Source organism: Luteimonas sp. A501 (assembly GCF_054052085.1).
Window position 1 is genome coordinate 339,895 of record NZ_JBSVRI010000001.1, and the last position, 56,347, is coordinate 396,241.

Below are 56,347 nucleotides of genomic sequence, written 5' to 3' on the forward strand. Positions count from 1 at the left end.
ACAGGCCCGCTACGGGCGGATCGCACTCGGATTCCTGGCCTACGTGGTCGGCATCAACCTGATGCTGCTGGGCACCAAGTGGCTGGCCGACGGCAAGATCCCGCTGCAACTGGGACTGTGGTGGCTGGTGTTGCCGCTGCTGGCCGTCGGCACGTGGCTGTATTTCCGTGACGGCCACGTCGGCGTGCCGCGCCGCGCCCGTGGCGTGGGGACGGCGCGATGATGCCGTTCCCGAAGATCCACGACCTCCACGTGGCACGCGTGGTGGTGGTGACCGTGCTGCTGGTCTGGGCGGTGCTGGTCGGGCTGGACGCCGTGCTCGCGGCGGTCGACGAGATCGACAACATGGGCCAGGGCGAGTACGGCTTCGTCAGCGTGCTGACCTACGTCGTCTACAGCCTTCCGCGGCGTGCTTACACCATGTTCCCGACGGCCGCGGTGATCGGCACGCTGATGGGCCTGGGCCAGCTGGCGGCGTCGTCCGAGCTCACCGCGCTGCGTGCCTTGGGCGTGTCGCGGCGCCGGCTGAGCGTTTCGGTGGCGGTGCCGCTGGCCCTGCTGACCGGGGTGATGATGCTCAGCGGCGAGACCCTGGGGCCCGGCGCGCAGCGCAGCGCCGATGCCATGAAGGCCGCCGCGCGCTCCAGCGACATGATCGTGGCGCAGTACTCGGGGCTGTGGGCGCGCGAAGGCAACACCTTCCTCAACGCCCGCGACGGCCGCGAGCGCAGCGAGGGAGACGAGGCCTGGCTTGAGCTCAACGACGTGCGCCTGTTCGAATTCGACAACGACGGCCGGCTGGAGTCGGTCGCCCAGGTCGGCACGGCCGAACACCGCAGCGGCGGCTGGCTGCTGCGTGACGTGCGCCGGGTGACCTTCGAGGAGCGGTCGGTCACCGAGGTCCGCGTCGATGAGGAGCGCTGGGAATCGCAGCTTGATGCGGTGGCGCTCGCGGCCAGCGCGGGTGGTGCCTTCCGGCCGCGCTACATGTCCGCGCGCGACCTGGCCCAGGGCATCGAATACCGCCACCGCAACCGGCTGGACGCCAGCGAATTCGAGGAGCACTACTGGGGGCGCTGGTTCTACCCGGTCAACGTGCTTGCGCTGTGCCTGGCCGCGATGCCCTTTGCGTTCGGCTCACTGCGCAGCGGCGGGCTCGGGCGCAGATTGTTCATCGGCGTGGTGTTCGCGCTCATGTTCTGGATGCTGCAGAACCAGGTCGCCAAGCTGGCGGCGGTCTACGGCTTCGACTACCGGCTGGCTTATGCGATGCCGCCGCTGCTGATGCTGACGGTGTCCTGGCTGCTGTTCCGGCGGCGCAGCGGCTGACTCCGCGGTTGCGCGACAGGGCGCGCCCGTTGGAGAATCCGGCCCGACGCTGCGGGTGTCGGGCCCCGGCCCGCGGTGGGGACGTCTGCGTGGATGGGGCACCACACATGGAGAAGCAAGCAATGCATGACAGCATGCGAGTGATCGCCGCCGCGGCGATGATCGTGGGCGTCGGCCTGTTCGCGGCCGGGGACGCCGATGCCCGTCGCGGTTCGAAGGCCAAGGAAGCGCCGGCCTGGATGAATGCCGAGGGCGAAGTGACCGATTCGGCCGCGGTGGAGGCAGGCTATGGCGAAACCGTCACCGGTCTCGGTGACTGGGAAGGAGAAATCACCGGGAAGCCGGCGCCGGACACCAGGTTCACCCAGCTGGAGATCGGCATGCCGATGAAGCAGGTGACCGACATCATCGGCCAGCCGACCGATCAGGGCGTCTACATCACCGGCAAGGCGTTCATTCCGTTCTACTTCGGCTCCGACCGGCACCGCTACGAGATGGCCTACAAGGGCCAGGGCCGGCTGGTCTTTGCCGGCAAGGGCTGGGACAGCGGCGGTAACCTGATCTGGATCATCCACAACAAGGACGACTCCGGATACCGCGAGTAAGCGTACGCAGCACCGAGGTATCCAAGGGCCCCGCTTGAAGCGGGGCCTTTCTTTTGGTTCCTCTCCTGATCGAGGGCACGAGTTTGAATCCCGCGCCGCCCACGCCGACAATGGCGCCCCCTGAACTCTGGCCGCAATCCCCATGCCCATCCTCCGCATGACCGACCTCGACCTTGCCGGCAAGCGCGTGCTGGTCCGCCAGGACCTCAACGTGCCGGTGGCCGACGGTCGCGTGACGTCCGACCAGCGCATCCTCGCGTCGCTGCCGACGCTGAAGGCGCTGCTCGATGCCGGCGCCGCGGTGATGGTGATGTCGCACCTCGGCCGGCCGACGGAAGGCAGCTGGAGCGAGGCCGATTCGCTGGCGCCGGTGGCGGCGCGACTGTCGGAGCTGCTGGGCCGCGAGGTGCCGCTGCTGCGGGATTACCTCGACGGCGTCGAGGTCGCGCCCGGCCAGCTGGTGCTGCTGGAGAACTGCCGCATGAACGCCGGCGAGAAGGCCGACGACGATGCCCTGTCGAAGCGCTACGCCGCGCTGTGCCACGTCTTCGTCATGGACGCCTTCGGCACCGCGCACCGCGCCCAGGCGTCCACCCACGGTGTGATCCGCCACGCCGCGCAGGCCGCGGGCGGTCCGCTGCTGATGGCCGAGATCGACGCCCTGGGCAAGGCGCTCAAGGAGCCAGCGCGTCCGATGCTGGCGATCGTGGCCGGCTCCAAGGTCTCGACCAAGCTCGAGCTGCTGTCGTCGCTGGTCGGCAAGGTCGACCAGCTGATCGTCGGCGGCGGCATCGCCAACACCTTCATCGCCGCCATGGGGCACGGTGTCGGCAGCTCGCTGCACGAAGCCGACCTCATCGACACCGCGAAGCAGATCATGGCCGACGCCCGCGCCCGCGGCGCCGACATCCCGGTGCCGACCGACGTGGTGGTGGCGCCGGCCTTCGCCGCCGACGCACCGGCGACGGTCAAGGCGGTGGATGCCATCGCCGAGGGCGAAATGGTGCTCGACATCGGCCCCGAAACCGCCGCGCGCTATGCGGAGATGATCGCTTCGGCCGGCACCGTGGTCTGGAACGGGCCGGTGGGCGTGTTCGAGTTCGACGCCTTCGGCAAGGGCACCGAAACGCTGGCGCGCGCGATCGCGGCGTCGAAGGCGTTCTCGATCGCCGGCGGCGGCGACACCCTGGCCGCGGTCGACAAGTACGGCATCGCCGACGGCGTGTCCTACATCTCCACCGGCGGCGGCGCCTTCCTCGAGTTCCTTGAAGGCAAGGCGCTGCCGGCGGTCGTGGCGCTGGAGCAGCGCGGCGGCTGACTGGAAACGGCCCGGCGGACCGGCCCGGGCCGAAGCGCGGCATCCGATCGCCATGTGGCTCGGCTAGCATTGGGGTCCGTTCCCGAATCGCCCAGCGCAAGGCCCAGCATGTCCGAATACCGCCGCGGTACCCGCATCCTCGCCACGTTGGGTCCCGCAAGCGATGCGCCGGGCGTGCTCGACGCGCTCGTGCGCGCGGGCGTCAACGCGGTGCGGCTGAACTTCTCTCACGGTGTGCCGGCCGATCATGTGCGGCGCGCGCAGGAGGTCCGCGAGGCCGCGGCGCGGGCCGGGGTCGAGGTCGGCATCCTTGCCGACCTGCCGGGTCCCAAGATCCGCATCGACCGCTTCGAGGGTGGTCGCGTGCAGCTTGGCGCGGGCGATCGCTTCGAACTGTATGCCCGCGAAAACGCGCCTCCGGGCGGCGTCGGCGGCGTCGGCGTCAGCTACCTCGGGCTGCCGGGCGACGTGGCCGAGGGCGATGTGCTGCTGCTCGATGACGGGATGGTGCAGCTGCGCGTGCTGTCGGTCGAGGGCGACACCATCGCCACCACCGTGCTCAACGACGGCGTGCTCTCCGATCGCAAGGGCCTGAACAAGCAAGGCGGCGGCCTGTCCCTGGGTGCGATCACCGAACTCGACCGCGAGCTGATCAAGGTCGCGGCCGACATCGGCGTCGACTTCATCGCCGTGTCCTTCTGCCGCACCGCCGACGACATGCACGAGGCGCGTCGGGTCGCGCACAGCCACGGCTGCGATGCCGCCCTGGTGTCGAAGATCGAGCGCGCCGAGGCGATCGAGAACCTGGCCGAGATCATCGACGCCAGCGACGTGGTCATGGTCGCGCGCGGTGACCTTGGCGTTGAAATCGGCGACGCCGAGCTTCCGGGCATCCAGAAGAAGATCATCCGCGAAACCCTGGCCCGCAACCGGGTGGTGATCACAGCCACCCAGATGCTGCAGTCGATGGTGGAAAGCCCGATGCCGACGCGTGCCGAGGTGCTGGACGTGGCCAACGCCGTGATCGACGGCACCGACGCGGTGATGCTTTCGGCCGAGAGCGCCGCCGGCGCATATCCGGTGGCCGCGGTGGAGGCGATGAGCCGGATCTGCGTCGGCGCCGAGAAGCAGTTCGAACACGACACCGATTTCGAAGCGGCCCAGCGCGGGCTGCAGCGCGCCGACCAGGCGATCGCGATGGGCGCCATGTTCCTCAGCGAGCACATCGGCGTGGCCGCGATCGTGGCCATGACCGAATCAGGCGGCACCGCGCGCTTCCTGTCGCGCTTCCGCTCCAGTGCGCCGATCTATGCGTTCTCGCGCCATGCCGGCGCGCGCAGGCGCATGAGCCTGATGCGCGACGTGTTCCCGATGGCCCACGACAGTCGCGGCCAGGGCGCCCGCGAGGCCGCGCGCGACGCCGTGGGCCTGCTGGTGGCCGCCGGCCTGCTGTCGTCCGGCGACCGCGTGGTGTTCACCAGCGGCGAAGCCATGGAAACCCACGGCGCAACGAACACCCTGCGCCTGCTGCAGGTCGGCGATGACGGCGGCGCCGAGGGCCTCGGCAGCCTGTGACCGCACCCTTCCTGGCTTTGTAGGAGCAGCTATAGCTGCTCCTACAAAGGGGGGCGGCTGTGGCGGCTGCCACGGGGGCGTGCCGGGGGCGACCGGCTATACTGGCCGGCCCTGCCGCCTGCCCGGAGTCCCGAAGAATGAGCATCGAACAGCTTGCCGAAACCGCCCTCGCCATGGTCGCCCCGGGCAAGGGCATCATCGCCATCGACGAGTCCTCCGGCACGATCGCCAAGCGCTTCGCCGGCGTCGGCATCGAGAACACCGAGGAGAACCGCCGCGCCTACCGCGAGCTGCTCCTGACCACGCCGGACCTGTCGGAGTACATCAGCGGCGCGATCCTGTTCGACGAGACCCTGCGCCAGAAGACGAAGGACGGCGTGCCCTTCGCCCAGTACATGACCGAGAACGGCATGATCCCGGGCATCAAGGTCGACAAGGGCACGCATGCCCTGGCCGGTTTCCCGGGTGAAGTCGTGACCGAAGGCCTCGACGGCCTGCGCTCGCGCCTGGAGGAGTACTACAAGCTCGGCGCCCGCTTCGCCAAGTGGCGCGCGGTGATCAACATCGGCGACGACGTGCCCTCGGGCACCTGCATCGAGGCCAACGCCCACGCCCTGGCGCGCTATGCCGCGCTTTGCCAGGAGCAGGGCCTGGTGCCGATGGTCGAGCCGGAAGTGCTGATCGACGGCAACCACGACATCGAGACCTGCTACGAAGTCAGCGAGGTCACCCTGCGCGCGCTGTTCGACGCCTTGTACAACCAGAACGTGGCCCTCGAGGGCACGATCCTGAAGGCCTCGATGGTGCTGCCGGGCAAGGACAGCGGTGAGCTGGCGCCGGTGGAAGAGGTCGCCGAAGCCACCCTGATGTGCCTGAAGTCGGCGGTGCCGGCGATCCTCCCGGGCATCGTGTTCCTGTCCGGCGGCCAGTCCGACGAGGACGCCACCGCGCACCTGGACGCCATGAACCGCATGGGCCCGAACCCGTGGCCGCTGTCGTTCTCCTACGGCCGTGCCATGCAGTCGGCCGCGCTGAAGCTGTGGTCGCAGGACCTGGTCGGCAACTACGACAAGGCACAGGCCACCGTGTACGAGCGCGCCAAGGCCAACGGCCTGGCGGCGCTGGGGCAGTGGTCGCGCGGCTGATCGCGTTATCGGCGCGTGTCCGCGCCATCACGCACGAAAAAGGGCGGCCATGGCCGCCCTTTTTCATGGTCACGAATCAGCAGCAGTGTGTAGGAGCAGCTATAGCTGCTCCTGCACAGGCGGGAGACTGCGGCCGGGAATCAGGGCAACCCGGCCAGCCACTCGTCGTCGCTGCCCTCGGCGACGCCCTCGAACAGCGGGGTCGAGAAGTAGCGCTCTCCGGTATCCGGCAGCATCGCCAGGATCACCGCGCCTTCCTCGGCATCCTTCGCCACGTCCAGTGCCGCGGCGACGGTCGCCCCGGCCGAGATGCCTGCGAAAATCCCTTCCTCCGCCGCCAGCTTGCGCGCGGTGGCGATGGCAACGTCGTCGGCCACGGACAGCACGCGGTCGGCGGCTTCGCGGTTGAGCACTTCGGGAATGAAGTCCGGGGTCCAGCCCTGGATCTTGTGGGGGGTGAAGTCGGCACCCTGGAGCATGGCGGCCACGGCCGGCTCCGCGGCCACGACTTCGACCCCGGGCCGGGCCAGCTTGAGCATTTCGCCCACGCCGGTGAGGGTTCCGCCCGTGCCCCAGCCGCTGACGAAATGATCCAGGCGGCGGCCTGCGAAGTCCTGCAGGATCTCGGCGGCCGTGGTGTTGCGGTGGTACGCCGGGTTGGCCGGGTTGGCGAACTGGTCGGCCAGGAACCAGCCGTGTTCGTCGGCCAGTTCCTTCGCCTTGCGCACCATGCCGGTGCCGCGCTCGGCGGCCGGGGTCAGGATCACCTTGGCGCCATAGGCGCGCATCAGCTTGCGGCGTTCGACCGAGAAGCTCTCGGCCATGGTGGCCACGAACTTGTAGCCACGCGCGGCGCAGACCATAGCCAGGGCCACGCCGGTGTTGCCGGAGGTGGCTTCGACCACGGTGTCGCCGGGCTTCAGCAGCCCGCGCTGCTCGGCGTCGAGGATGATGGCAAGCGCCAGCCGGTCCTTGACCGAGCCGCCGGGGTTGAAGGATTCGACCTTCGCATACAGCGTCACCCCTTGGGGCGCGATGCGGTTCAGGCGCACGACGGGCGTGCCGCCGATGGTGTCGAGGATGTTTTCGTGGATCATGGCGTCGTCCTGGGTTTGTGGGAGGGACGTGTCCCCGGGTCCGTCCGCGGGGCAGGGCCAGAGTGCGCCGTAACGCACGAGGGCGCCACCGGTTGACCGGAACGGCGCATTCCGCGCACGGGCCTCATGGCATACGTCGCCGACACACGGGGTCGATAGAATGCACGGCTTCCCTTTGCCGCTGCTGCCCACGATGTCCGACGCCCCCATTTTCCGCTCCGGCCCAAAGGCCTGTTGCGCCATCCTGCTTGCCCTGGTCCTCGCGGCCTGCGGCGCGGAGGGCGAGGCAGACAGCCAGGGCGGTGGCCCGCCCGCGGTGGTGGTGACGACCGCGGCGGTGTCCACCCGGCCTTTCAACGACCGCATCCGCGCGTTGGGCACGGTGAAGGCGCGCGAAGCGGTGGAAGTGACCGCCAAGGTCAGCGAAACCGTGGACCGGGTGCATTTCGAAAGCGGCGACGTGGTGGCCGCCGGCGCGCCGCTGGTCACGCTCAGCGGCGAACAGCAGCAGGCGTCGCTGGCCGCGGCCCGTGCCACCGCCAAAGAGGCCGACAGCATGCTGAAGCGCCAGCAGGAACTCGCCGCGCAGCAGCTGATCGCGCGCGCAACGCTGGACACCCAGCGCGCCACGCGCGACAGCGCGCTGGCCCAGGTGCGGCAGATCGAAGCCAACCTCAGCGACCGCGTGGTCCGCGCGCCATTCGCCGGCGTGCTTGGCGTGCGTCAGGTCAGCCCCGGCGCCCTGATCACGCCCGGGACCGTGGTCGCGACCCTCGACGACCTGTCATCGGTCTACGTGGACTTCCCGGTGCCCGAGGCCCACCTGTCGCACGTGGCCACCGGCCAGCGCATCACCGGCACCAGCACCGCCTGGCGCGGCCGCGGCTTCGAGGGCGTGGTCAGCAACGTCGGTTCGCGCGTGGATGCGACCAGCCGTGCCTTCAGCGTGCGCGCCGATTTCGCGAATCCCGAACACCTGCTGCGTCCGGGCATGCTGATGCAGATCGAGCTCGAGCGCACCGAGCGCGAGGCGCTGCTGATCCCCGAGATCGCCGTGGTCCAGGTGGGCCGCGAGTCCTTCGTCTATCGCGTGCGGCCCGACGCCACCGTCGAACAGGTCGTGGTCATGATCGGCTCGCGTGCCGGCGGCATGGCCGAGATCGTCTCCGGCCTCGAGCCCGGCGAGCGCATCGTCGTCGACGGCACCGGCAAGCTGCGCGACGGCAGCGCGATCGTCGAAGCCGGGCCCGGCGAAGTGGATACCAGCGAAGCCGGCGGACCGGGCGAGGGCTGAGCCATGATGCTGTCCGACCTCTCCATCCGCCGCCCCGTCTTCGCGACGGTGATGAGCCTGCTATTGATGGTCATCGGGGTGATGGCGTTTTCGCGCCTGACCCTGCGCGAGCTGCCGGCGATCGATCCGCCGATCGTCTCGGTGGACGTCAACTATCCCGGCGCGTCCGCGGCGGTGGTCGAGACACGCATCACCCAGGTGCTGGAGGACGCCCTTTCGGGCATCGAAGGCATCGAGATCATCCAGTCGCGCAGCCGCAACGGGCGCTCGTCGGTGACCCTGGAATTCACGCTGAACCGCGACATCGAGGCCGCGGCCAACGACGTCCGCGACGCCATCAGCGGCGTCGCCGACCGCATGCCGGACGAGGCCGACCCGCCCGAGGTCGAAAAGGCCGACAGCGATTCCGACACCATCATCTGGCTCAACATGAGCTCGGCGACGATGGACACGCTGGAGTTGTCCGACTACGCCGACCGCTACATCGTCGACCGCCTGTCGAGCCTGGACGGCGTGGCCCAGGTGCGGATCGGCGGCCGCCAGCGCTATGCGATGCGCGTGTGGCTGGACAGCGCGGCGATGGCCGCGCGCGGCATCACCCCCAACGACATCGAGTCGGCACTGCGCGCCGAGAACGTCGAGCTGCCCGCCGGGCGCATCGAGTCCGGCAGCCGCGACTTCACGCTCCGCGTCGAGCGCAGCTACGTCGAACCGCAGGACTTCGCCGCGATGCCGCTGCGCAAGGGCGCCGACGGCTACGTGGTGCGCCTGGGCGACGTGGCCGAGATCGAGCTGTCCTCCGCCGAGCGGCGCGCGTATTACCACAGCAACGGCCAGCCCAATATCGGCCTGGGCATCGTCAAGACCTCGACCGCCAACGCGCTGGACGTGACCCGCTTGGCGCGCGCGGCCGCGGTGGAAATCCAGAAGTCGCTGCCCGAGGGCACCAGCATCTTCGTTGCCTACGACGATACGGTGTTCATCGAGGAGTCGATCAAGCGCGTCTACTGGACGCTGATCGAGGCGATGGCCCTGGTGCTGGTGGTGATCTGGCTGTTCCTGGGCAGCTTCCGCGCGGCGCTGATCCCGGCGGTGACGGTGCCGGTCTGCCTGCTGGCGGCCTTCATCCCGCTGCTGCTGTTCGGCTACTCGATCAACCTGCTGACGCTCCTGGCCCTGGTGCTGGCGATCGGCCTGGTGGTGGACGACGCGATCGTGGTGCTGGAGAACATCCAGCGCCGCGTGGACCTGGGCGAGCCGCGGCTGGTCGCATCGCAGCGCGGCACAAAGCAGGTGGCGTTCGCGGTGATCGCGACCACTACGGTGCTGGTGGCGGTGTTCCTGCCGGTGGGCTTCATGGAGGGCAACACCGGCCGCCTGTTCCGCGAACTGTCGGTGGCGCTGGCCGGTGCGGTGGCGCTGTCGGCCTTCGTCGCGCTGACGCTGACGCCGATGATGGCCTCGAAGATGGTGCGCCCGCACAGCGAGGAGAAGTCGAACCCGGTCAACCGCTGGTTCAATGCGCGCCTGGGCGCGGTCACCGGTGCCTACGGGCGCGCGCTGGCGTGGATGGCGGACCAGCGGCCGCGCCGGGTGCTGGCGGGGATGCTGCTGGTGATGCTGGCCTGCCTGGCCGGGTCCTGGGGCCTGTCGCGCGTGGTGCCTTCGGAGCTGGCGCCGGCCGAGGACCGCGGTTCGTTCTTCGTCTCGATCGTCGGGCCCGAGGGCGCCGGCTTCGACTACACCGTGCAGCAGGTGCAGGAGGTCGAGAAGGTGTTCGCCAAGCGGGTGGCCGAGGAAGGCAGCGCGATCCGTCGCTACAACACCCGCGCGCCGGGCGGCTGGGGAGCGAGCGAGGAGATGCATACCGGCAACGTGATCGTATTCCTCGAGGACTGGGACAAGCGCGGGCAGAGCACGGCCGAGGTCGCCGACTCGCTGCGCTCCGAACTCGGCACCCTGAGCGGCGTGCAGGCGCAGCCGCGCGTGGGCGGCGGTCTCGTGGGCAGCCGCGGGCAACCGATCCAGATGGTGCTCGGTGGGCCGGAGTACGAGGAAATCTCGGGGTGGCGCGACCTGGTGATGCAGCGCATGGAGGCGCATCCGGGCTTCTTCTCGGTCGACTCCGATTACAAGGAAACGCGGCCGCAGATGCGCGTGAACATCGACCGCGTGCGCGCCGCCGACCTCGGCGTGAGCGTCACCGACATCGGCCGCGCGCTGGAAACCATGATGGGCGGCCGCCGCGTCACCACCTTCGTCCAGGAGGGCGAGGAGTACGACGTGCTGGTGCAGGCCGGCCGCGCCGGCCGCGCCGAGCCGGCTGACCTGGCCGCGATCGAAGTCCGTGCGCGCAGCGGCGAGCTGGTGCCGCTGTCCAACCTGGTGACGCTGTCTGAACTCGCCGAGGCGGGCAGCCTCAACCGCTTCAACCGGATGCGTGCGATCACCGTCACCGCCGGCCTTGCGCCGGGCTATCCGATGGGCGATGCGCTGGCCTTCCTCGAAGACGTCGTGCGCACCGAGCTTCCCGACTACGCCCAGGTGGACTGGAAGGGCGAGTCGCGCGAGTTCACCAAGGCCGGCGGCGCGGTGCTGCTGACCTTCACCCTGGCGCTGCTGGTGGTCTACCTGGTGATGGCGGCGCAGTTCGAAAGCTTCGTGCATCCCTTCGTGATCATGCTGACGGTGCCGCTGGCGGTGCTGGGCGCGCTGCTCGGGCTGGCATTGACGGGCGGCACGATCAATCTCTTCAGCCAGATCGGCGTGGTGATGCTGATCGGCCTGGCGGCCAAGAACGGGATCCTGATCGTCGAGTTCGCCAACCAGCTGCGCGACGAGGGGCGCAACATTGGCCAGGCCATCGTCGAGTCGGCGACCGTGCGCCTGCGCCCGATCCTGATGACCGCGATCGCCACCGCGGCCGGCGCCCTGCCGCTGGTGCTGGCAGGTGGCCCCGGTTCGGCCAGCCGCGCCACCATCGGCGTGGTGATCATCGCGGGCGTGGCGTTCTCCACGCTGCTGTCGCTGTTCGTGGTGCCGGCCCTGTACACCTTGTTCGCACCGTTCACGAGCTCGCCGGAAGCGGTGGCACAGGAGCTCGAGAAGCAGCAGCGCGAAGTGCCGAGCGTGGGCGGACACGCCTGAGCCACCGGCCGCGTTCGCGCGGCCGGTTCGCATTTGCCCGCTGATCGTGGAGAATCGGGCCGGTTCCGGCCAAGGTGAACATGGCGCCGGTGCATCGCGATCCACCACCGGAGCCAGCACTTGGACGAGATCCTCAACACCTTGAACGGCCTGATCTGGAGCAAGGCGCTGATCGCGCTGTGCTTGGGCGCGGGCCTGTACTTCTCCATCCGTACCCGCTTCATGCAGCTGCGCAGCGTGCCCGAGATGATCCGCCTGCTGCTGTCGGGCAAGTCGTCGGAAGCCGGCGTGTCTTCGTTCCAGGCACTGGCGATGTCGCTGTCGGGGCGGGTGGGTATCGGCAACATCGCAGGCGTCGCGACCGCGATCGCCTTCGGTGGCCCGGGTGCGGTGTTCTGGATGTGGGTGATGGCTTTCCTCGGCGCGTCGACGTCCTTCGTGGAGTCGACGCTTGCGCAGATCTACAAGGAGAAGGACGACGAAGGCCGCTACCGCGGCGGCCCGGCGTACTACATCGAAAAGGCGATGGGGCAGAAGTGGTACGCGTGGCTGTTCGCGGTCGTCACCATCGTTGCCGCAGGGTTCTTCCTGCCGGGCGTCCAGGCCAACGGCATCGCTTCGGGCATGGAGAATGCCTGGGGTATCGCGCCTTCGGTGACCGCCACGGGCGTCGTGCTGGCGTTGGGCTTCATCATCTTCGGCGGCGTCAAGCGCATCGCGCGCTTCGCCGAAGTAGTGGTGCCGTTCATGGCCCTGGCCTACATGCTGGTGGCCTTCGTGGTCATGGTGCTCAACGCCGAACAGGTGCCGGAGATGTTCAGGCTGATCTTCCGCAGCGCCTTCGGCATGGAGGCGGGCTTCGGCGCGATGCTCGGCCTGGCGGTGGAGTGGGGCGTGAAGCGCGGCATCTATTCGAACGAAGCCGGGCAGGGCACCGGCCCGCACGCCGCCGCCGCTGCCGAGGTCTCGCACCCGGCCAAGCAGGGTTACGTGCAGGCGTTTTCGATCTACGTCGATACGCTGCTGGTGTGTTCCGCCACGGCGTTCATGATCCTCTCCACCGGCATGTACAACGTCGGCATGCCCGACGGCGCGATGCTGGTCGAGGCGCTGCCCGGCATCGAGGCCGGGCCGGGCTTCGCGCAGGCGGCGGTGGAGTCGGTGCTGCCCGGCTACGGCGCGGGCTTCGTGGCGCTGGCGCTGCTGTTCTTCGCCTTCACCACGATCGTCGCCTACTACTACATGGCCGAAACCAATATCGCCTACATCAACCGGAAGGTGCATCGCCCGTGGATGACGCTGGTGCTGCGCGTGGCCATCCTGCTCGCCGTGATCGTGGGCGCGGTGCGTTCCGCGGGCGCGGCCTGGACGCTGGGTGACATCGGCGTGGGGCTGATGGCCTGGCTCAACATCGTCGCGATCCTGATCCTGCAGAAGCCGGCGCTGCTGGCGCTGCGCGATTACGAGCGGCAGAAGAAGCAGGGCCTGGACCCGACCTTCGACCCGGAGTCGCTGGGCATCCGCAACGCCGCCTTCTGGGTGCGCGGGAAGAAGGACTGACATGGCGAAGGCCGGTGGCAACGACGAGGTCCGCCTGCATGGCCTGAACGCCGTGCAGGCGGTGTTCGCACGCCGCCCGGCGGCGATCCGCAAGCTGTACCTGGCCGAGGCGCTGATCCCGCGCCTGCAGCCGCTGCTGAAGTGGTGCGTGGCCAACCGCGTCGGCTACCGCGTGGTGGATGAAGACGACCTGCGCAAGCTCGCGGCCAGCAGCCACCACGAGGGCGTGGTCGCCGACGTGCTGCGCGAAGCGCCGGTCGCGCTGACTACGTGGCTGCAGGACGTGGGCGAAGGCCCGGTCTGCGCGCTGTGGCTGGACGGCGTCGGCAACCCGCACAACCTGGGCGCGATCCTGCGTTCGGCGGCGAACTTCGGTGCCACGGTGTTCCTGCCCAAGCACTCCCCGCTGCAGCTGTCGGGCGCTGCCGCGCGGGTGGCCGAGGGCGGTGCGGAAGCGGTGCCGCTGGTGCGCCTGGGCCGCGAGGACAACGCCATCGCCCAGCTGCGCGGCGCCGGCTTCACGCTGGCCGCAACCGTGGTGCGTGGCGGTGGTGACGTCTTCGCCACCGAGCTGCCGCCACGGCTGGTCTATGTGCTGGGCGCCGAGAGCGAAGGCATGTCCGAGGCGCTGGCCGATGCCTGCGACCTGCGCGTCTCCATCCCAGGCACGGGCGCCGTCGAAAGCCTCAACGTCTCCGCCGCTACCGCGGTGCTGCTCGCCCGTTGGTGGCAGGCGCGCGACTGAGGTTTCCCGGAGGGGTGGGGCCGGGAAAAGCTTTTGCCACGGATTTGCACGGATCGGCCGCGGATTTACACGGATCAGGCCGAAGCAAGGTCGCTGCCGGAAACCGTTCCCGAAACAAAAGTCGGCCAGAGCGTGATGCGGATGCTTGCCTTGGCCTGATCCGCGTAAATCCGCGTAAATCCGTGGCAAAAAAGCCCTTTGCCGTCAGGTCACGGCGTCACGGCCGGCGCGCTGCCGAAATCTCCTTCCGCATCCGCCGCCAGGTACGCGAACACCGCATACGCTGCGGCGTTCTGCGCCAGCGCCGCCGGGTCGATCTTGTCCAGGGTGTCGTCCGGCGTGTGGTGCAGGTCGAAGTAGTCGGTGCCGTCCTGGCCGAGCCAGGCCCAGGTGGCGCCGGCGCCGGAGATGCCGATCACGTCGGGACCGGGGCCGCCTTCGTCGGAGCGCTCGATGCCCAGCGGCGCGAGTGCCTCGGCGATGCGGGCCTCGGCGGCTTCGGCGTGGGCCGGCGCGCCGGTGTTGAAGGCGTAGATGCGGCCGGCGCCGAAGTCGCTCTCGGCGACCAACTGGTGGCGCGCGACGTCGGCGCCGTGCTTCTCCGCGTAGGCGAACCCGCCGAGCAGGCCCTGCTCCTCGTTGGCGAAGGCGACCACGCGGATGCTGCGTGCCGGGCGCCGTTCGAGCGCCGCGATGTGCACCGCCGCCGCCATGGTGATGCCGACGCCGGCGGCGTCGTCGACCGCGCCGGTGCCGAGGTCCCAGGAGTCGAGGTGCGCGCCGATCAGCACCACCTCGTCCGGGCGACTGGCGCCGGTCATCTCGCCGATCACGTTCTGCGAGGTGTATTCGCCGTCCCAGCCGCAGTCCAGGGCCAGGCTGATGCGCACCGGACCGCGCTTGAGCAGGCGCGTGAGCTGGTCGGCGTCGGGTACCGACAGCGCCGCGGCCGGTACCGGTTCCAGGCCATCGTCAAAGCGGGTGATGCCGGTGTGCGGGTTGCGGTGCGAGTCGGTGCCGGCCGAACGCATGATGAAGCCGATGGCGCCGGCGCGGATCGCCTCCGACGGACCGCGGCTGCGCACGCGCGAACCCGGGCCGTAGCCGCTGCCGTCGCGGGCGCGCTCCATGCGATAGTCGACGAAGGCGATTTTTCCGGCCAGCGACCCTGCCGGAGCCGCTTCCAGCTCCGCCAGGCCGGCGAAGCGCACGATTTCGCCCTCGACCGTGCCGCCGGGACTGCCGCCGAGCGCGGTCAGGGCCAGCGGCTGGGCGTTGGCGCCCAGGACCGCGGCGTGCTCACTGCGGCGCACCCACTTCGGGAACGTGACCGGCTCGGTCCAGACGCGGTCGAAGCCGAGCTCGGTGAACTTCGCCTTCGCCCACTCCACCGCGCGCGCATCGGCCTCGCTGCCGGCCAGGCGCGGGCCGATCTCGGTGGTCAGCGATTCGGTGATGTCCCAGGCGAGCGGGCTTGCCAGCGCGGCCTCGCGCAGTCGTGCCGCCGTCGCCATGGACGCGTCGGGAATGCGGGTTTCAACCGACGGCGACGTGGCGGTCGGGGCCGCGCCATCGGCGGCGATGGCGGCGGTGGCCGGGATCATGGACGCGGCGATCGCCACGGTGAGCAACATCGGGACCAGGCGCATGACGCTCCGCTGCACTGAAAGGACGAAGCCGCGAGCTTAACAAGCTGCGGCTCCGTGTCGATGTGCGTGAAGTCCTGCCCGGTGGGCGGGCGCGCTATCGCTTCAGCGAATCGCGGATCTCGCGCAGCAGCAGTACGTCCTCGGACGGCTCCTCGGGCGCAGCCGGTGCTTCTTCGGGCTTGCGGCTCATGCGGTTGATCGCCTTGACCACCATGAAGATCGCGAAGGCGACGATCACGAACTGGATCAGCGCGTTGATGAACTCGCCGTAGCCGATCACCACCGCCGGCACCACTTCGCCGGCGGCGTCCACGGTTTCGGCCTTGAGGGTGAGGACAAGCTCGGAGAAGTCGACTCCACCGATAAGCATGCCGATCGGCGGCATGATCACGTTGTCCACCAGCACGGTCACGATCTTGCCGAACGCGGCGCCGATGACCACGCCGACGGCGAGGTCGACGACGCTGCCGCGCATCGCGAACTCCTTGAACTCACTCATCATGCCCATCGCGTTCTCCCTGGTCTTGCCGTTGGTGGCGATGGTCAGACTACACGCGCCGGCGCGATCCGGCAGCGCAGCACGATGGCGTCGTCCAGGCGGGCCTCGCATTCGTCGCCCGGGACCAGGGCGGCCACCCCGGCCGGGGTGCCCATGAACACCAGGTCCCCGGCGCGCAGGGCATAGAGCTTCGACAGCTCGTGCAGGATGTCGGGCACGTCCCAGATCAGGTCCGACAGCGGCGCGGCCTGGCGCTCGACGCCGTTCACGGCCAGCGACAGGCGTCGCGAAGCCAGTTCGCCGATGTCTGCCGCAGGAACCAGTTCGCTCAGCGGCGCCGACTCGTCGAAGCCCTTGCCGGTGTCCCAGGGCAGGCCGGCCTTCTTGGCCGCGGCCTGCAGGTCGCGGCGGGTCAGGTCCAGGCCGACGCCGTAGCCGAACACAAGCGCCGTGGCGGTGGCGGGATCCAGCACGCCATCGGGCGCATCGCGGCCGAGCGCCACCACCAGCTCCACCTCATGGTGCAGGTCGGCAGTGGCGGGCGGGTAATGGATGGTGCTGCCGGTGGTCGCGGCATCGGCGGGCTTCATGAAAAACACCGGACTGCCGCGTTCGGCCTTCGAGGCCGGTGCCTGAGCGCCCATCTCGCGGGCGTGGTCGGCGAAGTTGCGGCCCACGCAGTACACGCGGCGCACGGGGAACTGGCCACCGCCGCGCACGGGCACGCGGACCGGCGCCGGCGCGGGGATCACGTCGGTCATGAATGGCTCCAGGAACGGGCGCGCGCTGGCGCTCAGTAGGGCAGGGTATGCGCTGGCTTGTCGACGACGCGGTATTCGGCGTCGACCACGGTACCCACGCGCGCCTGCGGCTTGCCGCGACGGCTGAAGATGCGCCGGACCAGGCCAGCCGCGAGCATCGCCGTGCCGACCACCACGCCAAGCACCAGCAGCATGGCCAGAAGCGCCAGGCCAAGCAGGCCGACCGCCATGCGCAACAGCGGATGCCGCGGCTTGCGCGGCGCGAACATGGCGCCGAGCTGGCTCGCATCAAAGCGGGCGTGGAAGGTGCGGAAGCTGCTGTTGATCATGCGGTAATGCCAGAATGTGAGGACTTGGTGATGACGTGAGTATCAGGGCCATGGCTCCGGAAGATGTAAGTGAAACGTTAACCGCCGGTGAAACCGCGCCGCTGCTGACGCTCGACGCGCTGGCCGCCGGGGGCTTCGCGGAAGCCGAGGCCCTGGTCGACGGCGCCGCTGAATCGGTCATCCTCCATCGCGATGCCGGTGGCGACGTGCGTGCCTGGCTGAACATCTGCCCGCATGCCGGGCGACGCCTGGACTGGGCGCCTGGTCGCTTCCTGGAATCGAAGGACGGGCTGCTGGTGTGCGCCGTGCACGGCGCCAGCTTCGAGACCGTGGGTGGCGTTTGCGAAGCCGGCCCCTGCCGCGGCGAATCCCTGCGCGCCGTGGCCGTCGAAGTGCGCTACGGTGCCGTCTGGCTTGCCGCCACGCCCTGACGCGCTCTTGTAGGAGCAGCTATAGCTGCGACCGGTCCCTCCGGAGACGCTGATCGCCCGGAATGAGGGGGGCAGCTACCGGTCGGGTCGCTCAGAAAATCAGGTTCACAAGCGTCACCACCACCGCCAGGTAAACCGCCGACAGTGCGGCGCCCACGCGCCACAGGTCGCGGGCGGAGTAGTCGCCGGGGCCGGTCACCATCGACACCACCGGGTTGGATGCGGTCACCAGGTTATTCGAAGCCGACAGGGCCACGATCAGCGCGAACGCGGTCGGGTCGCCGCCTGCGGCCAGCGCCAGGTTGATCGCCAGCGGCACCATCACGATGGTCGCGCCAACGTGGCTGATGACCAGCGAGAACACCGAGGTCAGCGCGGCCACGGTAAGCTGGATCACCCACACCGGCAGCCCGCTGGGCAGCTCTTCGATCGTGTGGCCGGCGATCCAGGCCGCCGCGCCGCTGGTGTCCATGGCCCAGCCCAGGGGGATCAGGCAGGCCATCAGGAACACCGTCTTCCAGCTGATCGCCGAATAGGCCTCGTCCATTTTCAGCACGCCGCAGACCAACATGCCGGCGACGCCGGTCATCAAGGCGATCGAGGTCGGCAGGTCCGAGCCCAGGGCGACCAGGATGGTGACCGCGAAGATCGCCATCGCGATCTTGAACTTGTGCGGCCGCTGCTCGCCCTTGGGATAGTCGGTGACCACCACGAAGTCGCGGTTGGCCGCGGTCTTGGCCAGGTCCTGCCAGATGCTGTGCAGGACCAGCATGTCGCCGGCGCGCAGCGGCAGGTTGCGGATGCCCTCGCGCAGCACCTCCTTGTCGCGGTTCACCGCCAGCAGGCTGATGCCGTAGTTCTTGCGCATGGCCAGTTCGGCCTGGGTCTTGCCGATGAATTTCGAGGTCGGTGGTACCACGGCTTCGGAGATGCCGGCGCGGCTGGGGTTGAACAGGTCGCCGAACTCGCGCAGCCGGCTCGACATGCGCAGCATGTTGTTCTGCGAGAAGTCCGCGATCTGCTGCCGCGGACCCATCGCACCGATCACGCTGCCGACCCAGATGCGGGCGTCCGCGGGCGGCGCCAGGCGCGAGTCGTTGCCGGTCTTCAGCGCCAGCAGCAGCGGCGCGCCGTGCAGGCTTTCGGCTTCGCCGAGCGCCATGCCGACCAGCGGGCTGTCGGCGCTGACGGTGAGTTCGAAGACGTCGCCCTCGATGCCGTAGGCGCGCGCAAAGTAGCTCTGCGTGCGCGCCGGGGTCACGCTGCCGTCGCTCTCGCCGCCGCCGCCCAGCAGCCTGTCGCCGAAGAAATGGAAATAGGCCAGCGCGAGCACCAGCAGGGTCAGGCCGATCGGCAGCGGCGCGAACATCGGCAGCGGCTCGAGCGTGGCCACGCCGGAGGGCAGGTTGGCATTGGCCGCGACCAGCAGGTCGTTGAGCAGGATCAGCGGGGAGTTGCCGACCATGGTCAGCGAGCCGCCCATGATGATCGCGGCGCAGATCGGCAGCAGGAAGCGCGACAGGCGCAGGCCGGTGCGCGAGGCCAGGCGCGAGGCGACCGGCAGGTACAGCGCCATCACCGACGGATTCTGCATGAACGACGAGTTGAGGCCGGCGATCGCCGAGGTGTAGAGCAGCAGCCGTTTCTCTGCGCCCTTGGACCGCCGCAGCAGCCAGGCCGCCAGGCGGTTGAGCGCGCCGGTGCGGTCCAGGCCCATGCCCAGGATCATGGTCGCGATGATGCTGATCACCGCGTTGGACGAGAAGCCGTTGAAGATGTCCTCGGGTGCGACCAGGCCGGTCAGGCCCAGCACCACCAGGACGACCAGCGCCACCAGGTCGGCGCGCACGCGTTCGAACAGGAACAGCCCCATCACCATCGCCACCAGCCCGAGGACGAGCTTCATGTCGGTGGTGAGGGCCAGCGTCTCCATGTCCTGCGTCTAGTCCCCGGTCCTGCCGTGCGGCCTGCTTTCGTCGAGCATCCCGTCGTGGGGCACCCTGTCATAAAGCAGGTCCCACACGCCGTGGCCGAGGCGCTGGCCACGGCTTTCGAAATGCGTCTGCGGGCGCCACATCGGCCGCGGCACGTGGCCGCGGGCGCCGGCGCGGTTGCGCAGGCCCTCCGTGGCGTCGAGTACGTCCCACATCTGCCCGGCATAGTCGTGCCAATCGGTGGCGAGGTGCAAGCGGCCATCGGGCGCGAGCTTGCGCACCAGCAGCGCGGCGAACGCGGGATTCACCAGCCGGCGCTTGTTGTGGCGCTTCTTGTGCCAGGGATCGGGGAAGTAGATGCGGACTTCGTCGAGGCCCGCATCGGCGACCTCGTTCTCCAGCACTTCCACCGCGTCGTGGTGGTAGACGCGGACGTTGTCGCTGCCGTCTTCGGCGAGCGCGTTGAGCAGGCGACCGACGCCGGGCGCATGGACCTCGATGCCGATGTGGTCGCGCGCGGGGTCGTGCGCGGCCGAATGGCGCAGCGCCTCGCCGTTGCCGAAGCCGATCTCCAGGATCCGCGGCGCGCTGCGGCCGAAGGCGGCGTCGAAGTCGCGCGGGGTGCCGGCGTAATCCAGCCCGAAGCGCGGCCACAGGTCATCGAAGGCGCGCTGCTGCGCGGGCGTGAACCGGCCTTGGCGTAGCACGAAGCTGCGCACGCGGCGATTGCCGTCTTCGACCGTGAACGGCTTCGGCGGCGCCTTGGAACCAGGGCTCGAGAACGGATCGGTCACGCCGCGGGACACCGGCTTTTGTGGGAGCGGCTACAGCCGCGATTGCCGGCTGTCCCGGACGGGAAGGCAATCGCAGCCATAGCTGCTCCTGCAGGGGCGGGAGCGAGGGTCATCAGCCAAGGAGACCGTCGACCGGGGACGAGGCGCTGGCGTAGCGCTTGCGCGGGATGCGACCGGCGCGGAAGGCGGCGCGGCCGGCCTCGACGGCGAGCTTCATGGCGTGCGCCATCAGCACCGGTTCGCGCGCGCCGGCGATGGCGGTGTTCATCAGCACGCCGTCGCAACCGAGCTCCATCGCGATCGCGGCGTCGGACGCGGTGCCAACGCCTGCGTCGACGATGATCGGCACTCGGGCGTTGTCGATGATTTCCAGCAGGCTCCACTTGTTCTGGATGCCGAGGCCGGAGCCGATGGGCGCGGCCAGCGGCATCACCGCCACGCAGCCTATCTCCTCCAGCTGCTTGGCCAGGATCGGGTCGTCGGAGGTGTAGACCATGACGTCGAAGCCGTCGGCGACCAGCAGCTCGGCGGCCTTCAGCGTCTGCACCACGTCCGGGTACAGGGTCTTCCGGTCGCCCAGGACCTCCAGCTTGACCAGCTTGTGGCCGTCCAGCAGTTCGCGGGCCAGGCGCAGGGTGCGCACGGCTTCCTCGGCGGTGTAGCAGCCGGCGGTGTTGGGCAGGATGGTGTAGCGGTCGGGCGGCAGCACGTCGAGCACGTTGGGCTCGCCCGGGTCCTGGCCGGCCGCGCGGTTGAAGAGCGGGGTGCGGCGGATGGCCACGGTGACGATCTCGGCGCCCGCGGCCTCGGTGGCCAGGCGGGTCTCGTCGAGGTCCTTGAACTTGCCGGTGCCGGTGAGCAGGCGGGAGCGGAAGGGCGTGCCGGCGATGACGAGGGCGTCGTCGCCGTAATTGTCTGGACTGGTCATTGCGCCATTATTGCGCAAGCGTTGCCGTTCAGCCGCCCCCCAGGGCGTGAACGACCTCGATCCGGTCCCCGGCCTTCAGCGCGTGTTCGGCGTGCAGGCTGCGCGGGATGATGGTGCCGTTCACTTCCACCGCCACCTTGCGCCCCGCCAGCTCGTTGGATTCAAGCAGGGCGAGGACAGTGCAGGGGCCGGGAAGGGTTTGGGCTTCGCCGTTGAGGATGATGTTCATGGCGGGCATTGTCGCCCGCCGGCGGTGCGATTGCATGTCCGCGCCCCGGTGTTGCCGCAGTGCACATTGAGTGGCACGCCGCCCGCGTGGAAAGATGGCGGATTCATATCGGGCGCAGGCGCCTTGATATCCCCCCCGCAAGGAATCCACGATGCCGAAGCCCCGCACCCTCCGTCGCACCCTGCTGACTGTCGCGCTCGCGCTGGCCGCGCTGCCGGTGGCCGCCGTCGCCAATGACCAGCCGTTCTCGCAGACGGTGTTCTTCGGCGACAGCCTCACCGATGCCGGCTATTTCCGGCCGCTGCTGCCGCCAGAAGTGCAGGCGGTCACCGGGCAGTTCACCACCAATCCGGGCCTGGTCTGGTCGCAGTGGCTGGCGCAGCACTACGGCACCGACGCCTCGCCCAACGGCAATGGCCAGTCCGGCGACAACTACGCTGCCGGTGGCTCCCGCAACGGCGTCGACGTCAACGGCGCGCTCGGATTCACGCCGTCGCTGGCGACGCAGGCCACGGCCTACCTCACCGCCAACGGCGGCCGCGCCGATGCGGATGCCCTGTATACGGTCTGGGGCGGTGCAAACGACCTGTTCGCAGTCGCCGCCGACCCGGCCAATGCCCAGGCGATCATCGGCGGCGCGGTGGCGGCGCAGGTCGGGATCATCGGCAGCCTGCAGGCTGCGGGCGCGCGCTACGTGCTGGTGCCCAATATCCCGGACCTCGGCCTGACCCCGGCGCAGATCGCCCAGGGCCCGGGCGCGCAGGCGCAGGCCACGGCGCTTTCGACCATGTACAACGAGGCCCTGTTCGGCGCGCTGGCGGCCAACGGCCTGAGCGTGATCCCGGTCGACGCCTTCAGCTTCCTGCGCGAGGTGACGGCCAATCCCGCCATGTTCGGGATCGGCAATGTCACCGGAACCGCCTGCATGCCGCAGATCACCGCGCAGTCGCTGACCTGCAACCCGACCAGCCTGGTGAGCCCGGACGCGCCGCAGACCTATTTGTTCGCAGACGGCGTGCATCCCGCCAGCGGCGCGCACCGCGCGCTGGCCGACCTGGCCATGGCCGCGATCGAAGGCCCGCGCCAGATGGCGGTCCTGCCGCATTCGGCCGCAGGCACCGGCCGCAACCGCGCCGCGCGCGTGGACGCGCAGATCGCCGGCCGCGGCGATGCTGCGGGTTCGCGCTGGTGGACCGACCTGCGCGGGGACTTCCAGCGCTATGCGCACGGCGACCACTACGACGGCGCCGGCCCGGCGCTGACGGTCGGCATGGACTGGGGCAACGACAGCCTCGTCTATGGCGGCTTCATCGGTTACGGCGCGCAGGCCAATGACTGGGGCAAGCGCCGCGGCGAATGGGACCAGGCCGAGATTTCGGTCGGCGGCTACCTGGGCTGGAAGAGCGACGCCGGCGGCTGGATCAACGGCCAGCTCAGCTACACCAGCCTGGACTTCGACATCGAGCGCCAGGTGACCCTGGGCCCGGCGCTGCGCACGCACACCGGCTCGACCGACGGCAGCAACCTCGGCCTGGCGCTGCAGGGCGGCTGGGAGTTCGGCGAAGGCGCGCTGCGCCACGGTCCGGTGCTTGGCGTGGTCATGCAGCAGATCGAGATCGACGGCTTCAACGAGAGCGACCCGGCGCTGTCGACCTCGCTGGGCTACCTCGACCAGGAATTCGATTCCACGGTCGGCAGCGCCGGCTGGCAGCTCGCCTACGAGATCCACGATCACCTGCAGCCCTACGCGCGGCTGACCGTCGACCGCGAATTCGAGGACGAGGCCACGCAGGCCTTCGCTCGCTCGCAGTCGGTCACCGGCTCGCTGCCCTACGCCGTGCCCGGCGTCGAGTACGACCAGTCCTGGGTGACCCTGACCTTCGGCGCGCGCACGCAGCTGTTCGGCATGGACGCCAACATCGGCGCCAGCGTCAACAGCGGCGAGAAGCGTGGCAAGCACGCGATGGTGTTCGCCAGCGTCGGCGCCGGCTTCTGAGTCCCGGCCCGCCGCGCGGCCAGTCCGTGCGGCCGGCCCGGCCGGCGTGCACGCGCGGCGTTGCCAAGGCCCGCGACCGGGCCCTAGACTTGTACCAGATGCGGGTGTAGCTCAATGGCAGAGCAGAAGCTTCCCAAGCTTACGACGAGGGTTCGATTCCCTTCACCCGCTCCATTTCCTCCCGGCCCATGGAACTCGCGGGCGACCTGCGGTCGCCGACGTGCATGCATCTGGTAATGGGATTCATTATCATCTGCTGTCCCCACGCCCGGAGTCACCATGAAAAACCTGTCCCTGTTGTTTGCCGGCCCCTTGCTTGCGCTGGGCCTTTGCGGCACCGCGCATGCGGACGAGCGCCCAGAGCATTTCGAAGGCGAGGCCTCGGCCACGCTTGACCAGGCGCTGGCCAACTTCGCGAATTACAACGCGCAGCTGGCCGCGGTCCTGGCCGAGGACGACATGCGGCCGGAACACACGGCGAAAATCCACGAGCTGACCTATACCCTCGAAAACGCGCTGGAGAAGATCGCGTCGGAGCTCGATGACCTGGCCGAAACGCTGGAAGCCGTGCACGTGGCGTCGGAGCGCTACGAGGTCGACACGGTGAGGGCGCAGGGCCGGAAGTACCTCGATACCGCGGCCAAGATCGCCCGCTGAGCCATTCCCCCACGGCCACGTCCAGGCGCCACGTCGATGAAGCTCGCCATCCTGTCGCGCAACGGCAAACTGTATTCGACCCGTCGCCTGGTCGAGGCCGCGCGCCAGCGCGGGCACAGCGCCCGGGTCCTGGATCCGTTGCGCTGCTACATGCGCATCGGCAAGGAGGGCTTCGCACTGCGCTACAAGGCGCAGTCGCTGGCCGGCTACACCGCCGTGATCCCGCGTATCGGTGCTTCGATCAACCGCTACGGCAACGCCGTCCTGCACCAGTTCGAACTGATGGGTTGCCATACGCCCAACCCGTCGGCGGCGATCATGGCCGCGCGCGACAAGCTGCGCTGCCACCAGCTGCTGGCAGCGCAGGGCATCGACATGCCGGTGACCGTGTTCGGCGACAACCCCGACGATACCGACGACCTGCTGGCGATGCTCGGCGCGCCGCCGCACGTGATCAAGCTCACCGAAGGCACCCAGGGGCGCGGGGTGATGCTGACCGAGAAGGCGTCGGCTTCGCGCGGGGTGGTTGATGCGCTGCGCGGCCTGTATGCGACCTTTCTGCTGCAGGAGTTCATCGCCGAGGCCGGCGGTGCGGATATCCGTTGCCTGGTGGTGGGCGACGAAGTGGTTGCGGCGATGCGGCGGCAGGCGCCCGAAGGCGATTTCCGCGCCAACCTGCATCGCGGTGGCAGCGCCGAGGCCGTTGCGGTGGATGCGGACGTGGCGGCGGTGGCCGTGCGCGCGGCGAAAGTACTGGGCCTGGGCGTGGCGGGGGTCGACCTCGTGTCCTCCGCGCGCGGCGCGCTGGTGCTGGAGGTCAATGCCTCGCCTGGCCTGGAAGGCATCGAGCGTTCCACCGGTGTCGATGTCGCGGGGAAGATCATCGAATTCGTCGCGGCGGCGGCCATCGGGGCGGGAATGGCCTCGCGGACGCGTGCGAGGCGAGCGCCCCAGAAACGAAATTTGACGGGAATTTAACGCCCCTTTAATCAATCCGCGAGTAGCTTTGCCCACGAGCAACGTGTTTCGCGTGCTTCGGAACTCTCCAGTCGTCAGCTGTGGATTGTGGTCAATCGGGTCAACACCTACTTGGGCCCGGGCGAAGTTTTCGCCCGGGCCATTTTGTGCCCGCAATTGTGCGAGTCTTGGCGGGCAGGCAGAATCAATCGGCCTGCAGCCCCACGGTACGGGGCTGTCCGCGTCCCACTCCAACATCACTTCGGGGGTTCGAAATGTACAAACCGGTTCTGTTGTTCCTTCTGGCGTTGCTCGTGTCGGCTCCGGCCGTCGCAAATATCAGTGCAGGCGGCGAAGCCTTCCAGCCCGGCAATGGGCTGGACCTGAGCAGCTCGTTCAATGCCCAGCGCGACGCCATCATCAAGGCCCTGGACGATGGCGAGACCTACAGTGAGATCGCGGCCGATGACGCGCAGGTCGTCAAGGCGTCGCTGGCACGCATCACCAGCCTGCTGGCCAGCAGTGCCGGGAGCGTGGACCAGCTTCCGCACAACACCAAAATCCAGGTGTTCAACGAGCAGGAGCGGATCAACACGCTGCTGTCGCGCGCCCATGCGGACAGCCGCATGGTCTGCAGGCGTGAGAAGGTCACCGGTTCAAACATGTCCACCAACGTATGCATGACCGTGGGCGACCGCCGTCGCGCCGCGGAGGCCGCCAGGGACTTCATGAAGAACAATCCCAGGGCCATGTCCCGTCCCACCGAAACCTGAGGTTCCAGTGCGCATCCTCGTCATCGAAGACAACCAGGACATCGCCGCCAACATCGGCGATTACCTCGAAGACCGCGGTCACACGGTCGATTTCGCCGCGGACGGGGTCACCGGCCTGCACCTGGCGGTGGTCCACGACTTCGACGCCGTGGTGCTCGACCTCAACCTGCCCGGGATGGACGGCCTGGAAGTCTGCCGCAAGCTGCGCAACGAGGCCCGAAAGCAGACGCCGGTGCTGATGCTGACTGCTCGCGACAGCCTCGACAGCAAGCTTGCCGGCTTCGATTCCGGTGCCGACGACTACCTGATCAAGCCCTTCGCGCTGCAGGAGGTCGAGGTCAGGCTCAATGCCCTGGCGCGCCGCGGCAAGGGCGTGCAGACGCGCGTACTCGAGGTCGGGGACCTCGAGTACAACCTCGACACCCTCGAGGTGCGCCGCGGCGGCAAGCTGGTGCAGCTCAATCCCACGGCGCTCAAGATCCTGCAGTCGCTGATGGAGGCCTCGCCTGCGGTGGTCACCCGCCAGGAGCTGGAGACCCGCGTCTGGGGCGAGGAGCTCCCGGATTCCGACAGCCTGCGCGTGCACATCCACGGCCTGCGCGCGGTGATCGACAAGCCCTTCCCCACGCAGCTGGTGCAGACCCGCCACGGCATCGGCTACCGGATCGCCGTGCCCGATGTCCCAAGCTGAGGGCGACGCGCCTTCGCCGAAGGCATTCGGCCGGAGGCGCTACCGCCGGCGGCTGCGCAGCCGGATCATCCTCTCGTTCGTCCTGCTTGGGCTCGGCCTGACCGCGATGTTCGCGATCGCCGCCGTCTTCGTCGGCGCGGTGGTGGAGGACCAGACCGTCGGCAGCGTGCTCAAGCACAACGTCGACGAGTACGCCGAGCGCTTCTACAAGGACCGCAGCGCCGAGTGGGCGCCGTTGAGCAGCGTGCGCGCGATCGTCTATGGCCCCGGGCGGCTGCACAACGTGCCGCCGGACTGGGCCGAGCTCGAGACCGGCGTGTACAACATCACCGGCGAGGAGGACGGCGAGCCGTTCGTCTACCGGCTGGTGGTGAAGAAGGACGCGGAGTACTGGTTCTTCCTTGCCCAGGACATGACCAATACCGCCGAGGTGCGCGCCCGGATCAAATTGATCCTGATCGCCGCGGTGGTCCTGTTCACCATGCTGGCCGGCGTGATCGGCTGGTGGTCGGCATCGCGGGTGATGCGGCCGGTGTCGGAGCTGGCCAACCTCCTCGGCGCATCCGGCGACAGCGCACGCCCCGGCGCACTGGCGCCGCATTTCCCCGACGACGAGGTCGGCGAGCTGGCGACCGCGCTCGACGACTACGCCGCACGCCTGACCGAAGTGGTGCAACGCGACCGGGAGTTCAACGCCGACGTCAGCCATGAGCTGCGCACGCCGCTGGCGGTGGTCAAGGGCGCGGTGGAGCTGCTGCTGTCGCGCCCCGACGTCGACGACAAGACGCTGGCACGCCTGCAGCGCATCCAGCGTGCCGAACAGCAGTGCACGGACCTGATCAGCGCGTTGCTGCTGCTCTCGCGCGCCGAGCGCGGACATGGCAGCACCGATGTCTGCCGCGTTGCCGAGCAACTGCTGGAGGCCCATCGTTCGCAGCTCGGCGGCAAGGCGCTGGAACTGCGCCTGGAGGGCGAGGCCGGGCGCCTGATGGTGGACGCGCCGGAGGCGGCGGTTTCGGTTGCGCTGGGCAACCTGATCGGCAACGCCGTGAAGTACACCATGGCCGGCACGATCGTGGTCCGCCTGCACGACAACGCGGTCGACGTGATCGATTCCGGGCCGGGCCTCAGCGCGGAGGACGCCGCGCACCTGTTCGAGCGCGGCTACCGCGGCAGCCACGCCGCGCACACCCACGGCGGCGGCATCGGCCTGTCCATCGTGCGCCGCCTGTGCCGGCTCTACGGCTGGCAGGTGCGCGTGGTGCCGGGCGCCGAGCGCGGCGTGGTCGCCACGCTGTACTTCGATGCCGGGGACGCGGCGACCGGCTGATGCCGGCCCGGCACCCGCTTGTGCCCGGCGCCATGGCCGCCTATGAAGCCAGCGGTTCCAGCCAGCCGCGGGTATCCGGCGTGCTGCCCTCGAACAGGCCGAAGAACAGCTCCTGCAGGCGCAGCGTCACAGGGCCCGCGCGCCCGGCCCCGACCTGGCGACCGTCCACCGAGCGGATCGGCGTGATCTCGGCGGCGGTGCCGCACATGAACAACTCGTCGCACAGGTAGAGGTATTCGCGCGGAAGGTCGCGCTCGACAACGGCGATGCCGGCGTCCTGCGCCAGCTGGATGATCGAATCGCGGGTGATGCCGTTGAGGAGCGCGGCACTCACCGGTGGCGTGTGCAGCACGCCGTCGAAGACCAGGAACAGGTTCTCGCCGGCGCCTTCGCTCAACAGCCCGGTGGATGCCAGCGCGATGCCCTCGCCAAAGCCCAGGCGCCGCGCCTCGCGCGCCACCAGTTGGCCCGACAGATAGTTGCCGCCAGCCTTGGCGCCGGCAGGAATGGTATTGGGTGCGAAGCGCTGCCAGCTGGAGACGCAGGCGTCGATGCCTTCGCTGAGTGCGCCCTCGCCCAGGTAGGGACCCATGTGCCAGCTCGCCACTGCGACGTCGATCGGCGTCTCCGCGCTCAGCCCGAAGCCGCCCAGGCCGCGCCACGCCACCGGCCGCAGGTAGGCCTGTTCCAGTGCGTTGCGGCGGACGACTTCGTGGCAGGCGGCGTCGAGTTCTTCCAGCGTGTACGGGATCACCATGTCGTAGATGCGCGCCGAGGCGAACAGGCGGCGGATATGGTCCTGCAGACGGAAGATCGCGCTGCCGCCGGGGGTCTTGTAGGCGCGGATGCCCTCGAATACGGACGAGCCGTAGTGCAGCCCATGCGACATCACGTGGGTGTTTGCTTCCGCCCAGGGCTTGATGCCGCCGTTGTGCCAGATCCATTCCGGGTACTGCATCGCGTTGCTCCGCCTTGTGGAACCGTCATTGTGGCGCAGGCGGCCGTGCCGCTGTGCGCTCAGAGCGCGATCCACCAGCAGTCCATGTGCCTGCGCAGTCCGAAGGTGGTGCTGGACGGGGTGATGCCGTCGGCAAGCACCTGGTCGATGCGCAGCGCGACCGGGCGCCGCGGAGGCTCGGGCGTCGCAGGCGGTGACGGTGGAGCGGCCAGGGTCGCCGGCATGCCCCACGGCGGCTGTCCGGTGGGCGCGACCACGGTCCGGGCCGGGCGAAGGGCGGTGATGTTGAGCAGCGGGCGGCTGGCGATCGCGTCAAGCCGCTCGACCAGCGCATGGGCGCTGCGCGTGGACATGCCGGGCCAGTGGTAGCTGCGGGCCAGCCGGTTGGTGTCGCGGGCGTCGATGGCCGCGGTGACTTCGAACACAAGGTCACGCAGGCGGCGCGAGCAACCGCCGCGGTAGCGTGGCGCGGCGTTGGCACCGGTGCCGCCTTCGACCGCTGGCCGGCTCTCGATCGCGCCCAGCGAGTCGCAGCTGCGATCGGTGTACACGGTCCCGCCGTCGGGCGTGGTGCATTGCCGGATCTGGGCGTGGGCGGGCGTGGGCAGGGCTGCGGCCACAGCGAGCATCGCCATGGCCGACAACAGTGCAGCGGCCCGGGCGGGGTGTCGCAGGTACGGCATCGGGCAAGGGTACAGCGACAGGCTGCCGCGCAGAAGCGCGTGTCCGCGGACTCAGGACAGCCTGTCGAGGACGGCAGCGGTCGGGCGCGCGAGATTGAGCGTGTAGAAGTGCAGCCCCGGCGCGCCGCCGTCGATGAGGCGCCGGCAGAGGTCGGCGACGAAGTCCGCGCCCAGCTGGCGGATGCTGTCGGCGTCGTCGCCATAGGCGGCCATGCGTTTGGTCAGCCAGCGCGGGATCTCGGCGCCGCAGGCTTCGGAGAAGCGTCGGAGCTGGCTGAAGTTCACGATCGGCATCACGCCAGGCACGATCGGGACGTCCACGCCGGCCGACCGCACCTCATGCGCGAAGCGGAAGTAGGCATCGGCGTTGTAGAAGTACTGGGTGATCGCGCCGTTGGCACCGGCGTCGATCTTGGCCTTGAAGTTGCGCAGGTCGACGAGTGCGTCCTCGGCCTGCGGATGGATTTCCGGATAGCAGGCGACTTCGATGTGGAAATGGTCGCCGTGCTCGGCACGGATGAAGGCGACAAGATCCGCGGCGTAGCGGAATTCGCCGGGATGGCCCATGCCCGATGGAAGGTCGCCGCGCAGGGCGACGATGCGGTGGCAGCCGGTCTCGCGGTAGCGCGCCAGCAGGGCGGCAATTTCCTCGCGGGTGCCGCCCACGCAGGACAGGTGTGGCGCGGCATCAAGACCGTGGTCGTCGATCAGCATGCGCACGGTGTCGCCGGTGTAGCTGAGCGTGGAGCCGCCGGCGCCGAAGGTGCACGACACATAATCCGGCGACCAGGCCTTGAGCCTGGCCGCAGTGCGGCCGAGCTGGGCGCGCTGGGCGTCGTCCTTGGGTGGATAGAACTCGAAGCTGATCGGAGTCATCGGCGGGTGTCCGTCAGGGGTCGGTGGATCATATCGCTTTATCGCGATGGATGTGAAGAGTGCGGCGCGACTGTTAGAGTCACCGGCCTATTCAAGTCCAGGACAGTCGAAATGGCGGAAAGGCAGCACTTCCATCCCATCGGTATTCCCGGCCAGCCCTGGGGCGAGGCCGAGCGCGTGGCATGGCGCGCCGCGCAGCGACGCCAGCGCAGCTACCGCGAGGAGGTACTGGCCGCGATCGAGGGGCTGGTCACGGACTGGGAAGTGGTCGAATACGGCGAGCTCGCGTACGACACCGACCGTTATCCGCTGCTGGCGCTGCGGAGTCGCGATTGGGACGCGGCGCTGCCGGTGATGCTGGTCACCGGTGGCGTGCACGGATACGAGACCAGTGGCGTGCATGGCGCCCTGGAGTTCGCGTCGGAGCATGCGCGGGAGCATGCCGGCCGCGCCAACCTGACGATCGTTCCCTGCGTGAGCCCTTGGGGCTACGAGCATTTCCAGCGCTGGAACCCGGAGGCGGTCGATCCCAACCGTTCGTTCCTGTCCGACAGCCCGGCGCTTGAATCCGCCGCGCTCATGCAACTGGTGGCCGGGCTTGGCGGACGCGTGCTGATGCACATCGACCTGCACGAAACCACGGACACCGATGAATCCGAGTTCCGCCCGGCGCTGGCCTCACGCGACGGCAAGCCCTTCGAACCAGGCTCGATCCCGGACGGCTTCTACCTGGTCGGCGACAGCGACAACCCGCAGCCGGACTTCCAGCAGGCGGTGGTCGCGGCGGTGGAGCGGGTGACCCACATCGCAGCGGCCGATTCCAGCGGTGAAATGATCGGTTCGCCGGTCGTCGCCCACGGCGTGATCAACTATCCGGTCAAGGCGCTGGGCCTGTGCGCCAGCCTGACCGATGCGCGCTACGTCACCACCACCGAGGTCTATCCGGACAGCCCCTCGGCGACGCCGGCGCAGTGCAACGCGGCCCAGGTCGCGGCGGTACGCGCGGCGATCGACTACGCATTGGCGCACGTGGCCTGAGCGTTGGCGGCTGGCGGCAGGCATCGCACCGCAGGTCATCACGCTACCGGTTGCCGGATGCAAGGGGGAGCGCGGTTGATGCAGGCCGGGCCGATGCGCGATGCTGCCGTCCCCCACAGGATTGGCGGATGCCTCAAAGGACGGAGACATGGACGGAGACATGGACGGACACATGGACGGACACATGGACGGGACCAGCCACCTCGAGACCCTGCTGTCGCTGGGCCTCATCGACGAGCGGATCCACCGCCTGGCCGTCGCGCGCCTGCGCGATCCCGGGACCGGCGATCCCGGCTTCGCCAATGCGGGCCAGATGCTGGCATGGCTGAGGGACGAGGGCATCCTCGAGCAGGGTGGGGACGACGACGAATACCTGGCGCGGCTGGATGATCCCGGGAATGCCGAGGCGGTCGAGCAGGTCCTGCAGGATTTCCTGCACGCAAGCCGTGCATCGGCCCCGGACCCGTCCGGCCGGGGCTACGGGCTCCTGAGCCTGGTCCTTGGCGCGGTGGCGGTGGTCGTCCTGGGCGCTTTCGTCTGGGACCTGCTGGTAGCGAGCCGTACGCCAAGTTGCGGCGACAAGGGCATCCTGTCGAGCCTGCGTTCGGGCGCCTCCGCACTGGCGCGCGCGGAGGAGCGGAAGAACCCGCTCGCGGCAATGAACGACCGTGCGGCGGGGAACGGCCTGGGGCGTCAGGTCATGCGCGCCAGCTTTCGCCAGCCGCAGGAGATTGCCTACCTGCAGGAAGAGCGTGTCCGCCTGTGCAGCGTGACCGTGGTTCTCGACGACCAGCAGGATGAGATCGGCTACAGCATCACCCCCACCGAAGGCGGCTACGAGCTGCGGGGCGCTCACAGCGAATGGCTTCGCGCCAAGTACCGGCCGGTCGCCGACGCCGGCGCACCCCTGGGTACTCCGGTGATCACGGAGGCGTTCCGGGTGGCGTCGGACCGGCTGGAGGCTGGGACCGGGATGGCGCGCAAGCTGGCGCGGCAGGGGCCTGCATCGGAGCTCGACCGCGAGGTGCTGCCGCTGGGACCGTGTGTTGGGGGCGATGCCGGTGTCGTGACCTGTCCACTGCTGTTCCAGCGGAACGACCGCCTGATCCAGGCCCTCGGCGGCAGCGGCCTGCAGCTGGTGAAGGGTGACTTCGACTTCGTCAGCGAGGGCGCTGGCTGGCGCGCCGCGGATGGATTTGACGACAGGTACGTCGAGGCCGTGGCGAAGGGCCGGATCGATGAGCTGCTGGTCCAGCCGGGTGCCGAATAGGCGCTGCGGCGTTCACCGGTGCAGCACAGGGCCGGGCGCGCCAAAAGCAAGCGGGCGCCTTCCGGCGCCCGCGGCTGTCGCAACGACCGGCTTTCCCGGTCAGTAGCGGTAGTGCTCTGGCTTGAACGGGCCTTCCACCGGCACGCCCAGGTAGTCGGCCTGTTCCTGCGTCAGCTTGGTCAGCCTCACGCCGATCTTCTCCAGGTGCAGGCGCGCGACTTCCTCGTCGAGCAGCTTGGGCAGGATGTAGACCTTCTTCTGGTACGTGTCCTTGTTGGCCCACAGGTCGATCTGCGCCAGCGTCTGGTTGGCGAACGAGTTCGACATCACGAAGCTCGGATGACCGGTGGCGCAGCCCAGGTTCACCAGGCGGCCTTCGGCGAGCAGGAACATCGCGTTGCCGTTTGCGAACACGTACTTGTCCACCTGCGGCTTGATGTTGATGATCTCCACGCCGTCCACCGCCTTCAGCGCATCGACCTGGATCTCGTTGTCGAAGTGGCCGATGTTGCAGACGATGGCCTGGTCCTTCATCGCGGTCATGTGCTCGACGCGGATGATGTCCTTGTTGCCGGTGGTGGTGACGTAGATGTCGGCCTCGCCGAGGGTCTCCTCGATGGTCGCGACCTCGAAGCCCTCCATCGCTGCCTGCAGCGCGCAGATCGGGTCGATTTCGGTGACGATCACGCGCGAACCATAGGCACGCAGCGACGCCGCGCAGCCCTTGCCGACGTCGCCATAGCCGCAGACCACGGAGACCTTGCCGGCCAGCATCACGTCCAGCGCGCGCTTGAGGCCGTCGGCCAGCGACTCGCGGCAGCCATACAGATTGTCGAACTTCGACTTGGTGACCGAGTCGTTGACGTTGATCGCCGGCACCAGCAGCTGGCCGTCCTGGGCCAACTGGTAGAGGCGGTGCACGCCGGTGGTGGTCTCTTCGGAGACGCCCTTCCAGTCGCGGACCACGGTGGTCCAGAAGCCGGGGCGCTCTTTGGCGACGCGCTTGAGCAGGTTCTTGATCACCTGCTCCTCGTGGCTGGACGCGGGGGCGTTGACCCAGCTCTCGTCGCCCTGCTCGAGCTCGAAGCCCTTGTGGATCAGAAGGGTCACGTCGCCGCCGTCATCGACCACCATCTGCGGGCCGAGAAATTTATCTTTACCGTCGGCGCCCTTGCCGTCGGGGAAGCTCAGCGCCTCGAGCGTGCAGTCCCAGTACTCCTCCAGCGTCTCGCCCTTCCAGGCGAACACGGGAGTGCCGGTGGCGGCGATGGCGGCGGCAGCGTGGTCCTGGGTCGAGAAGATGTTGCACGAGGCCCAGCGCACGTCGGCGCCGATGTCCTTCAGGGTCTCGATCAGCACCGCGGTCTGGATGGTCATGTGCAGCGAGCCGGTTACGCGCACGCCCTTGAGCGGGGCGCTGGCGGCGTGCTTGCGGCGGATGGACATCAGTCCCGGCATCTCGTGCTCGGCGATGTCGATCTCCTTGCGGCCCCAATCGGCCAGGGAGATGTCGGCGATCTTGTAATCACCTTCCGTGGAGAAGGTCTTGGCAACGGCATTCATGGTGCAGCTCCGGTTTCTTGTGCCCGCTCCCGCTTGGGAGGGGGTGGGGTGGGGAACCGGGCGCCGTTCGGGTGCGATCCGCCGAGCCTGGCCGTGCTGGTTCCACGGTCGCAGCGCCCCTCGGCGGAGGCGCGGATTATATCGCCTGCGGCTCGCGGGCGAACTGCCGAGGCTGTCCCTGCCCCAAACGGCGGCTCCCGTGGCGGCCGGCGGGACCGCAACCTAGGGTCGCACCGGGTTCAGGGCGCGCCGTGCTTTCACTAGTCTGGGCCCATCCCCCGGAATGATCGGACGCGTGACCATGGCCATCACAGCAATCGGATACACCCAGCCCGCCCCGCCGCCGCCTGAGCCGCCGAAGCAGTACGAAATCGCGCGCGGCGACAGCATCGACAGCATCGCCAAGGCACATGGCACCACCCCGCAGGCGCTGATCGGTGCCAACCCGCAGCTGTCCAATCCCGACACGCTGTACCCCGGCGACATGCTCGACCTGCCGGCCGCCGCCGCCGAACAGGCCGACGCGGGCGGCTCGGCCAAGGTCACCGGCGACGAAACCGCGAAGACCGGCACCGAAGCCAACGGTACGAGTTCGAAGCGCGAAGCCAGCGTCGGCGTGTCAGACGACGGCGTGACCGTGGGCGGGAAGCAGACCGACAAGACCACCACCACCGATGCCGACGGCAACAAGTCCACCAGCGGCACCAGCGTGGGAGGCAGCGTCGCGGTCGATCCCGACAAGGGCACCCTTTCCTTGGCGGGCAACGCCGGGTTCACCGAGAGCGTCAAGAACTCGAAGGGCGTCGGCCTGAGCTTCGGCATCGACGGCAGCACCACGGTCGTGACCGGCCAGAAGACCGAGGACGGCGTCACCACCTACACCGCGTCCAGCGACGTGTCGGTGACGCTGAATGCAGGCGTGGACGTGAAGCAGGCAGGCCTGGAATACGGCCGCACCGACGGCATCAAGGCGTCCTACGAAGTCTCGATGCCGGAGCAGGCGGCGAAGAACACCGACCTGGCCAGCGTCAATCCGTTCGATCCCGCGTCGATGCCGACCGGCACGATCATCAAGATCGACGGTTCCAGCTATTCAAGCAACGAGTTCAAGGCCACCTTCCGGAACATCGCCGCCGAGACCAAGGTGACCAACGAGGAGGGCACCAGCCTCCTGGTGGAGAAGACCGGGGCCGACACCGTGCGGGTGACCGCCGGGCCGACCGAGGCCATCCAGGCGTACAACGGAGTGGGCCTGGATTTCGAGCAGGTCAAGGTCATGCTGGGCAATGACACCAGCCTGAGCAGCGCCACGCTCAAGACCGCGGAGTTCGACCTGTCCACGGCCGAAGGGCAGGCCGCGTACAGCGACTTCGTGGCCAACGGCAACATGCCTGTCGACAACGGCACCGGCGTGTCGGAAGTGAAGACCATCGAGAAGATCGACTATTCCTCGCAGGCCAAGGTCGACGTGAAGCTTGGCCCCGTGGAGCTCGGCCTGGACGGCGCGAAGAACACCGGCAATTCGGTGGTCACCACGTATCCCGACGGCACCATGGAGCGCACGTTCGACGTGCAGTACAGCGACAACGTGCCGATGACGCTGACGCAGAAGTACGATGCCGAGGGCGAGGAAATCATCGGCGAGCGGCAGTACGCATTCACCATGAAGGTCGACGAGAACACGGCGCAGATGATCAACGCCGCGCAGACCGGTGACGTGGACAAGGCGCATGACGGCCCGGTGCAGCCAGGCGACACCATCACCATCAGCTATACCGAGGCCGAAATGGCCGAGCTCCAGGGCCATGCCGAAGGCGCGCTCGAGGCTACCGACGGCATGGATTCCAGGCTGCGCGTCCTCACCCAGGACTACGATGGAAACCCGGTGGAGACTTTCGATTTCGCGCTGGGCCTGGCCCGCAACCTCGGTGGAACGGAGTACGGCAGCGCCGAGAGGCTGTTCACCATCTCGAGCTCGGCCGATGGCAATTACGCCGATGGCAACTATGTGCAGTTGCCGGGCACGGTGACGGTGCAGGACGGCTGACCGCATGCGATGGCAGTGCCGTGGCGGACATGACCGTCGCCACGGTACGCGGGGGTGGTGCACGGGCTAGGCTCGGGGTTTGCCTTGAGCAGGACCCACGCCTTGCATACGCCCGCATTGAAGTACCTCGCCGCTCCGTTGCTGCTCGCCTGCCTGGCGATGGTGCCGGCGCCATCGCAGGCCCGCGACACGGCTCCAGGCGCCGCGACCGCCAGCGACACCACCAGCGACACCAATGGCTACCGCCTGCCGGTGCCCGCGCTGCGCGCGATCGTCGACGCGCCACAGGTGCCGCGCCTGTCGCTGTCGCCCAAGCGCGACCTGATCGCCTACATGCAGGTGCCGTCGCTGCCGGGCATCGATGTCGTCGCCCAGCCCGAACTCAAGCTCGCCGGCCTGCGCATCCATCCGCGCACGCAGTCGGCCAGCGCCTTCAGCTTCATCGATGACCTCTGGCTGCAGTCCGTGGACGACGGCGCCGAGCGCCGCATCCAGGGCCTGCCGCAGCCGCTGGCGCTGGCGTCCCTGCAGTGGTCGCCGGACCAGCGCCACATCGCCTTCAGCCACGTCGACCAGCGCGCCGGGCACGTCGAGCTGTGGCTGGTCGACGTGGCCGCTGGACGCGCGCGGCGCTTGATCGAACAGCCGCTGGGCACAGTGGTCGGCAGCGGCTTCGACTGGCTGCCCGACGGCAGCGGGCTGATCGCGCTGCTGCGGCCCGAAGGGCAGGGCGCGGCGCCGGAAAGCGACGGCATTCCCCGCGGCCCGAACATCCAGCAGACCGACGGCGGCGGCCAGGTGCAGAGCCTGCGCACCTACCAGGACCTGTTGGGCAACCCGCATGACGAAGCCCTGTTCGCGTATTACATGACCCGCCAGCTGGCGCGGGTCGGGCTGGACGGGCGGGTCGCGCCGATCGGTGGGCCGGAGCTGTACGTGGGCGCATCGGTGTCGCCGGACGGCAGCCACTTGCTGCGCCAGCGCCTGGAGCGCCCGTTCTCCTACGTGGTGCCGTATTCGCGGTTCCCGCGGCGCATCGACGTGATCGGAATGGATGGCAGGTTGCTGCATACCGTGGCCACGCTGCCGCTGGTGGAAGGCCTGCCCACGGGCAATGACGCCGTGGCCACCGGCGTGCGCCGCATCGCGTGGCGCGCCGATGCGCCGGCGACGCTGGTCTGGGCCGAGGCGCAGGACGGCGGCGATCCCGCGCGCGAGGCGGCGGTGCGCGACCGCGTGTTCGCCCATGCCGCGCCCTTCACCGGCGAGCCCGGCGTGCTCGCCGACCTGTCGATGCGCTACGGCGGCGTGCGCTGGGGCCACGGCGGGTTGGCGCTGCTGACCGAATCCTGGCGGAAGACGCGGCAGACGCGCGAATGGCGGCTTGCCCCCGACAGCGCAGCCGCGCCCGTGCTGCTGCGCGAAGGCTCATACGAGGATCGCTATGCGGATCCCGGCACGCCGGTGATGCAGCTGGACGATCGCGGCTTCGCGCGACTGCTGACCACCGGCGGTGGCGAAACGATCTACCGCATCGGCGACGGTGCTTCGCCGGAGGGCGACCGGCCCTTCGTCGACCGGCAGGACCTGGCCGGTGGCGGCGTGGAGCGCCTGTTCCAGTCGGAGGCGCCCTGGTACGAAGCGCCGTTCGCGCTGCTGGATGCGGAGGCGTCGCGCATCCTCACCACACGCGAGTCCCCGGTCGAACCCGCGAACATCCTGCTGCGCACTCTCGGTGCCGCTGCGGATGCCGAACCGGTCGTACTGACCGACTTCCCGCATCCAACGCCCGAGCTGCGCGGCGTGAGCAAGGAGCAGATCCGCTATTCGCGCGCGGACGGCGTCGAGATGACCGCCGACCTGTACCTGCCGGCCGGCCATGACGCAAAGCGCGACGGCCCGCTGCCGATGCTGATGTGGGCCTATCCGCGCGAGTTCAAATCCGCGGATGCCGCAAGCCAGGTGCGCGGCTCGCCGCATCGCTTCAACCGCATCAGCTACTGGGGGCCGCTGGCCTGGCTGGCGCGCGGCTATGCCGTGCTCGATGGCCCGACCATGCCGATCATCGGCGAAGGCGACGCCGAGCCCAACGACACCTACGTGAAGCAGCTGGTCGCGAGCGCGCAGGCGGCCGTGGACGCAGTGGTGGAGCGTGGCGTGGCCGACCGCGACCGCATCGCCATCGGCGGGCATTCCTACGGTGCGTTCATGACCGCCAACCTGCTGGCGCACTCGGACCTGTTCCGCACCGGCATCGCGCGCAGCGGCGCCTACAACCGCTCGCTGACGCCGTTCGGCTTCCAGGCCGAAGAGCGCAACTACTGGCAGGCCACCGACGTCTACCACGCGATGTCGCCGTTCAACCACGCCGACAGCATCAACGAGCCGATGCTGATCATCCACGGCGAACAGGACAACAATTCCGGCACTTTCCCGATGCAGAGCGAACGCATGTACGCGGCGATCAAGGGCCTGGGCGGCACCGCTCGCCTGGTGATGCTGCCCAACGAGTCGCATGGCTACCGCGCGCGGGAGTCGATCCTGCACATGCTGGCGGAAACGGACGAATGGCTGGAAACGCACGTCAAGGACGCAGGGCCGAGGTAAGGCCGAAACGACGGAGGCGACGATGCAGGCTGGGCCGGCAGGCGTCCATCCATCTTCAACTGACGGGAGGACGGCCATGCCGTTGAGTGGGCGTATTGCAATTGTCACGGGTGCGGGCGGTGGACTTGGCCGCCAGCACGCCCTTTACCTTGCGCGCAAGGGCGCGCGCGTCGTGGTCAACGACATCGGGAGCGGGCAGGCCGAGGCCGTGGCCGCGGAGATCCGCGCTGCCGGCGGCGAAGCCCTTGTCGCGGCCGGTTCGGTTACCGACGAAGCCGCGGTCGCGGCGATGGTCGCGCACGCGCTCGAGACGTGGGGGCGCATCGACATCCTGGTCAACAACGCCGGCATCCTCCGCGACAAGAGCTTCGGCAAGATGGAGCTGGAGGCCTTCCGCCAGGTCGTCGACGTGCACCTGACGGGCGCGGCGATCTGTACCAAGGCGGTGTGGGAAACGATGCGCGCGCAGGGCCATGGGCGCATCGTGATGACCACGTCCTCGTCGGGGCTGTGGGGCAATTTCGGCCAGGCCAACTACGGCGCGGCGAAGATGGCGCTGGTCGGGCTGATGCAGACCCTGGCCATCGAGGGCGCCAAGTACGACATCCGGGTCAACTGCCTGGCGCCGACGGCGGCCACGCGGATGATGGAAGGCATCCTGCCGGAGGAGCAGCTGGCGGCGCTGGATCCGGCGCTGGTCAGTCCGGCGCTGCTGCCGCTGGTGGTGGAAGGCGCTCCGACGCGTGCGATCGTCTGCGCCGGCGGCGGGCATTTCGCGCGCGCGTACGTGACTCTCACCGAAGGCCGGTACATGGGTGCCGGCGACGATGCCGGTGAGCGCCTGATCGCCGAATGGGATGCGGTATCCGATCCGGCAGGCCAGGTCGTACCCGAGTACGGCTTCACCCAGGCCGAGCGCGAAGTGGCCAGCGCGCAGGCGCACGCGCCGCCGTCCGTGCCGGCCTGAGCGCCAATAAAACCTGTAGGAGCAGCTATAGCTGCGACCTGCGCCCCGTGACCGGTAGCGATCGCAGCTATGGCTGCTCCTGCAAAAAACGCGGGGAGGGGCTGCGGTCCGCAGCCCCCGGTCCTCAGAGCTTCGCGGCCTTGCGCAGCTCTTCGGCCTTGTCCGTCTTCTCCCAGGAGAAGGCGGTGGCGGTGTGCGTCTTGCCGGCGGCGTCCACATAGCTGACGTCCTGCGGCTTGCGGCCGAAGTGGCCGTAGCTTGCGGTGCGCTGGTAGATCGGGTGCACCAGGTCCAGCATCTTGATGATGCCGTAGGGGCGCAGGTCGAAATGGCGGCGGATCAGCTTCTCGATCACGTCGTCGCCGACCTTGCCGGTGCCGAAGGTGGTCACCGAGATCGAAGTCGGCTCGGCGACGCCGATCGCGTAGCTCAGCTGCACCTCGCAGCGGTCGGCAAGGCCCGCGGCCACCACGTTCTTGGCGACGTAGCGCGCGGCGTAGGCGGCCGAACGGTCGACCTTCGACGGATCCTTGCCCGAGAACGCACCACCGCCGTGGCGCGCCCAGCCGCCGTAGGTGTCGACGATGATCTTGCGGCCGGTGAGGCCGCAATCGCCCACCGGGCCGCCGATCTCGAACTTGCCGGTCGGGTTGATGTGGTACTTGGTGCCCTTGTGCAGCCACTTGGCAGGCAGCACGGGCTTGAGGATTTCTTCGCGCACGGCTTCGATCAGGTCCTTCTGCCTGATGCCCGGCGCGTGCTGGGTGGACAGCACCACGGCGTCGATGGCGGTGGCCACGCCGTCGTCATAGCGCAGGGTGACCTGGCTCTTGGCGTCCGGGCGCAGCCAGGGCAGCGGCGACTTCCTCTTCTTGCGCACCTTGGCCTGCTGCTCGACCAGCCGATGCGACAGGTGGATCGCCGCGGGCATGAAGCTCGAAGTCTCGTTGGTGGCATAGCCGAACATCAGGCCCTGGTCGCCGGCGCCCATTTCCTCGGGCTTCTTGCGGTCCACGCCCTGCGCGATGTGCGGCGACTGCTTGCCGATCAGGTTCAGCACGCCGCAGGTGGCGCCGTCGAAACCGACGTCCGAGGAGTTGTAGCCGATGTCCAGGATCACCTTGCGTGTCAGGGCCTCGAGATCGATCCACGCGCTGGTGGTGATCTCGCCGGCCACGATCGCGACGCCGGTCTTGACCATGGTTTCGCAGGCCACGCGGGCAGCCTTGTCCTGGGTCAGGATGGCGTCGAGCACGGCGTCCGAGATCTGGTCGGCGATCTTGTCGGGATGGCCTTCGGAGACCGATTCGGAAGTGAACAGAAAGGACGGGCTGGTCATCGCGACTTATATCCCTTGATGCGGATGAAAGGATGGGCGGGCATGATACACGGGCGTGGAGCCATGTGCATTCTGCAGGCTGGCAATGATCCGGACGTAAAGGCGCGGTCCGGGCGCGCTGGCGTCCCGGTTCACGCTGCGCCTGCCGCGCCTTGTCGCGCCATGCCACGGGCTACCATTCGTCGATGGATTCCCTGACCCAGATTGTCCTTGGCGGCGCCGTTGCCGCGGCCATCGCACCCGCCGCCCACCGTCGCGCCGCGCTGCTCGCCGGCGCCGTGCTCGGCACCCTGCCCGACCTCGATTCGCTGCCGCTCCTGTTGCTCACCGACGACCCGGTGGCGCTGATGACCCTGCACCGGGGCGCCAGCCATTCGCTGTTCGTGCTGCCCTTGCTGGGCTGGTTGATCTGGGCGTTCTTCCGCCGCCGCGGCGGACGCGTGGCGGACGCGCCGCGACGATGGTTCTGGGCGATCCAGCTGGTCCTGCTGACCCATCCGCTGCTCGATGCCTTCACCGTCTATGGCACCCAGCTGCTGTGGCCGCTGCCGCTGCCACCGGTGATGTGGTCGAGCATGTTCATCATCGATCCGCTGTACACGATCTGGCTGCTGCTGGCCTGCATCGCGGCGTTTTTCTTGCGTGAACGCGTCGCCGCCCAGCGCGCGCTTGCCGCGGGTCTGCTGCTGAGCACCGCCTACCTCGGCTGGTCGATGGCGGCCAAGGCCATGGTCGAGCACGAGGCCGAGCGCGCGCTCGCCACCGTCGGCCTCGCCGATGCTCCGCGCCTGTCGGTGCCGATGCCGTTCAACACGCTCCTGTGGCGGGTGGTGGCGATGACGCCCGATGGATATGTCGAAGGCTTCCATTCGCTGGTTGCCGACAAGGGGCAGATGCGCTTCCAGGCCTGTCGGTCAGACCACGCCGCGCTGGCGCAGGCCGCGGACATCCCTGCCGTCGCCCGGCTGGCCTGGTTCAACCACGGCTTCATGGGCGTCCGCGAAGTCGATGGCGAACTGCTGCTGGCCGATCTGCGCATGGGCAGCGAGCCGGACTACTTCTTCGATTTTGCCGTCGCCCGCCGCGGCAGTGGCTGGCAGGCGATCCCGCCGCGGCAGCTGCGGGTCGAGCGCGACCTCGGTGCCACCTGGGACGCGACCTGGCAGCGGATCTGGAACGAACCGGCCGGTGGTCAGAACGCCGCGGCGGCCTGCACCCGGATGTAGCGCTTCCAGTCTTTGCACGCGCTGCGCTGCCGGCCCAGTTCCGCGGTGGCCTGCCAGCGGCAACCGCCGATGAAGCGGCGCCGCGGGTCAGGCGGCCGCTTCGAGGCCCGGCGCCACGCCTGCGGCCAGCGCGTCGAAATAGTCCCGGGTCAGGTCGATCTGCGCGCGCGCGGTTTCGGCGCGGTTGACCACGGCGCGGAAGGCGGCGTTCTCCGGGCGGTCCTTCGCGTACCAGCCCAGGTGCTTGCGCGCTATGCGAACGCCGGACTGTTCGCCGTAGAACGCGTGCAGTGCTTCCAGGTGGCCGAGCAGGATGTCGCGCACCTCGTGCAGGCGGGGCGGCGGCAGGCGTTCGCCGGTGGCGAGGAAGTGCGCGATCTCGCGGAAGATCCAGGGCCGTCCCTGCGCTGCGCGACCCACCATCACGGCGTCTGCGCCGGTGTGTTCCAGCACGGCGGCGGCCTTGTCGGGCGAGTCGATGTCACCGTTGGCGATGACTGGGATGCGCAGCAGTGACTTGACCTCGGCGATGGTGTCGTACTCGGCGTTGCCGGTGTAGTGCTGGTCCCGGGTGCGGCCGTGCACCGCGAGCGCCGCGACGCCGCAGTCCTCGGCGACGCGCGCGATCGCCACCGCGTTGCGCTGGTCCGCGGCCCAGCCGGTGCGGATCTTCAGAGTCACCGGCACGTCCACCGCCGCGACCACCGCCGAAAGGATGCGCGCCACCAGCGCCTCGTCGCGCATCAGCGCGGAGCCGGCCCAGGCGTTGCAGACCTTCTTCGCCGGGCAGCCCATGTTGATGTCGATGATGCGGGCGCCATGGTCGACGTTGTAGCGCGCGGCGTCGGCCAGCTGCTCCGGCTCGGTGCCCGCGATCTGCACGCCGACCGGATCGGGCTCGCCGGCATGGTCCATGCGCCGCAGCGATTTTTCCGTTCCCCAGAACCGCCGGTCGGAAATGGTCATCTCCGACATCGCGAGCCCGGCGCCCAACCGCTTGCACAGCAGCCGGAACGGCTTGTCGGTGACCCCGGCCATGGGCGCGAGGACCACGTCGGGGGCAATGATGTGGGGACCGATGCGCATGACGTTATTGTCGCCGATCGCGGCCGGCGTGCCGGCCGCAGGCGATGCCGGGTCAGCGTTCGAGGTGATAGAGCTCGAAGCCGTTGCCGTCGGCGTCGAGCACCATCAGCAGCTCCCGTGGCCCGATCCGGAGCAGCAGGCCGGCGCTGTCGTGCTCGCCGGGCAGCGAGGCATCGGGCCGTGCGATCCGCGTGTATGTGCGTGGCGCCTCCTCGTTGACCGTGCGCGCGCCGAGGAACGCCAGGCCCGGCCCGTCCATCGGGTACAGGCGCCCGCTGCGGCGCTGGGAGCCGCTGGTCTTGGCGAAGCGGTGGCCCGTGCCGGCGCTGCTGATGCGGGCGTCGAAGAATGGATAGCCGTAGCCCCTGCCGTCGCTGATCTGGATGGAGCGCACGCGCCAGTTGCCGTCGATGTCGCCCGGTGGGAGCGGATCCTGCGCGCGCGCGAGCAGGGCACGCGCCTCGCGTGACGCCTCGTCGGCGCCGGAGGCCGCGCTCCGGGCACGGGCCAGCGCATCGTCGACCATCGCCCGGTGCGCAGGCAGGACCGCGGCGTCCCATCCGGTCGCCGGCGGCAGCTCGGTGGGCTCCTGCAGGGGCCGCGCACGCTCCTCCGGCGTCGGCTCCGGCATGGGGCGATCAGGGCTTGCCTGCGCAGGCGTCGACGTCGCTGGTGGATCTGCCGGCGCGGGCGCGCTGTTGTTGGCGCAGGCTGAAAGCAGCACCACGGTGGCGGCGAGCAGGGCGGTCTTCATCGGGCGGTCTCCGTTGGGCTCCGCAGGCACGCTGCCGCAGCGGGGATGAGCCTGCGATGAAACAGAATGCGTGGATACGGGAGCGGCCGGGCGTCCAGGCCTGGATCAGTCCGGGAAGCGGGCGGCGACGTCGCCTGCAGACGGCATCGAGTCGGCCGCGCCCGGGCGCTCGGTCGACAGCGCGGCGTAGCGCGTGGCGAAGGTGACATGGCCGGCGAAAGGCCGTGCCGGCGCCAGTGCCAGCGACGCCGCCAGCGCGCCGTTGAATGCATCGCCGGCGCCCGTGGTGTCGACCACCCGCACCTTGGCCGCCGGGCAGCGGTAATGGGGCAGGGCGTCGCCGCGCAGGCTGTCCTCGCGATGCGAGACGAAGCAGCCGGCGGCGCCGAGCGTCAGCACCACGGTGCCGCGCGGCAGCAGGGTCCGGCATTGGCGGTGCAGGCGTTCGCCATCCATCGCGGCAAGGCGTGCCGGATCGACGCCGCCGCCGCAGTGCCGTGCCAGCAGGGCGGCGAACTCGGTTTCGTTCGGAGTGAGCAGTTCGGCCACGGCCAGCAGCTCGCGGCTGCAGGCGGCATTGGCAGGCGCCGGGTTGAGGATGGTGTGGGCGCCGCTGGCGCGCGCAAGGCGCAGCGCCTCGACGATGGCCTCGACCGGCGATTCGATCTGTGCCAGCACCACGTCCGCGGCGGCGATCGCCTCGCCCTGCGCAGCGACGAATCCGGGCGTCAGCGTGGCGTTCGCACCCGGGCCGATGACGATGCTGTTGCGGCCGCCGGCATCGACGAAGATGCCCGCGGTGCCGGTTGCTGCCTCGCTGTCCCGGGCGCGCAGGTCGATGCCGTGGGCGGCGGCCAGCCGGCGCGCCAGGCGGCCACCATCGTCGTCGCCCAGGGCGCAGACAAAGGCGGTGTCGGCGCCGGCGCGTGCCGCGGCCACCGCCTGGTTGAAGCCCTTGCCGCCGGCGCCGGTCGCGTACTCGCCCGCGAGCGTTGCGCCTGCCAGCGGCAGCTCCGCGCAGTGCCAGACGTGGTCGACGTTGAACGAGCCGACGACGACGACGCGAGACACGGTCCTGCCCCGCTCAGGCGCCGATGTGCGTCAGCACGCCGGCGATGGTCGCGGTCATCAGCGTGGCGACGGTGCCGCCAAGCACCGCGCGCAGGCCGAAGCGCGCCAGGTCCTGGCGGCGGTCGGGCGCGAGCCCGCCGATGCCACCGATCTGGATCGCGATCGAGCTGAAGTTGGCGAAGCCGCACAGCGCGTAGGTGGCGATCAGCCGGCCTTCGTCGCCCAGGCTCACGCCCTCCACGCGGCCGTTCACGATGTCGGCCAGCTGCAGGTAGGCCACGAACTCGTTGATCACCACCTTCTGGCCGATCAGCGAACCGACGGTGCCGGCATCGGTCCAGGGCACGCCGATCAGCCACGCCACCGGTGCCAGCACGTAGCCGAAGATCGTCGAGAGATCCGTGGGCTTGCCGATCGCGGCCGCCAGGCCGGTCACGTCGCCCAGCCAGGTCAGCGGCGCATTGATCATCGCGATCAGGGCGATGAAGGCCAGCAGCATCGCGCCGATGTTGAGCGCCAGCTTCAGGCCGTCGCCGGCGCCGGCCGCAGCGGCGTCGATCAGGTTGCTGGTGGTCTTCTCGACCTCCATCTTCACCGTGCCGCGGGTCAGCGGCTCGCCGGTCTCGGGGATCAGGATCTTGGCGATCACAAGCGTCGCCGGCGCGGCCATGATCGAGGCTGCGAGCAGGTGCTTGGCGTAGTACGCCTGCTGCGCCGGGTCGCCGGCACCGAGCATGCCGACGTAGGCCGCGAGCACGCCACCGGCGATGTGGGCCATGCCGCCGATCATCATCGTGATCAGCTCGGACTCGGTCATGCGCGAGATGTAGGGGCGCACCGTCAGCGGCGCCTCGGTCTGGCCGATGAAGACGCTGGCGCAGACGCTGGTGGTCTCGGCGCCGGACACGCGCATCACCTTGGTGATCGCCAGCGCCATCACGCGGACGATGAACTGCATCGCGCCCAGGTGGTAGAGCACGGCCATCAGCGAGGCGAAGAAGATGATCGTCGGCAGCACCTGGAAGGCGAAGATGAAGCCGTAGGTCTGCACGTCCATCAGGCTGCCGAAGATGAATTCGGAGCCGGCGTTGACGAAGGCCAGCACCTGCACGAACAGCTGGCCCAACCAGTCGAAGACCTCGCGCCCGCCGGGCACCAGCAGCACCAGGGCCGCGAATGCGATCTGCAGGGTGACGCCGGTGCCGACCAGCTTCCAGTCGACGCGTCCCTTGTTGTTGGAGAACAGCCAGGTGATCCCGATGAGCACGGCCAGGCCAAACAGGCCGAAGCCAATCCGCGTCAACACTTCCATCGTGATCCCGATCCCCATGCTACGGCCGCGAGCGCGCGGCGACGGGGCAGCGTAGTGCAGGCCGGGGAGCCGGGCAACCGGAACTCAGGGATCGCGGGCGACGATCCGGTTGCCGCCGGGGGCCTTGGCGGACTTGAGCCGGCGGTCGGCGCAGCCGAGCAGGCCCGAGGTGCTGGCGCCATCCTGCGGCCAGGCGGCAAGGCCGGCGCTGAAGGTGAACGCGAAGGCGTCCTGGCCACGCTCGGGCAGGAACGGGCGCTCGGCCAGGGTGCGGCGCAGGCGGTCCAGGCGCTCCCACGCGCTGCCGACGGGGCAGTGCAGCACCATCACGAACTCCTGGCCGCCGATCCGGGCCAGGGATTCGTTGTCGGCAAGCATCTCGCTCATCGTCGAGGCGATGTGGCGCAGGGCCCTGTCTCCGGCCTGCGGGCCGGCCTCGTCGTTGACGCGCTTGAAGCGGTCGATGTCGAGCAGCACCAGGGTGAGCGAGGCGCTGGAATTGCGCGCAGTGGCGAAGACGTGCGGCATCCGCTGCAGCAGCCACGAGCGGTTGGGCAGGCCGGTCAGGCTGTCGTGTCCCGACAGCTCGACCAGCGACTGCATGCGACGGACGATCGCGACGGCCGTGCCGCTGGCGACCACCACCAAAAGCAGGCGCAGCGCGTGCGCACCCGGCGCGGCGGCGCCGGCGTCCGGTGGCACCAGGCCGTCGCCCGCCGAGGCGCGCATGGACAGCACCGCTGCCAGCGCCGCGTACTGCAGCAGGGCGAGTCCGCCGGCGAGCAGGGCCACGCGGCCGTCGGCACGCAGGGCGGTCAGGCCGATCGCCACCAGGTAGAACGACCAGGCGCCCACGTCGTGGATCCCGGTCGCAGCCTCCCTGGCCGCCAGCATCGCGAGCACCGTGGTGACCAGGGTGACGTCCCAGGCCGCGGTCGCGAACGGCAGCCACGGACGGTGCATGCGCGCGAGCACCAGCCACAGCAGCGACACCGCGCTGGCGAGCACCACCGCGCCCAGGTAGAAGAGGATCCGGCCCATGCCCGAGCCCGACGCCGCGGCGAGCAGTGGCAGCGGCAGCGCGAGCACGGTCAGCAGCAGGCGGATGCGCGCGACCAGGCGTTCGCCGCTCGCGGCCAGGTCGCGCATGACTTCGTCGGGCGGCGCCATCAGCTGCCGCAGCATGTCGCCGAACCTGCCTTCGTTGGCGTGCATCGTGCCGTGTCCCCTTGCCTGCGGGGTGAGGATAGCGCGGCGGCGCGCGTAGACTGCGTTCCCGGGCAGGCAAATGGAGTGACAAGCGATGGAATATCGCAGGCTTGGCGCCTCCGGACTGGCGCTGTCGGCGCTGTCCTTCGGCGCCTGGACGACGTTCGGCAAGGGGGTCGCGCGCGGCGAGGCGCGCAACCTGCTGGCCGCCGCCTGGGACCATGGCATCAATTTTTTCGACAACGCCGAGGGCTACGCCCACGGTGAGGCCGAGCGGGTAATGGGCGACGTGATCGTCGACCTGCGCCTGCCGCGCGACGGTTTCGCGGTGTCGAGCAAGGTGATGTTCGGCTCGGTCGCCGATCCGCGGCCGATGCAGAAGGGCCTGTCGCGCAAGCACGTGCACGACGCCTGCCACGGCGCGTTGAAGCGGCTGCGCGTGGACTACCTCGACCTGTACTTCTGCCATCGCCCCGATCCCGACGTGCCGGTGCTGGAAACGGTGGCGGCGATGGACACGCTCGTACGCCAGGGCAAGGTCATGTATTGGGGCACGTCGGAATGGCCGGCGGCGCTGGTCCGCGAAGCGCATGCGGCGGCGCGCGCCAACCACCTGCAGCCGCCGACCATGGAGCAGCCGCAGTACAACCTGCTGCACCGCCGGCGCGTGGAGCTGGAATACGCGCCGCTCTACGCCGAGCTGGGCATGGGCACGACGGTGTGGTCGCCGCTGGCCTCGGGGCTGCTGACCGGCAAGTACGACGGCGGCGTGCCCGAGGGGTCGCGGCTGGCGCAGGAAGGCTGGCTGCATGACCTGGTGATCGGCGAGGCCGGCGAGAAACGTCTCGAGCGGGCACGGTGCTTCACCGCGCTGGCCACCGAGCTTGGCGCGCGGCCCTCGGCGCTGGCCATCGCCTGGTGCCTGCGCAATCCGCACGTGTCCACGGTCATCCTGGGGGCAAGCCGCGTGGCGCAACTGCTGGAAAACCTCGAGGCGCTGGACCTGGAGGCGCGGCTGGAAGAGGGCGCATGGCGGCGGATCGAAGCCGCGACGGATGACTGAAACCCCCTGTTGACAGGCAAATGAGAATCATTAGCATTGGGTGCTCCCCTCGATGAGGAGCATTCGATGCTTGCCTCCCTTACCCACCCGTCCAGCTTCGACGGCGCCACCGACGCGCCGTCCTGCGAGGCGCCGCCGACGCAGTGTGCCCATCAGGAAGAGATGGACAGCGCCGTGCTGCTGCATGGCCAGCGCGAGGTGCTCATCCGCCATGGCAACGAGGTCTATCGCCTCCGCCATACGCGCAACGACAAGCTGATCCTGACCAAGTAGCGCGCACGTCGCCAACGCGCAGCTGCTCCCATACCCCGGCTCGGCGATAATGGCGGCCCGTCCTCCAGGAGCCAGCCGTCCATGACCCGCAAGACGATCCTCAACGATTCCCATCGCGCACTCGGCGCGAAGATGGTGGACTTCGGCGGCTGGGACATGCCGCTCAACTATGGTTCGCAGATCGAGGAGCACCACGCGGTGCGCCGCGATGCCGGCATGTTCGACGTCTCGCACATGACCGTGGTCGACCTGCACGGCGCGCGCGTGCGCGACTTCCTGCGCAAGCTGGTCGCCAACTCGGTCGACAAGCTCAAGGTCCAGGGCAAGGCGCTCTACACCTGCATGCTCGACGACCAGGGCGGGGTGATCGACGACCTGATCATCTACCACCTTGGCGAGGACTTTCATCGGCTGGTGGTCAATGCCGCGACCCGCGACAAGGACCTGGCGTGGATCAACGCCCAGGCCGAAGCCTTCGGCGTCGAGGTCCGGGTGCGCGACGACCTTGCGATCATCGCCGTGCAGGGCCCGCAGGCGCGCGACAAGGTGCTCGGCCTGGTGCACGGGGACGATCGTGCCGCTGCAGGCAAGCTCGGCAAGTTCGCCAGCCGCGACGTCCGTTCGGTCGACGGCGCGCCGCTGTTCATCGCGCGCACCGGCTACACGGGCGAGGACGGCTTCGAGGTCGCGTTGCCGCAGGAGCACGCCGTGGCGTTCTGGGATGCGCTGGTCGCCGCGGGCGTGCGGCCCGCGGGCCTGGGTTCGCGCGACACCCTGCGCCTGGAGGCCGGGCTGCCGCTGTACGGCCAGGACATGGACGAGTCGGTCACGCCGTACGAAGCCGGCCTCGGCTGGACCGTGGCGCTGGACGAGGGTCGCGACTTCAACGGTCGTGCCGTGCTCGAGGCCCAGCGCGACCGTGGCGACGCGCGCCAGGTCGTCGGCCTGGTGATGGACGAGAAGGGCGTGCTGCGCCACGGCCAGAAGGTGCTCGCCGCGAGCGGCGAAGGCGAGATTCTCTCGGGCACCTTTGCACCGACGCTCGGCAAGTCGATCGCCCTGGCCAGGATCCCCGCCGGCGAGGCGGGCGACGTGCGCGTCGACATCCGCGGCCGCGAGGTTCCCGTGCGCGTGGTCGCCTACCCGTTCGTGCGCGACGGCAAGGCCCGCGAGGGCATTTGATTTCCACCCCGGGCGCTTCGCTACACTAGCCGTCCACCCCAGCCACGCTGTTTCCGGAGTACCAGCAATGAGCGATATCCCCGGCGATCTGAAATTCATGAAGTCCCACGAGTGGGCCCGCGTCGAAGGTGACGGCAAGGTTACCGTCGGCATCTCCGACCATGCCCAGGGCCTGTTGGGCGACCTGGTCTACGTTGACCTGCCCGGCGTTGGTGACAGCGTCCAGGCAGGCGTCGGCTGCGCCGTCCTGGAGTCGGTCAAGGCGGCGTCCGACATCTACGCACCGGTGTCCGGCACGATCGTCGAGGTCAACTCCGCGCTGGCCGATACGCCGGAGACGATCAACGAAGACGCCTTCGGCGAAGGTTGGCTGTTCGTGATCGAGGCGAGCGAGCCGGGCCAGATCGACGAGCTGCTTGCACCGGACGATTACGCCGCCCTGATCGAGGGCGACGACTGACGCATGCGTCGCTGCGCGGATGCGCGGCATCGTCTCGTGGAACGCCGGGCATTGCCCGGCGTTCCTGTTTTCGGGAGCTTGAAATGGCTGCCAAAGACTCGCGCACTTCCGCGCAAAACGGTCATTGCCGCGCCACCAACGGCGTCTTCGCGTCGTGCGCGTACACAAGACCTGCACACCGTCGAACCGGTTGCCGGCATCGCGTCGACGCATGCCCCGTGTTGCGCCGCGTGCGTTGACGGTTCCGGTCGCGACGTTCTGATACCGCTTAAAACAAGTGCTTTTGCGCGTGCATCTCGAAGTCTGTCGAACGCCGGCCCCGGGCTTGCCGCGGCGGCATCGATCGCTTGCAACGCGAAGGCTGGCGACCTGGACGCTTGCACGCCGGCCTTCGGGCGACGACGGGTGTTGACAGGAAAAAAAAGCGTGATTAGGTTTCGGCACAACAACACGATGGTCACAGAAGAGAGTGAGTGCGACCCGGACAACAACGCGTGACACAACTCAGTCCTCCGCCCGGATGGTCGTAATGGTGGACTCAGGCGTTGTCTTCTTCGCGAAAACTCCAGGCCCATGCATGCATGCAACCCGCGGCGCGATGCGCAGCGGGTTTTTTCGTGCCAGGCAGCACCGGATCCGGAGCGACGCGCGCTGCGCGTCGTCGGTTGGCCGTGGGTCCGATACCCGCGGTGTGTTTCGTACTGGGCAGTAGTACCTGCAAGTTCCACTGACGAGGAGAGCCATCACATGGCCACTAAGAAAGTCGCAAAGAAGAAGGTCGCCAAGAAGGCGGCCAAGAAGACCGCCAAGAAGGCAGTGCGCAAGGCGGCACCGCGCAAGGTCGCGAAGAAGGCCACCAAGAAGGTCGCCAAGAAGGTCGCCAAGAAGAAGGTTGCAAAGAAGGTCGCCAAGAAGGCCGTGAAGAAGGCCGTGGCGAAGAAGGCCACCCGCAAGACCGCGAAGAAGGCGACCAAGAAGGCGGTGAAGAAGGTCGCAAAGAAGACCGCGAAGAAGGCCACCAAGAAGACCGCGAAGAAGGCGGTAAAGAAGGCCACCCGCAAGACCGCCAAGAAGGCTGCGAAGAAGACGGCCAAGAAGGCAGCGAAGAAGGTTGCCAGGAAGAGCCCGGCCAAGAAGGCAGCCAAGAAGGCCACCAGGAAGACTGCGAAGAAGGCGACCGGGAAAGCGGTGAAGAAGACCGCCGCGAAGAAGGCCGCTGCGAAGAAGGCTCCTGCAAAGAAGGCTCCTGCAAAGAAGGCGGCGAAGAAGACCGTCCGCAAGGCTGCGACCAAAAAGACCGCCAAGAAGGCGGCGAAGCGTGCGCCGCGCAAGGCGAAGGCACCGGCCGTTTCGATCCCCACGGCGCCCCTGCCGCTGATCTGACCAGTCCCCGATTGCCGTCGACATGACCCCTCTCCCCGCAGCCCAGGCGGGGGAGGGGTTTTTTCATGTGCGCAAGGTCAGTCCGGCTTTGCGGCGGACGTGGCGGAGCCGCCGCTGCCCCTGGAATCCGACGCGGACGCGCGGCCCACGGTAGTCGTGGCACGGTCGTGTGCCGCGGCATCGGCCAGCTGCAATTCGTCCACTTCCTCGAGGTCGACGTCCAGCCAACGCTGTGGACCCAGGCCGATCGCGCTGTCGAGGATCGTCGGCAGCAGGCCAGTGGGCAGGCTGCTCTCGCCGTTCCACAGAACCACCACGCCCAGGTCCCGCTCGGGCATCAGTGCCATCAGGCCGCGATAGCCCTGGACCGCGCCGGCGTGGAAGACGACGCGGTGCCCGGCATAGTCGTAAACGCGCCAGCCGAGCGCGTAGCCGGCGTCATTGAGGCGTTCGCGCCGCCAGCCCGAGCTGCGCATCTCGCGCGGCGTCGACACCAGGGGTTGCTGCAGGGTGGCCAGCAGCGGGGGCGGGAGCACGTCGGGGCGCCGCCCGGACTGCGCGATCAGCCATTGCGCCATGTCGCTGATGCTGGCGTTGACGCCTGCCGCCGGCGCGATCCGGTAGTAGGTGGGCTTGGGCGTGAGCGAACGCCAGCCGCCGCCGGCGCGCACGTGCGGCTTTGCCCAGCGCGGACTGGCCTGGATGCCATCGAGTCCGTAGCTCGCGTCGTCCATGCCCAGCGGCTTGAAGATGCGGCCGGTCACGGCCTCGCTGAAGAACTGGCCGGTAGCCGCGAACACCACGTCGCCGACCAGGCTGAAGGCGACGTTCTGGTAGCTGTAGCACTCGCCGACGCCGCAGGTCATGGGTGCGTCGGCCAACCGCTGCACCAGGTTGCGATAGTCCGCGTTGCGCTCGATGTCGCGATCGTAAGTGTTGCGGCCCAGTCCCACGCGGTGGCTGAGCACGTCGGCGACGGTCAGCTTGCCGGCGGCATCGGGCCGGGAGAAGCGCAGCGCCGGCATGAAGTCGGCGACGTTGCTGTCCCAGCGCAGCGAACCTTCGGCGACCAGCAGGCCGGTCACCGTGCCCGCGAAGGGCTTGGACAGGGAGGCCAGGCGGAAGACGGTGTGCGCGTCAACCGGCTCGGCGGCGCTGACGTCGGTGATGCCATAGCCGCGCGCGCTGATCACTTCGCCCTTGTGGACGATGGCCATCGCCAGGCCGGGCACGCGCTGGTTGGCGACCACCGCCTGCGCCATCGCCTCGAAGCGTGCGGCGTCGAAGCCGCTGGCCAGCGGCATGGATGCGGTGCCAGGCGGCAGCAGCGGCGAACTGCCGCCGGTCACGGGTGTCGAATGCGTGGCTGGCGCGGCCAGCGCATCGGCCGGCAGTTGCCACTGGAGCTCCGCCTGTGCCGCCGTCCCGGCCGCTATCGGGGTCAGGCATGCAAACAGGCCGGCAGCAAGGAGAAGGCGGCGAGGCGTTCGCGCTGCGTCTTTCATCGGGCGTTTTCCCTGCGTATGCTGCGACTGCGGGGTGATCATATGCCCCCGGTTCCGCATTTGCATGAACAAGGGGAGCTTTGATGTCCAGCCTACTGATCCTGCTCGTAATTGCCGCCGTGGTCGTGGTTGCGTTGATGTGGGGCGTCGGCATCTACAACGGCCTCGTCACCGCCCGCAACGCATTCAAGAACGCTTTCGCGCAGATCGACGTGCAGCTGCAGCGCCGCTTTGACCTGATCCCGAACCTGGTTGAGACCGCCAAGGGCTACCTCACGCACGAGCGCGAGACGCTGGAGGCGGTCATCGCCGCGCGCAGCGCCGCGATGTCGGGACTGTCGGCCGCCAAGGCCAATCCGGGCGATGCTGCGGCGATGGCCGAGCTCGGCCAGTCGCAGGGCCTGCTCAACGGCGCCCTCGGGCGGCTGATGATGGTTGCCGAGGCCTATCCGGACCTCAAGGCCAACCAGAACATGATGCAGCTCACCGAAGAGCTGACCTCCACCGAGAACCGCGTCGCCTTCGCGCGCCAGGCCTACAACGACTCGGTGATGGCCTACAACATCAAGCGCGAAGTGTTCCCGTCCAACATCCTCGCCGGCATGTTCAATTTCGATGCCGCGGCGCTGCTGGAGATCCCGGCCGACAAGGCCGAGGTCCGCGAGGCGCCGAAGGTCCAGTTCTAGCGCGCGATGAACTTCTTCGAGCAGCAGGCGCAGGCCCGCCGCAGCAGCACGCGCCTGTTCGTCCTGTTCGCGATGGCGGTGCTTGGCATCGTGCTGGCGATCGACGTCGCGGTTGCGTTCGTGGTGGGTCCCGACTGGGGCGTGCTCGCGTTCACCACCCTGGCCACGCTGGCGGTGATCGGGCTGGGCTCGATGTACCGGCTGGCCTCGCTGCGCGGCGGCGGTGACGTCGTGGCACTGCAGTTGGGCGGTACGCCGGTTCCGCAGGACTCGACCGATCCCTCGCTGCGCCGGCTGCGCAACGTGGTCGAGGAGATCTCGATCGCCTCGGGCGTGCCGGTGCCGAGCCTCTACGTGCTCGAGAACGAGGCCGCGATCAACGCCTTCGCCGCCGGCTACTCGACCAGCGACGCGGCGGTCGCGGTGACGCGTGGCGCGCTGGACCGCCTCAACCGCGACGAGCTGCAGGGCGTGATCGCGCACGAGTTCAGCCACGTCCTCAACGGCGACATGCGCCTGAACATCCGCCTGATGGGCGTGCTGTTCGGCATCCTCATGATCAGCCTGATCGGGCGCAAGGTGCTGTACCTGGGCGGTGGTCGCAGCCGCAACGCCGCGGCGGTGATGGTGGCGGCGCTGGTCGCGCTGGCGGTCGGCAGCATCGGCATGTTCTTCGCAAGGATGATCAAGGCCAGTGTCAGCCGCTCGCGCGAGCGCCTGGCCGATGCCTCGGCGGTGCAGTTCACGCGCCAGACCGCGGGCCTGGCCGGCGCGCTGAAGAAGATCGCCGGCCTGCCCGACGGCGCGCGCCTGAGCGACAAGGCCGATGCCGAGGAGGCGAGCCACATGCTGTTCGGCGACGGCGTCGGTTTCAGCGGCCTGTTCGCGACCCACCCGCCGATCCTCGAACGCATCCAGGCGCTGGAGCCGGGCTTCCGCGGCGAGCAGCTCGAGCGCATGCGCAGCCAGTGGGCGCTGGCGCCGCCGTCGGGCCTGCAGGAAGACCGGATGATGGGCCTGGACGCGCATGCCGGCGTGCTGCCGGCACGCGATGGCCTGCTCGACGTCACCCCGCCCATGGTGTCCGCCCAGGTCGGCAGCCCCGAAGCCGACGACTACCACCGCGCCGACGCGATCGTCCACGGCATGCCCGAAGCCCTGCGCACGCTTGCGCGTTCGCGCGAGGCGGTGCTGCCGCTGGTGCTCGGCCTGCTGCTTGATGGCGACGCCACCATCCGCGGGCACCAGCGGGCCGAGATCGCCGCGCGCCTGGGCGATGGGGTGGCCCAGGGGGCGCTGGCGCTGCACGGCGGCGACCTGGTCGCCCTGCACCCGATGCAGCGCCTGCCGCTTGCCGCGATCGCGTTCCCGGTGCTGCGGCGGCGGCCGCGGCCCGAACTCGAGGCCTTCCTCGATACCGTGCACGCGGTCGTCCACTGCGACGGACGGGTGTCGCTGTTCGAGTACTGCATGGCGCGCCTGCTCGAGGTGCAGCTGCGGGAGTCGCTGGATCCGCGGCGCCACGCGCGCTTCGGCCGCCGCAAGCCGGGCAGCGTGCGCCAGGAGTTCGCGACCCTGCTCGCGGTGGTGGCGCAGGCCGGCAGCCCCGACGACCCCGCGGCCGCGCAGCGCGCCTATCTCGCAGGCCTGCAGCGCGTGCTGCCGCGCGACCACGTGGCCTACGCGCCGCCGGCCGCCGGCGTGCTCGCGCTTGACGAGGTGTGGCCCGCGCTCGATGCGCTGGAACCGCTGGCCAAGCAGGTGATGGTCGAAGCGGTGACCGCGGCGGCCAGCCACGACGGGCGCATCTCGGTCGCCGAATCCGAGCTGCTGCGCACGATCTGCGGCGTGCTGCACTGTCCACTTCCGCCGGGGCTGGAAGCCGTGGCCTGAGGCGGGGCTGATGGCGCGCCGGCGCGCGCCAAGGTGGCGGCGACGGTCGCCGATCGGATAACGTGCCGCCACGACGGCGGCGACTGCAAGGCAAGGGTTCGATGATCAACGATCAGTCGGGTG

General features: G+C 69.1%; 51 protein-coding genes, 1 tRNA gene and 1 riboswitch (2 of these 53 running past the window's edge). Of the genes, 32 read left to right on the forward strand and 20 right to left on the reverse strand.

The features are described from left to right. The 6 genes from lptF to ACW7G5_RS01535 form a co-directional block, all read left to right on the forward strand. A protein-coding gene (gene lptF, locus ACW7G5_RS01510; RefSeq protein ID WP_457001214.1) for an LPS export ABC transporter permease LptF crosses the window boundary here: on the forward strand, nt 1-223 show its 3' portion. It extends 875 nt beyond the left edge of the window; 223 of the gene's 1,098 nt are visible here — the last part of the coding sequence; its start codon lies beyond the left edge, outside the window; its stop codon occupies nt 221-223. Further along, a complete protein-coding gene (gene lptG, locus ACW7G5_RS01515) occupies nt 220-1,329 on the forward strand; it encodes an LPS export ABC transporter permease LptG (protein WP_457001216.1) in 1,110 nt (369 codons plus the stop codon). Before lptF ends, lptG begins: the two co-directional genes overlap by 4 nt. 176 nt (nt 1,330-1,505) lie before the next feature. Next, entirely contained in the window at nt 1,506-1,934 is a 429-nt protein-coding gene (locus tag ACW7G5_RS01520; RefSeq protein ID WP_457002804.1) for a hypothetical protein, read from the forward strand. A 142-nt stretch (nt 1,935-2,076) separates the two neighbouring features. Then, the gene (locus tag ACW7G5_RS01525) at nt 2,077-3,252 is read left to right on the forward strand and encodes a phosphoglycerate kinase (RefSeq protein WP_457001218.1); all 1,176 of its coding nucleotides are present in this window, start codon (nt 2,077-2,079) and stop codon (nt 3,250-3,252) included. Nucleotides 3,253-3,360: 108 nt separating this feature from the next. Beyond that, the gene (pyk, locus tag ACW7G5_RS01530) at nt 3,361-4,827 is read left to right on the forward strand and encodes a pyruvate kinase (RefSeq protein WP_457001220.1); all 1,467 of its coding nucleotides are present in this window, start codon (nt 3,361-3,363) and stop codon (nt 4,825-4,827) included. Between the two features lie 137 nt (nt 4,828-4,964). After that, nucleotides 4,965-5,972: a class I fructose-bisphosphate aldolase gene (locus ACW7G5_RS01535; protein WP_457001222.1), complete on the forward strand. Its 1,008-nt coding sequence runs from the start codon at nt 4,965-4,967 to the stop codon at nt 5,970-5,972. A 140-nt stretch (nt 5,973-6,112) separates the two neighbouring features. Here ACW7G5_RS01535 and cysK read toward each other — a convergent pair whose 3' ends face one another. Beyond that, nucleotides 6,113-7,069, reverse strand: a complete 957-nt coding sequence (gene cysK, locus ACW7G5_RS01540) for a cysteine synthase A (RefSeq protein WP_457001223.1) — start codon at nt 7,067-7,069, stop codon at nt 6,113-6,115. Nucleotides 7,070-7,262: 193 nt separating this feature from the next. Here cysK and ACW7G5_RS01545 point away from each other — a divergent pair, with 193 nt between their 5' ends. The 4 genes from ACW7G5_RS01545 to ACW7G5_RS01560 all read left to right on the forward strand — a co-directional run bounded on the left by ACW7G5_RS01545 (nt 7,263) and on the right by ACW7G5_RS01560 (nt 13,815). Beyond that, nucleotides 7,263-8,363, forward strand: a complete 1,101-nt coding sequence (locus ACW7G5_RS01545) for an efflux RND transporter periplasmic adaptor subunit (RefSeq protein WP_457001225.1) — start codon at nt 7,263-7,265, stop codon at nt 8,361-8,363. A gap of 3 nt (nt 8,364-8,366) precedes the next feature. After that, nucleotides 8,367-11,510 (forward strand): efflux RND transporter permease subunit, encoded by a 3,144-nt coding sequence (locus tag ACW7G5_RS01550; RefSeq protein ID WP_457001227.1) that lies wholly within the window; start codon nt 8,367-8,369, stop codon nt 11,508-11,510. A 120-nt stretch (nt 11,511-11,630) separates the two neighbouring features. Continuing rightward, on the forward strand, nt 11,631-13,070 hold the full coding sequence (locus ACW7G5_RS01555) for an alanine/glycine:cation symporter family protein (RefSeq protein WP_457001228.1): 1,440 nt from the start codon (nt 11,631-11,633) through the stop codon (nt 13,068-13,070). Continuing rightward, nucleotides 12,970-13,815, forward strand: coding sequence for a TrmH family RNA methyltransferase (locus ACW7G5_RS01560; protein ID WP_457002806.1), 846 nt, complete (start codon nt 12,970-12,972; stop codon nt 13,813-13,815). Before ACW7G5_RS01555 ends, ACW7G5_RS01560 begins: the two co-directional genes overlap by 101 nt. Before the next feature lie 209 nt (nt 13,816-14,024). Here the strand turns inward: ACW7G5_RS01560 and ACW7G5_RS01565 are convergent, their stop codons facing one another. The 4 genes from ACW7G5_RS01565 to ACW7G5_RS01580 form a co-directional block, all read right to left on the reverse strand. Further along, complete coding sequence (locus tag ACW7G5_RS01565) at nt 14,025-15,419, reverse strand: M28 family peptidase (protein ID WP_457002808.1); 1,395 nt, start codon at nt 15,417-15,419, stop codon at nt 14,025-14,027. Between the two features lie 139 nt (nt 15,420-15,558). After that, entirely contained in the window at nt 15,559-15,972 is a 414-nt protein-coding gene (gene mscL / locus ACW7G5_RS01570) for a large-conductance mechanosensitive channel protein MscL (protein WP_457001230.1), read from the reverse strand. Between the two features lie 35 nt (nt 15,973-16,007). Then, nucleotides 16,008-16,724 (reverse strand): fumarylacetoacetate hydrolase family protein, encoded by a 717-nt coding sequence (locus tag ACW7G5_RS01575; RefSeq protein WP_457001231.1) that lies wholly within the window; start codon nt 16,722-16,724, stop codon nt 16,008-16,010. A 32-nt stretch (nt 16,725-16,756) separates the two neighbouring features. Next, the gene (locus ACW7G5_RS01580) at nt 16,757-17,053 is read right to left on the reverse strand and encodes a hypothetical protein (protein ID WP_457001233.1); all 297 of its coding nucleotides are present in this window, start codon (nt 17,051-17,053) and stop codon (nt 16,757-16,759) included. A gap of 50 nt (nt 17,054-17,103) precedes the next feature. On the opposite strand from ACW7G5_RS01580, the gene ACW7G5_RS01585 reads away from it, so the two are divergent. Next, nucleotides 17,104-17,484, forward strand: coding sequence for a Rieske (2Fe-2S) protein (locus ACW7G5_RS01585; protein WP_457002809.1), 381 nt, complete (start codon nt 17,104-17,106; stop codon nt 17,482-17,484). Nucleotides 17,485-17,575: 91 nt separating this feature from the next. Here the strand turns inward: ACW7G5_RS01585 and ACW7G5_RS01590 are convergent, their stop codons facing one another. The 4 genes from ACW7G5_RS01590 to thiS all read right to left on the reverse strand — a co-directional run bounded on the left by ACW7G5_RS01590 (nt 17,576) and on the right by thiS (nt 21,369). Then, nucleotides 17,576-19,417: an SLC13 family permease gene (locus ACW7G5_RS01590; RefSeq protein ID WP_457001235.1), complete on the reverse strand. Its 1,842-nt coding sequence runs from the start codon at nt 19,415-19,417 to the stop codon at nt 17,576-17,578. 9 nt (nt 19,418-19,426) lie between these two features. Then, the gene (trmB, locus tag ACW7G5_RS01595) at nt 19,427-20,212 is read right to left on the reverse strand and encodes a tRNA (guanosine(46)-N7)-methyltransferase TrmB (RefSeq protein WP_457001237.1); all 786 of its coding nucleotides are present in this window, start codon (nt 20,210-20,212) and stop codon (nt 19,427-19,429) included. A gap of 112 nt (nt 20,213-20,324) precedes the next feature. Beyond that, nucleotides 20,325-21,140 (reverse strand): thiazole synthase, encoded by an 816-nt coding sequence (locus ACW7G5_RS01600; RefSeq protein WP_457001239.1) that lies wholly within the window; start codon nt 21,138-21,140, stop codon nt 20,325-20,327. A 28-nt stretch (nt 21,141-21,168) separates the two neighbouring features. Next, on the reverse strand, nt 21,169-21,369 hold the full coding sequence (gene thiS / locus ACW7G5_RS01605; protein ID WP_457001241.1) for a sulfur carrier protein ThiS: 201 nt from the start codon (nt 21,367-21,369) through the stop codon (nt 21,169-21,171). 151 nt (nt 21,370-21,520) lie between these two features. On the opposite strand from thiS, the gene ACW7G5_RS01610 reads away from it, so the two are divergent. From ACW7G5_RS01610 to ACW7G5_RS01640, 7 genes are all read left to right on the forward strand, one after another. After that, nucleotides 21,521-23,365 carry an autotransporter domain-containing protein gene (locus tag ACW7G5_RS01610; protein WP_457001242.1) on the forward strand — a complete coding sequence of 615 codons (1,845 nt, stop codon included), beginning with the start codon at nt 21,521-21,523 and terminating at the stop codon, nt 23,363-23,365. Nucleotides 23,366-23,465: 100 nt separating this feature from the next. Further along, nucleotides 23,466-23,539, forward strand: a tRNA-Gly gene (locus tag ACW7G5_RS01615). A 105-nt stretch (nt 23,540-23,644) separates the two neighbouring features. After that, entirely contained in the window at nt 23,645-24,022 is a 378-nt protein-coding gene (locus tag ACW7G5_RS01620; RefSeq protein WP_457001244.1) for a DUF6746 family protein, read from the forward strand. 36 nt (nt 24,023-24,058) lie between these two features. Further along, complete coding sequence (gene rimK, locus ACW7G5_RS01625; protein ID WP_457001246.1) at nt 24,059-25,000, forward strand: 30S ribosomal protein S6--L-glutamate ligase; 942 nt, start codon at nt 24,059-24,061, stop codon at nt 24,998-25,000. A gap of 254 nt (nt 25,001-25,254) precedes the next feature. Then, nucleotides 25,255-25,752, forward strand: a complete 498-nt coding sequence (locus ACW7G5_RS01630) for a hypothetical protein (RefSeq protein ID WP_457001248.1) — start codon at nt 25,255-25,257, stop codon at nt 25,750-25,752. Between the two features lie 7 nt (nt 25,753-25,759). Then, complete coding sequence (locus ACW7G5_RS01635) at nt 25,760-26,443, forward strand: response regulator transcription factor (RefSeq protein ID WP_343256111.1); 684 nt, start codon at nt 25,760-25,762, stop codon at nt 26,441-26,443. Continuing rightward, entirely contained in the window at nt 26,430-27,773 is a 1,344-nt protein-coding gene (locus ACW7G5_RS01640) for a sensor histidine kinase (RefSeq protein ID WP_457001250.1), read from the forward strand. Before ACW7G5_RS01635 ends, ACW7G5_RS01640 begins: the two co-directional genes overlap by 14 nt. A gap of 40 nt (nt 27,774-27,813) precedes the next feature. Here ACW7G5_RS01640 and ACW7G5_RS01645 read toward each other — a convergent pair whose 3' ends face one another. The 3 genes from ACW7G5_RS01645 to metF form a co-directional block, all read right to left on the reverse strand. Continuing rightward, nucleotides 27,814-28,731, reverse strand: coding sequence for a branched-chain amino acid transaminase (locus ACW7G5_RS01645; RefSeq protein WP_457001252.1), 918 nt, complete (start codon nt 28,729-28,731; stop codon nt 27,814-27,816). A 59-nt stretch (nt 28,732-28,790) separates the two neighbouring features. Further along, nucleotides 28,791-29,366 carry a hypothetical protein gene (locus ACW7G5_RS01650; RefSeq protein WP_457001253.1) on the reverse strand — a complete coding sequence of 192 codons (576 nt, stop codon included), beginning with the start codon at nt 29,364-29,366 and terminating at the stop codon, nt 28,791-28,793. A 99-nt stretch (nt 29,367-29,465) separates the two neighbouring features. Continuing rightward, nucleotides 29,466-30,290, reverse strand: coding sequence for a methylenetetrahydrofolate reductase [NAD(P)H] (metF, locus tag ACW7G5_RS01655; RefSeq protein ID WP_457001255.1), 825 nt, complete (start codon nt 30,288-30,290; stop codon nt 29,466-29,468). 111 nt (nt 30,291-30,401) lie between these two features. On the opposite strand from metF, the gene ACW7G5_RS01660 reads away from it, so the two are divergent. After that, nucleotides 30,402-31,328, forward strand: a complete 927-nt coding sequence (locus ACW7G5_RS01660; protein ID WP_457001257.1) for a M14 family metallopeptidase — start codon at nt 30,402-30,404, stop codon at nt 31,326-31,328. Between the two features lie 148 nt (nt 31,329-31,476). Further along, complete coding sequence (locus ACW7G5_RS01665) at nt 31,477-32,598, forward strand: hypothetical protein (protein ID WP_457001258.1); 1,122 nt, start codon at nt 31,477-31,479, stop codon at nt 32,596-32,598. A 99-nt stretch (nt 32,599-32,697) separates the two neighbouring features. On the opposite strand, the gene ahcY is transcribed toward ACW7G5_RS01665, so the two are convergent. After that, nucleotides 32,698-34,161, reverse strand: a complete 1,464-nt coding sequence (gene ahcY / locus ACW7G5_RS01670; RefSeq protein WP_457001260.1) for an adenosylhomocysteinase — start codon at nt 34,159-34,161, stop codon at nt 32,698-32,700. A 51-nt stretch (nt 34,162-34,212) separates the two neighbouring features. Next, nucleotides 34,213-34,289, reverse strand: a riboswitch (S-adenosyl-L-homocysteine riboswitch). A gap of 173 nt (nt 34,290-34,462) precedes the next feature. Here ahcY and ACW7G5_RS01675 point away from each other — a divergent pair. The 3 genes from ACW7G5_RS01675 to ACW7G5_RS01685 all read left to right on the forward strand — a co-directional run bounded on the left by ACW7G5_RS01675 (nt 34,463) and on the right by ACW7G5_RS01685 (nt 39,782). Beyond that, on the forward strand, nt 34,463-36,208 hold the full coding sequence (locus ACW7G5_RS01675; protein WP_457001261.1) for a LysM peptidoglycan-binding domain-containing protein: 1,746 nt from the start codon (nt 34,463-34,465) through the stop codon (nt 36,206-36,208). Between the two features lie 159 nt (nt 36,209-36,367). Next, entirely contained in the window at nt 36,368-38,815 is a 2,448-nt protein-coding gene (locus ACW7G5_RS01680) for a S9 family peptidase (protein WP_457002811.1), read from the forward strand. 76 nt (nt 38,816-38,891) lie between these two features. Beyond that, entirely contained in the window at nt 38,892-39,782 is an 891-nt protein-coding gene (locus ACW7G5_RS01685) for an SDR family NAD(P)-dependent oxidoreductase (protein ID WP_457001263.1), read from the forward strand. A gap of 124 nt (nt 39,783-39,906) precedes the next feature. Here the strand turns inward: ACW7G5_RS01685 and metK are convergent, their stop codons facing one another. After that, complete coding sequence (gene metK, locus ACW7G5_RS01690) at nt 39,907-41,121, reverse strand: methionine adenosyltransferase (protein WP_457001265.1); 1,215 nt, start codon at nt 41,119-41,121, stop codon at nt 39,907-39,909. 185 nt (nt 41,122-41,306) lie between these two features. On the opposite strand from metK, the gene ACW7G5_RS01695 reads away from it, so the two are divergent. Continuing rightward, a complete protein-coding gene (locus ACW7G5_RS01695) occupies nt 41,307-42,347 on the forward strand; it encodes a metal-dependent hydrolase (protein ID WP_457001267.1) in 1,041 nt (346 codons plus the stop codon). Between the two features lie 87 nt (nt 42,348-42,434). On the opposite strand, the gene dusB is transcribed toward ACW7G5_RS01695, so the two are convergent. The 5 genes from dusB to ACW7G5_RS01720 all read right to left on the reverse strand — a co-directional run bounded on the left by dusB (nt 42,435) and on the right by ACW7G5_RS01720 (nt 47,785). Then, on the reverse strand, nt 42,435-43,433 hold the full coding sequence (gene dusB / locus ACW7G5_RS01700) for a tRNA dihydrouridine synthase DusB (protein WP_457001269.1): 999 nt from the start codon (nt 43,431-43,433) through the stop codon (nt 42,435-42,437). Between the two features lie 52 nt (nt 43,434-43,485). Continuing rightward, nucleotides 43,486-44,187: a DUF4893 domain-containing protein gene (locus ACW7G5_RS01705; protein WP_457001271.1), complete on the reverse strand. Its 702-nt coding sequence runs from the start codon at nt 44,185-44,187 to the stop codon at nt 43,486-43,488. Nucleotides 44,188-44,292: 105 nt separating this feature from the next. After that, on the reverse strand, nt 44,293-45,258 hold the full coding sequence (locus ACW7G5_RS01710) for a ribokinase (protein WP_457001272.1): 966 nt from the start codon (nt 45,256-45,258) through the stop codon (nt 44,293-44,295). A gap of 13 nt (nt 45,259-45,271) precedes the next feature. Continuing rightward, on the reverse strand, nt 45,272-46,570 hold the full coding sequence (locus ACW7G5_RS01715) for a NupC/NupG family nucleoside CNT transporter (protein WP_457001274.1): 1,299 nt from the start codon (nt 46,568-46,570) through the stop codon (nt 45,272-45,274). Between the two features lie 84 nt (nt 46,571-46,654). Further along, the gene (locus tag ACW7G5_RS01720; RefSeq protein WP_457001276.1) at nt 46,655-47,785 is read right to left on the reverse strand and encodes a diguanylate cyclase domain-containing protein; all 1,131 of its coding nucleotides are present in this window, start codon (nt 47,783-47,785) and stop codon (nt 46,655-46,657) included. A gap of 88 nt (nt 47,786-47,873) precedes the next feature. Between ACW7G5_RS01720 and ACW7G5_RS01725 the strand changes: the two genes are divergently transcribed. The 5 genes from ACW7G5_RS01725 (at nt 47,874) to ACW7G5_RS01745 (ending at nt 52,140) form a co-directional block, all read left to right on the forward strand. Continuing rightward, nucleotides 47,874-48,842 carry an aldo/keto reductase gene (locus ACW7G5_RS01725; protein WP_457001278.1) on the forward strand — a complete coding sequence of 323 codons (969 nt, stop codon included), beginning with the start codon at nt 47,874-47,876 and terminating at the stop codon, nt 48,840-48,842. A gap of 66 nt (nt 48,843-48,908) precedes the next feature. Continuing rightward, the gene (locus ACW7G5_RS01730; protein ID WP_457001280.1) at nt 48,909-49,115 is read left to right on the forward strand and encodes a hemin uptake protein HemP; all 207 of its coding nucleotides are present in this window, start codon (nt 48,909-48,911) and stop codon (nt 49,113-49,115) included. Between the two features lie 81 nt (nt 49,116-49,196). Further along, a complete protein-coding gene (gene gcvT, locus ACW7G5_RS01735) occupies nt 49,197-50,297 on the forward strand; it encodes a glycine cleavage system aminomethyltransferase GcvT (RefSeq protein ID WP_457001282.1) in 1,101 nt (366 codons plus the stop codon). A gap of 67 nt (nt 50,298-50,364) precedes the next feature. After that, nucleotides 50,365-50,757 carry a glycine cleavage system protein GcvH gene (gene gcvH, locus ACW7G5_RS01740; protein ID WP_457001283.1) on the forward strand — a complete coding sequence of 131 codons (393 nt, stop codon included), beginning with the start codon at nt 50,365-50,367 and terminating at the stop codon, nt 50,755-50,757. A 573-nt stretch (nt 50,758-51,330) separates the two neighbouring features. After that, nucleotides 51,331-52,140, forward strand: a complete 810-nt coding sequence (locus tag ACW7G5_RS01745) for a hypothetical protein (protein WP_457001285.1) — start codon at nt 51,331-51,333, stop codon at nt 52,138-52,140. A 77-nt stretch (nt 52,141-52,217) separates the two neighbouring features. Here the strand turns inward: ACW7G5_RS01745 and ACW7G5_RS01750 are convergent, their stop codons facing one another. Then, nucleotides 52,218-53,645, reverse strand: a complete 1,428-nt coding sequence (locus ACW7G5_RS01750) for a serine hydrolase domain-containing protein (RefSeq protein ID WP_457001287.1) — start codon at nt 53,643-53,645, stop codon at nt 52,218-52,220. An 83-nt stretch (nt 53,646-53,728) separates the two neighbouring features. Here ACW7G5_RS01750 and ACW7G5_RS01755 point away from each other — a divergent pair, with 83 nt between their 5' ends. The 3 genes from ACW7G5_RS01755 to ACW7G5_RS01765 form a co-directional block, all read left to right on the forward strand. Continuing rightward, nucleotides 53,729-54,331 carry a LemA family protein gene (locus ACW7G5_RS01755; protein ID WP_343280939.1) on the forward strand — a complete coding sequence of 201 codons (603 nt, stop codon included), beginning with the start codon at nt 53,729-53,731 and terminating at the stop codon, nt 54,329-54,331. Between the two features lie 6 nt (nt 54,332-54,337). After that, nucleotides 54,338-56,224 (forward strand): M48 family metallopeptidase, encoded by a 1,887-nt coding sequence (locus tag ACW7G5_RS01760; RefSeq protein ID WP_457001289.1) that lies wholly within the window; start codon nt 54,338-54,340, stop codon nt 56,222-56,224. 104 nt (nt 56,225-56,328) lie between these two features. Then, nucleotides 56,329-56,347, forward strand: the beginning of a protein-coding gene (locus ACW7G5_RS01765) for an NTP/NDP exchange transporter (RefSeq protein ID WP_457002813.1). The gene runs 1,349 nt beyond the window's last position; only the first 19 of its 1,368 coding nucleotides appear in the window; the start codon lies at nt 56,329-56,331; its stop codon lies off the right edge, out of view.

Bases quoted from the DNA above. Each gene is read 5' to 3' on its own strand.
- lptG (WP_457001216.1), top strand. From the start codon at position 220: ATGATGCCGTTCCCGAAGATCCACGACCTCCACGTGGCACGCGTGGTG.
- ACW7G5_RS01525 (WP_457001218.1), top strand. From the start codon at position 2,077: ATGCCCATCCTCCGCATGACCGACCTCGACCTTGCCGGCAAGCGCGTG.
- pyk (WP_457001220.1), top strand. From the start codon at position 3,361: ATGTCCGAATACCGCCGCGGTACCCGCATCCTCGCCACGTTGGGTCCC.
- ACW7G5_RS01535 (WP_457001222.1), top strand. From the start codon at position 4,965: ATGAGCATCGAACAGCTTGCCGAAACCGCCCTCGCCATGGTCGCCCCG.
- cysK (WP_457001223.1), bottom strand. From the start codon at position 7,069: ATGATCCACGAAAACATCCTCGACACCATCGGCGGCACGCCCGTCGTG.
- ACW7G5_RS01545 (WP_457001225.1), top strand. From the start codon at position 7,263: ATGTCCGACGCCCCCATTTTCCGCTCCGGCCCAAAGGCCTGTTGCGCC.
- ACW7G5_RS01550 (WP_457001227.1), top strand. From the start codon at position 8,367: ATGATGCTGTCCGACCTCTCCATCCGCCGCCCCGTCTTCGCGACGGTG.
- ACW7G5_RS01565 (WP_457002808.1), bottom strand. From the start codon at position 15,419: ATGATCCCGGCCACCGCCGCCATCGCCGCCGATGGCGCGGCCCCGACC.
- mscL (WP_457001230.1), bottom strand. From the start codon at position 15,972: ATGGGCATGATGAGTGAGTTCAAGGAGTTCGCGATGCGCGGCAGCGTC.
- ACW7G5_RS01575 (WP_457001231.1), bottom strand. From the start codon at position 16,724: ATGACCGACGTGATCCCCGCGCCGGCGCCGGTCCGCGTGCCCGTGCGC.
- ACW7G5_RS01580 (WP_457001233.1), bottom strand. From the start codon at position 17,053: ATGATCAACAGCAGCTTCCGCACCTTCCACGCCCGCTTTGATGCGAGC.
- ACW7G5_RS01585 (WP_457002809.1), top strand. From the start codon at position 17,104: ATGGCTCCGGAAGATGTAAGTGAAACGTTAACCGCCGGTGAAACCGCG.
- ACW7G5_RS01590 (WP_457001235.1), bottom strand. From the start codon at position 19,417: ATGGAGACGCTGGCCCTCACCACCGACATGAAGCTCGTCCTCGGGCTG.
- ACW7G5_RS01600 (WP_457001239.1), bottom strand. From the start codon at position 21,140: ATGACCAGTCCAGACAATTACGGCGACGACGCCCTCGTCATCGCCGGC.
- thiS (WP_457001241.1), bottom strand. From the start codon at position 21,369: ATGAACATCATCCTCAACGGCGAAGCCCAAACCCTTCCCGGCCCCTGC.
- ACW7G5_RS01610 (WP_457001242.1), top strand. From the start codon at position 21,521: ATGCCGAAGCCCCGCACCCTCCGTCGCACCCTGCTGACTGTCGCGCTC.
- ACW7G5_RS01620 (WP_457001244.1), top strand. From the start codon at position 23,645: ATGAAAAACCTGTCCCTGTTGTTTGCCGGCCCCTTGCTTGCGCTGGGC.
- rimK (WP_457001246.1), top strand. From the start codon at position 24,059: ATGAAGCTCGCCATCCTGTCGCGCAACGGCAAACTGTATTCGACCCGT.
- ACW7G5_RS01630 (WP_457001248.1), top strand. From the start codon at position 25,255: ATGTACAAACCGGTTCTGTTGTTCCTTCTGGCGTTGCTCGTGTCGGCT.
- ACW7G5_RS01640 (WP_457001250.1), top strand. From the start codon at position 26,430: ATGTCCCAAGCTGAGGGCGACGCGCCTTCGCCGAAGGCATTCGGCCGG.
- ACW7G5_RS01645 (WP_457001252.1), bottom strand. From the start codon at position 28,731: ATGCAGTACCCGGAATGGATCTGGCACAACGGCGGCATCAAGCCCTGG.
- ACW7G5_RS01650 (WP_457001253.1), bottom strand. From the start codon at position 29,366: ATGGCGATGCTCGCTGTGGCCGCAGCCCTGCCCACGCCCGCCCACGCC.
- metF (WP_457001255.1), bottom strand. From the start codon at position 30,290: ATGACTCCGATCAGCTTCGAGTTCTATCCACCCAAGGACGACGCCCAG.
- ACW7G5_RS01660 (WP_457001257.1), top strand. From the start codon at position 30,402: ATGGCGGAAAGGCAGCACTTCCATCCCATCGGTATTCCCGGCCAGCCC.
- ACW7G5_RS01665 (WP_457001258.1), top strand. From the start codon at position 31,477: ATGGACGGAGACATGGACGGACACATGGACGGACACATGGACGGGACC.
- ahcY (WP_457001260.1), bottom strand. From the start codon at position 34,161: ATGAATGCCGTTGCCAAGACCTTCTCCACGGAAGGTGATTACAAGATC.
- ACW7G5_RS01675 (WP_457001261.1), top strand. From the start codon at position 34,463: ATGGCCATCACAGCAATCGGATACACCCAGCCCGCCCCGCCGCCGCCT.
- ACW7G5_RS01680 (WP_457002811.1), top strand. From the start codon at position 36,368: ATGGTGCCGGCGCCATCGCAGGCCCGCGACACGGCTCCAGGCGCCGCG.
- ACW7G5_RS01685 (WP_457001263.1), top strand. From the start codon at position 38,892: ATGCCGTTGAGTGGGCGTATTGCAATTGTCACGGGTGCGGGCGGTGGA.
- metK (WP_457001265.1), bottom strand. From the start codon at position 41,121: ATGACCAGCCCGTCCTTTCTGTTCACTTCCGAATCGGTCTCCGAAGGC.
- ACW7G5_RS01695 (WP_457001267.1), top strand. From the start codon at position 41,307: ATGGATTCCCTGACCCAGATTGTCCTTGGCGGCGCCGTTGCCGCGGCC.
- dusB (WP_457001269.1), bottom strand. From the start codon at position 43,433: ATGCGCATCGGTCCCCACATCATTGCCCCCGACGTGGTCCTCGCGCCC.
- ACW7G5_RS01705 (WP_457001271.1), bottom strand. From the start codon at position 44,187: ATGAAGACCGCCCTGCTCGCCGCCACCGTGGTGCTGCTTTCAGCCTGC.
- ACW7G5_RS01715 (WP_457001274.1), bottom strand. From the start codon at position 46,570: ATGGAAGTGTTGACGCGGATTGGCTTCGGCCTGTTTGGCCTGGCCGTG.
- ACW7G5_RS01720 (WP_457001276.1), bottom strand. From the start codon at position 47,785: ATGCACGCCAACGAAGGCAGGTTCGGCGACATGCTGCGGCAGCTGATG.
- ACW7G5_RS01725 (WP_457001278.1), top strand. From the start codon at position 47,874: ATGGAATATCGCAGGCTTGGCGCCTCCGGACTGGCGCTGTCGGCGCTG.
- ACW7G5_RS01730 (WP_457001280.1), top strand. From the start codon at position 48,909: ATGCTTGCCTCCCTTACCCACCCGTCCAGCTTCGACGGCGCCACCGAC.
- gcvT (WP_457001282.1), top strand. From the start codon at position 49,197: ATGACCCGCAAGACGATCCTCAACGATTCCCATCGCGCACTCGGCGCG.
- gcvH (WP_457001283.1), top strand. From the start codon at position 50,365: ATGAGCGATATCCCCGGCGATCTGAAATTCATGAAGTCCCACGAGTGG.
- ACW7G5_RS01745 (WP_457001285.1), top strand. From the start codon at position 51,331: ATGCATGCATGCAACCCGCGGCGCGATGCGCAGCGGGTTTTTTCGTGC.
- ACW7G5_RS01750 (WP_457001287.1), bottom strand. From the start codon at position 53,645: ATGAAAGACGCAGCGCGAACGCCTCGCCGCCTTCTCCTTGCTGCCGGC.
- ACW7G5_RS01755 (WP_343280939.1), top strand. From the start codon at position 53,729: ATGTCCAGCCTACTGATCCTGCTCGTAATTGCCGCCGTGGTCGTGGTT.
- ACW7G5_RS01760 (WP_457001289.1), top strand. From the start codon at position 54,338: ATGAACTTCTTCGAGCAGCAGGCGCAGGCCCGCCGCAGCAGCACGCGC.